At 40.3% G+C, this 57,671-nt stretch carries 61 protein-coding genes and 1 riboswitch (1 of these 62 running past the window's edge); of the genes, 55 read left to right on the top strand and 6 right to left on the bottom strand.

Annotated features, from left to right (window positions below; translation table 11 throughout):
* The 3 genes in view from T344_RS0107015 to T344_RS0107005 are tightly spaced (at most 13 nt apart) and all read left to right on the top strand, a layout consistent with a single transcriptional unit that may run on beyond the window.
* Positions 1 to 54 carry the end of a hypothetical protein gene (locus T344_RS0107015; RefSeq protein ID WP_027628106.1) on the top strand. Its footprint begins 231 nt before the window's first position, so 54 of the gene's 285 nt are visible here — the last part of the coding sequence; the start codon falls outside the window, past its left edge; the stop codon is at positions 52 to 54.
* Between the two features lie 13 nt (positions 55 to 67).
* The gene (locus tag T344_RS27755; protein WP_051571639.1) at positions 68 to 700 is read left to right on the top strand and encodes a hypothetical protein; all 633 of its coding nucleotides are present in this window, start codon (positions 68 to 70) and stop codon (positions 698 to 700) included.
* A gap of 4 nt (positions 701 to 704) precedes the next feature.
* Entirely contained in the window at positions 705 to 887 is a 183-nt protein-coding gene (locus T344_RS0107005) for a hypothetical protein (protein ID WP_027628105.1), read from the top strand.
* A gap of 31 nt (positions 888 to 918) precedes the next feature.
* On the opposite strand, the gene T344_RS0107000 is transcribed toward T344_RS0107005, so the two are convergent.
* Positions 919 to 1,317 carry a hypothetical protein gene (locus T344_RS0107000; RefSeq protein WP_027628104.1) on the bottom strand — a complete coding sequence of 133 codons (399 nt, stop codon included), beginning with the start codon at positions 1,315 to 1,317 and terminating at the stop codon, positions 919 to 921.
* 357 nt (positions 1,318 to 1,674) lie between these two features.
* Between T344_RS0107000 and T344_RS0106995 the strand changes: the two genes are divergently transcribed.
* The 17 genes from T344_RS0106995 to T344_RS27740 all read left to right on the top strand — a co-directional run bounded on the left by T344_RS0106995 (position 1,675) and on the right by T344_RS27740 (position 14,936).
* Positions 1,675 to 2,193, top strand: a complete 519-nt coding sequence (locus T344_RS0106995; RefSeq protein WP_027628103.1) for a methyltransferase family protein — start codon at positions 1,675 to 1,677, stop codon at positions 2,191 to 2,193.
* A 263-nt stretch (positions 2,194 to 2,456) separates the two neighbouring features.
* Positions 2,457 to 3,605 carry an aldo/keto reductase gene (locus T344_RS0106990; protein ID WP_027628102.1) on the top strand — a complete coding sequence of 383 codons (1,149 nt, stop codon included), beginning with the start codon at positions 2,457 to 2,459 and terminating at the stop codon, positions 3,603 to 3,605.
* Between the two features lie 158 nt (positions 3,606 to 3,763).
* Entirely contained in the window at positions 3,764 to 3,940 is a 177-nt protein-coding gene (locus tag T344_RS0106985) for a helix-turn-helix domain-containing protein (RefSeq protein WP_027628101.1), read from the top strand.
* Positions 3,937 to 4,638, top strand: a complete 702-nt coding sequence (locus tag T344_RS0106980; RefSeq protein ID WP_027628100.1) for a response regulator transcription factor — start codon at positions 3,937 to 3,939, stop codon at positions 4,636 to 4,638. Before T344_RS0106985 ends, T344_RS0106980 begins: the two co-directional genes overlap by 4 nt.
* Positions 4,635 to 5,672 (top strand): sensor histidine kinase, encoded by a 1,038-nt coding sequence (locus T344_RS0106975; RefSeq protein WP_027628099.1) that lies wholly within the window; start codon positions 4,635 to 4,637, stop codon positions 5,670 to 5,672. The genes T344_RS0106980 and T344_RS0106975 overlap by 4 nt, the downstream gene beginning before the upstream one ends.
* A 62-nt stretch (positions 5,673 to 5,734) precedes the next feature.
* The gene (locus T344_RS0106970) at positions 5,735 to 6,280 is read left to right on the top strand and encodes a DUF308 domain-containing protein (protein ID WP_027628098.1); all 546 of its coding nucleotides are present in this window, start codon (positions 5,735 to 5,737) and stop codon (positions 6,278 to 6,280) included.
* A gap of 48 nt (positions 6,281 to 6,328) precedes the next feature.
* The gene (locus T344_RS0106965; RefSeq protein WP_027628097.1) at positions 6,329 to 7,012 is read left to right on the top strand and encodes an ABC transporter ATP-binding protein; all 684 of its coding nucleotides are present in this window, start codon (positions 6,329 to 6,331) and stop codon (positions 7,010 to 7,012) included.
* Entirely contained in the window at positions 7,009 to 9,318 is a 2,310-nt protein-coding gene (locus T344_RS0106960) for an FtsX-like permease family protein (protein ID WP_027628096.1), read from the top strand. The genes T344_RS0106965 and T344_RS0106960 overlap by 4 nt, the downstream gene beginning before the upstream one ends.
* Positions 9,319 to 9,465: 147 nt before the next feature.
* Positions 9,466 to 10,149, top strand: a complete 684-nt coding sequence (locus T344_RS0106955) for an ABC transporter ATP-binding protein (protein WP_027628095.1) — start codon at positions 9,466 to 9,468, stop codon at positions 10,147 to 10,149.
* Positions 10,146 to 11,954 (top strand): ABC transporter permease, encoded by a 1,809-nt coding sequence (locus T344_RS0106950; protein ID WP_027628094.1) that lies wholly within the window; start codon positions 10,146 to 10,148, stop codon positions 11,952 to 11,954. The genes T344_RS0106955 and T344_RS0106950 overlap by 4 nt, the downstream gene beginning before the upstream one ends.
* Positions 11,955 to 12,361: 407 nt before the next feature.
* Positions 12,362 to 12,781, top strand: a complete 420-nt coding sequence (locus T344_RS32005; RefSeq protein WP_027628093.1) for a hypothetical protein — start codon at positions 12,362 to 12,364, stop codon at positions 12,779 to 12,781.
* Positions 12,753 to 12,893, top strand: coding sequence for a DUF4368 domain-containing protein (locus T344_RS32000; RefSeq protein WP_162178026.1), 141 nt, complete (start codon positions 12,753 to 12,755; stop codon positions 12,891 to 12,893). Before T344_RS32005 ends, T344_RS32000 begins: the two co-directional genes overlap by 29 nt.
* Positions 12,894 to 12,907: 14 nt before the next feature.
* A complete protein-coding gene (locus T344_RS30280) occupies positions 12,908 to 12,985 on the top strand; it encodes a hypothetical protein (protein ID WP_084331148.1) in 78 nt (25 codons plus the stop codon).
* Between the two features lie 148 nt (positions 12,986 to 13,133).
* Entirely contained in the window at positions 13,134 to 13,793 is a 660-nt protein-coding gene (locus T344_RS0106940; protein WP_027628092.1) for a TetR/AcrR family transcriptional regulator, read from the top strand.
* Positions 13,794 to 13,887: 94 nt separating this feature from the next.
* Complete coding sequence (locus T344_RS27745; protein WP_051571638.1) at positions 13,888 to 14,181, top strand: hypothetical protein; 294 nt, start codon at positions 13,888 to 13,890, stop codon at positions 14,179 to 14,181.
* 53 nt (positions 14,182 to 14,234) lie between these two features.
* Positions 14,235 to 14,357: a hypothetical protein gene (locus T344_RS31705; RefSeq protein WP_278246144.1), complete on the top strand. Its 123-nt coding sequence runs from the start codon at positions 14,235 to 14,237 to the stop codon at positions 14,355 to 14,357.
* Positions 14,358 to 14,492: 135 nt separating this feature from the next.
* A complete protein-coding gene (locus T344_RS27740) occupies positions 14,493 to 14,936 on the top strand; it encodes an ABC transporter substrate-binding protein (RefSeq protein ID WP_051571636.1) in 444 nt (147 codons plus the stop codon).
* A gap of 146 nt (positions 14,937 to 15,082) precedes the next feature.
* Here the strand turns inward: T344_RS27740 and T344_RS0106925 are convergent, their stop codons facing one another.
* Entirely contained in the window at positions 15,083 to 15,772 is a 690-nt protein-coding gene (locus tag T344_RS0106925) for a manganese catalase family protein (RefSeq protein ID WP_027628091.1), read from the bottom strand.
* Between the two features lie 136 nt (positions 15,773 to 15,908).
* Here T344_RS0106925 and T344_RS0106920 point away from each other — a divergent pair, with 136 nt between their 5' ends.
* The 3 genes from T344_RS0106920 to T344_RS30275 all read left to right on the top strand — a co-directional run bounded on the left by T344_RS0106920 (position 15,909) and on the right by T344_RS30275 (position 18,421).
* Positions 15,909 to 17,036: a zinc-dependent alcohol dehydrogenase gene (locus tag T344_RS0106920; protein WP_027628090.1), complete on the top strand. Its 1,128-nt coding sequence runs from the start codon at positions 15,909 to 15,911 to the stop codon at positions 17,034 to 17,036.
* Between the two features lie 667 nt (positions 17,037 to 17,703).
* Positions 17,704 to 18,297 (top strand): accessory gene regulator ArgB-like protein, encoded by a 594-nt coding sequence (locus T344_RS0106910; RefSeq protein WP_027628089.1) that lies wholly within the window; start codon positions 17,704 to 17,706, stop codon positions 18,295 to 18,297.
* The gene (locus T344_RS30275; RefSeq protein ID WP_004625443.1) at positions 18,284 to 18,421 is read left to right on the top strand and encodes an AgrD family cyclic lactone autoinducer peptide; all 138 of its coding nucleotides are present in this window, start codon (positions 18,284 to 18,286) and stop codon (positions 18,419 to 18,421) included. The genes T344_RS0106910 and T344_RS30275 overlap by 14 nt, the downstream gene beginning before the upstream one ends.
* A gap of 21 nt (positions 18,422 to 18,442) precedes the next feature.
* Here the strand turns inward: T344_RS30275 and T344_RS0106900 are convergent, their stop codons facing one another.
* Positions 18,443 to 19,747 (bottom strand): sensor histidine kinase, encoded by a 1,305-nt coding sequence (locus tag T344_RS0106900; protein WP_027628088.1) that lies wholly within the window; start codon positions 19,745 to 19,747, stop codon positions 18,443 to 18,445.
* A 346-nt stretch (positions 19,748 to 20,093) separates the two neighbouring features.
* On the opposite strand from T344_RS0106900, the gene T344_RS0106895 reads away from it, so the two are divergent.
* Both T344_RS0106895 and T344_RS0106890 read left to right on the top strand, forming a co-directional pair.
* Positions 20,094 to 20,864 (top strand): DUF2087 domain-containing protein, encoded by a 771-nt coding sequence (locus tag T344_RS0106895; RefSeq protein ID WP_027628087.1) that lies wholly within the window; start codon positions 20,094 to 20,096, stop codon positions 20,862 to 20,864.
* Complete coding sequence (locus tag T344_RS0106890) at positions 20,861 to 21,145, top strand: DUF2087 domain-containing protein (RefSeq protein ID WP_027628086.1); 285 nt, start codon at positions 20,861 to 20,863, stop codon at positions 21,143 to 21,145. Before T344_RS0106895 ends, T344_RS0106890 begins: the two co-directional genes overlap by 4 nt.
* A 78-nt stretch (positions 21,146 to 21,223) precedes the next feature.
* On the opposite strand, the gene T344_RS0106885 is transcribed toward T344_RS0106890, so the two are convergent.
* On the bottom strand, positions 21,224 to 21,880 hold the full coding sequence (locus tag T344_RS0106885) for an ABC transporter ATP-binding protein (protein ID WP_027628085.1): 657 nt from the start codon (positions 21,878 to 21,880) through the stop codon (positions 21,224 to 21,226).
* Between the two features lie 496 nt (positions 21,881 to 22,376).
* Between T344_RS0106885 and T344_RS0106875 the strand changes: the two genes are divergently transcribed.
* Both T344_RS0106875 and T344_RS0106870 read left to right on the top strand, forming a co-directional pair.
* Positions 22,377 to 23,183 carry a PDC sensor domain-containing protein gene (locus T344_RS0106875; RefSeq protein ID WP_027628084.1) on the top strand — a complete coding sequence of 269 codons (807 nt, stop codon included), beginning with the start codon at positions 22,377 to 22,379 and terminating at the stop codon, positions 23,181 to 23,183.
* Positions 23,184 to 23,348: 165 nt separating this feature from the next.
* Positions 23,349 to 23,516, top strand: a riboswitch (M-box (ykoK) riboswitch).
* Positions 23,517 to 23,762: 246 nt separating this feature from the next.
* Complete coding sequence (locus tag T344_RS0106870) at positions 23,763 to 24,692, top strand: magnesium transporter CorA family protein (protein ID WP_027628083.1); 930 nt, start codon at positions 23,763 to 23,765, stop codon at positions 24,690 to 24,692.
* A gap of 31 nt (positions 24,693 to 24,723) precedes the next feature.
* Here T344_RS0106870 and T344_RS0106865 read toward each other — a convergent pair whose 3' ends face one another.
* Positions 24,724 to 24,954, bottom strand: a complete 231-nt coding sequence (locus T344_RS0106865; protein WP_242842033.1) for a hypothetical protein — start codon at positions 24,952 to 24,954, stop codon at positions 24,724 to 24,726.
* Between the two features lie 298 nt (positions 24,955 to 25,252).
* Between T344_RS0106865 and T344_RS0106860 the strand changes: the two genes are divergently transcribed.
* From T344_RS0106860 to T344_RS0106845, 4 genes are all read left to right on the top strand, one after another.
* Positions 25,253 to 26,719, top strand: coding sequence for an NAD(P)/FAD-dependent oxidoreductase (locus T344_RS0106860; RefSeq protein WP_027628081.1), 1,467 nt, complete (start codon positions 25,253 to 25,255; stop codon positions 26,717 to 26,719).
* Between the two features lie 102 nt (positions 26,720 to 26,821).
* Entirely contained in the window at positions 26,822 to 28,144 is a 1,323-nt protein-coding gene (locus T344_RS0106855; protein ID WP_027628080.1) for an NAD(P)/FAD-dependent oxidoreductase, read from the top strand.
* Positions 28,134 to 28,508, top strand: coding sequence for a DUF1667 domain-containing protein (locus T344_RS0106850; protein WP_027628079.1), 375 nt, complete (start codon positions 28,134 to 28,136; stop codon positions 28,506 to 28,508). Before T344_RS0106855 ends, T344_RS0106850 begins: the two co-directional genes overlap by 11 nt.
* A gap of 51 nt (positions 28,509 to 28,559) precedes the next feature.
* Positions 28,560 to 28,742 carry a hypothetical protein gene (locus T344_RS0106845; protein WP_027628078.1) on the top strand — a complete coding sequence of 61 codons (183 nt, stop codon included), beginning with the start codon at positions 28,560 to 28,562 and terminating at the stop codon, positions 28,740 to 28,742.
* 4 nt (positions 28,743 to 28,746) lie between these two features.
* Here the strand turns inward: T344_RS0106845 and T344_RS0106840 are convergent, their stop codons facing one another.
* The gene (locus tag T344_RS0106840) at positions 28,747 to 29,352 is read right to left on the bottom strand and encodes a hypothetical protein (protein WP_027628077.1); all 606 of its coding nucleotides are present in this window, start codon (positions 29,350 to 29,352) and stop codon (positions 28,747 to 28,749) included.
* A gap of 223 nt (positions 29,353 to 29,575) precedes the next feature.
* Here T344_RS0106840 and T344_RS0106835 point away from each other — a divergent pair, with 223 nt between their 5' ends.
* The 24 genes from T344_RS0106835 to cas2 all read left to right on the top strand — a co-directional run bounded on the left by T344_RS0106835 (position 29,576) and on the right by cas2 (position 57,527).
* Positions 29,576 to 33,058 (top strand): DNA polymerase III subunit alpha, encoded by a 3,483-nt coding sequence (locus tag T344_RS0106835; RefSeq protein WP_027628076.1) that lies wholly within the window; start codon positions 29,576 to 29,578, stop codon positions 33,056 to 33,058.
* A 59-nt stretch (positions 33,059 to 33,117) separates the two neighbouring features.
* Entirely contained in the window at positions 33,118 to 33,351 is a 234-nt protein-coding gene (gene mtrB / locus T344_RS0106830; RefSeq protein ID WP_004625468.1) for a trp RNA-binding attenuation protein MtrB, read from the top strand.
* 20 nt (positions 33,352 to 33,371) lie between these two features.
* A complete protein-coding gene (locus T344_RS0106825) occupies positions 33,372 to 33,575 on the top strand; it encodes an LAGLIDADG family homing endonuclease (RefSeq protein ID WP_004625460.1) in 204 nt (67 codons plus the stop codon).
* 166 nt (positions 33,576 to 33,741) lie between these two features.
* The gene (locus T344_RS0106820; protein ID WP_027628074.1) at positions 33,742 to 34,173 is read left to right on the top strand and encodes an acyl-CoA thioesterase; all 432 of its coding nucleotides are present in this window, start codon (positions 33,742 to 33,744) and stop codon (positions 34,171 to 34,173) included.
* A 157-nt stretch (positions 34,174 to 34,330) separates the two neighbouring features.
* Positions 34,331 to 34,891 carry a CDP-diacylglycerol--glycerol-3-phosphate 3-phosphatidyltransferase gene (gene pgsA / locus T344_RS0106815; RefSeq protein ID WP_027628073.1) on the top strand — a complete coding sequence of 187 codons (561 nt, stop codon included), beginning with the start codon at positions 34,331 to 34,333 and terminating at the stop codon, positions 34,889 to 34,891.
* A gap of 300 nt (positions 34,892 to 35,191) precedes the next feature.
* Positions 35,192 to 36,076: a DUF5685 family protein gene (locus T344_RS0106810; protein WP_027628072.1), complete on the top strand. Its 885-nt coding sequence runs from the start codon at positions 35,192 to 35,194 to the stop codon at positions 36,074 to 36,076.
* A complete protein-coding gene (locus T344_RS0106805) occupies positions 36,060 to 36,701 on the top strand; it encodes a DnaJ domain-containing protein (RefSeq protein ID WP_027628071.1) in 642 nt (213 codons plus the stop codon). Before T344_RS0106810 ends, T344_RS0106805 begins: the two co-directional genes overlap by 17 nt.
* Before the next feature lie 66 nt (positions 36,702 to 36,767).
* A complete protein-coding gene (locus T344_RS0106800; protein WP_004625448.1) occupies positions 36,768 to 37,283 on the top strand; it encodes a hypothetical protein in 516 nt (171 codons plus the stop codon).
* A gap of 171 nt (positions 37,284 to 37,454) precedes the next feature.
* Complete coding sequence (locus T344_RS0106795) at positions 37,455 to 37,745, top strand: hypothetical protein (RefSeq protein ID WP_004625456.1); 291 nt, start codon at positions 37,455 to 37,457, stop codon at positions 37,743 to 37,745.
* A gap of 176 nt (positions 37,746 to 37,921) precedes the next feature.
* Positions 37,922 to 38,470 carry a helix-turn-helix domain-containing protein gene (locus tag T344_RS0106790; RefSeq protein ID WP_027628070.1) on the top strand — a complete coding sequence of 183 codons (549 nt, stop codon included), beginning with the start codon at positions 37,922 to 37,924 and terminating at the stop codon, positions 38,468 to 38,470.
* Between the two features lie 20 nt (positions 38,471 to 38,490).
* Entirely contained in the window at positions 38,491 to 40,170 is a 1,680-nt protein-coding gene (locus T344_RS0106785; RefSeq protein ID WP_027628069.1) for an AMP-binding protein, read from the top strand.
* A gap of 45 nt (positions 40,171 to 40,215) precedes the next feature.
* Positions 40,216 to 42,594, top strand: coding sequence for an endonuclease MutS2 (locus T344_RS0106780; protein WP_027628068.1), 2,379 nt, complete (start codon positions 40,216 to 40,218; stop codon positions 42,592 to 42,594).
* A gap of 229 nt (positions 42,595 to 42,823) precedes the next feature.
* Positions 42,824 to 44,641 (top strand): translational GTPase TypA, encoded by a 1,818-nt coding sequence (gene typA, locus T344_RS0106775; RefSeq protein WP_027628067.1) that lies wholly within the window; start codon positions 42,824 to 42,826, stop codon positions 44,639 to 44,641.
* A gap of 228 nt (positions 44,642 to 44,869) precedes the next feature.
* The gene (gene mltG, locus T344_RS0106770) at positions 44,870 to 46,150 is read left to right on the top strand and encodes an endolytic transglycosylase MltG (protein ID WP_027628066.1); all 1,281 of its coding nucleotides are present in this window, start codon (positions 44,870 to 44,872) and stop codon (positions 46,148 to 46,150) included.
* A 67-nt stretch (positions 46,151 to 46,217) separates the two neighbouring features.
* Positions 46,218 to 46,883 carry an O-methyltransferase gene (locus T344_RS0106765; RefSeq protein WP_027628065.1) on the top strand — a complete coding sequence of 222 codons (666 nt, stop codon included), beginning with the start codon at positions 46,218 to 46,220 and terminating at the stop codon, positions 46,881 to 46,883.
* Positions 46,880 to 48,100 carry a peptidase U32 family protein gene (locus tag T344_RS0106760; protein ID WP_027628064.1) on the top strand — a complete coding sequence of 407 codons (1,221 nt, stop codon included), beginning with the start codon at positions 46,880 to 46,882 and terminating at the stop codon, positions 48,098 to 48,100. The genes T344_RS0106765 and T344_RS0106760 overlap by 4 nt, the downstream gene beginning before the upstream one ends.
* A gap of 347 nt (positions 48,101 to 48,447) precedes the next feature.
* Entirely contained in the window at positions 48,448 to 48,798 is a 351-nt protein-coding gene (locus tag T344_RS0106755; RefSeq protein ID WP_027628063.1) for a type I-C CRISPR-associated protein Cas8c/Csd1, read from the top strand.
* A gap of 773 nt (positions 48,799 to 49,571) precedes the next feature.
* Complete coding sequence (locus tag T344_RS0106750) at positions 49,572 to 52,001, top strand: CRISPR-associated helicase/endonuclease Cas3 (RefSeq protein ID WP_027628062.1); 2,430 nt, start codon at positions 49,572 to 49,574, stop codon at positions 51,999 to 52,001.
* A 10-nt stretch (positions 52,002 to 52,011) separates the two neighbouring features.
* Positions 52,012 to 52,752 carry a type I-C CRISPR-associated protein Cas5c gene (gene cas5c / locus T344_RS0106745; RefSeq protein WP_027628061.1) on the top strand — a complete coding sequence of 247 codons (741 nt, stop codon included), beginning with the start codon at positions 52,012 to 52,014 and terminating at the stop codon, positions 52,750 to 52,752.
* Entirely contained in the window at positions 52,736 to 54,685 is a 1,950-nt protein-coding gene (gene cas8c / locus T344_RS0106740; RefSeq protein WP_027628060.1) for a type I-C CRISPR-associated protein Cas8c/Csd1, read from the top strand. The genes cas5c and cas8c overlap by 17 nt, the downstream gene beginning before the upstream one ends.
* Positions 54,686 to 54,687: 2 nt before the next feature.
* Positions 54,688 to 55,545, top strand: a complete 858-nt coding sequence (cas7c, locus tag T344_RS0106735) for a type I-C CRISPR-associated protein Cas7/Csd2 (protein ID WP_027628059.1) — start codon at positions 54,688 to 54,690, stop codon at positions 55,543 to 55,545.
* Positions 55,532 to 56,200 (top strand): CRISPR-associated protein Cas4, encoded by a 669-nt coding sequence (cas4, locus tag T344_RS0106730; RefSeq protein WP_027628058.1) that lies wholly within the window; start codon positions 55,532 to 55,534, stop codon positions 56,198 to 56,200. Before cas7c ends, cas4 begins: the two co-directional genes overlap by 14 nt.
* A complete protein-coding gene (gene cas1c / locus T344_RS0106725) occupies positions 56,197 to 57,228 on the top strand; it encodes a type I-C CRISPR-associated endonuclease Cas1c (protein WP_027628057.1) in 1,032 nt (343 codons plus the stop codon). Before cas4 ends, cas1c begins: the two co-directional genes overlap by 4 nt.
* A gap of 8 nt (positions 57,229 to 57,236) precedes the next feature.
* Positions 57,237 to 57,527 carry a CRISPR-associated endonuclease Cas2 gene (cas2, locus tag T344_RS0106720; protein ID WP_027628056.1) on the top strand — a complete coding sequence of 97 codons (291 nt, stop codon included), beginning with the start codon at positions 57,237 to 57,239 and terminating at the stop codon, positions 57,525 to 57,527.
* Positions 57,528 to 57,671 lie beyond the last annotated feature (144 nt).

The following is a 57,671-nucleotide window of genomic DNA, read 5'->3' as shown; positions in this document are numbered from 1 at the left end:
ATAACAGCTATTACAAGTGGACTTGTAGGTTACTTGTTATCAAGGCTAATTTAGGAGGGATTGTAAGATGAGCTTAACAAATTTGGGTTTGGTAGAACACTGTAAAAAAGCTTTAAACGAAAAATGGGGGTATGTATACGGGACTTTTGGGACAGTATTAACAGAACCCATGCTACAGTCAAAATTAAAACAGTATCCTGATAATGTAAGGCAATATGAATCTTTTATTAGGTCAAATTGGCTCGGTAAACGGTCAGCAGACTGCGTGGGTTTAATAAAGTCTTATCTGTGGTGGACTCCTACCGGGCCGGTATACAACAGTAAAACCGACAAATCGGCAAATGGCATGTATGAAGCCGCAAAAGAAAAAGGGATGATAAACACTATACCTGAGACACCTGGCATGTGTGTGAGAAAAGATCAGCACATAGGTGTTTATATCGGGAATGGTCTGGTCATTGAAAGCAAAGGAACTAAATACGGAGTGGTACAGACACCTCTTACCGGTGTCGGAGCTACCGCCTGGACACATTGGATTAAATGTCCTTACATAGAGTATGAAGTAGTAGACGAATTGAAAGAAGCCTTAGAATATATCTGCCCCAAGGCGGGGATTGACTTTAATCACTGGTACCTAAAAGCTAAAGAGATTAAATATCTCGACATAGTTTTTAAAAATATTTATAAAGCGTGGAGGTAGCGAAATGAAAGAGAAAATAGCAAAACTTATTGATGTGAAAAGTATTGTTACGCTTATCCTGGTGTTTACACTTGTGGGGATAGTACTAAGCGGCCGGCAGATGGATGAAAAAGTATTTTTACTGTTCTCTAACTGTACGACCATGATTGTTACGTACTTTTTTACAAAAAGGTCTACGGATCAGTAATAAAAATAAGCCCTCCTTTAACCGGGAGGGCTTATTTTTTACGATATACTTCAACCGTTTGGTTAGCTTTGTTGGTCATTTCAATATTAAATATCTCGTTATTAACAAAGTTTATGGCAAAATCACCCTTATCGCTTTTAAGGTGGTATGTACTACCGTCCCAGTAGCTTTTTTCGATTGTACCAAAATAATCTTCGTTATGATCTATATATCTGTCTACTTGTTCTTGCCGGAATTCAGTAATTTTGGATTTCTCTTTTTCGTCCTGAGTATCATTATCAGCAGATCTCCATATGAAATTAATACCTCCGATAACTATACCCATTATTACTATTCCTCCAACTACGTAAAATAAAGGCCCGGTAATGTATTGCCATATTATCAACCTGTCATTATTTATTTCAATATTTGTCCTATTTTTCTTTGACATATGTTATACCTCCCTTTAAAATAAATTATAGCATTGATTAAAAATATAATACAACTTATCTTAGTGTAGGGGAGCTTATTTTTTTTCATGAAGGTCAAATATCGATAATTAGTTTAGATACTACTTGTGCTGCTTCATCCGCACCAAACAAGCTAAACAAGAGGGTTTTAAGGGTTTTGAAGGGCCTTGGGATTCTCTTGTTTTTCTTTGTTTACAACACCTTTTAGTCTTTGGGCTTTTTAACTTATTGTTTTATTTTTATGATATTGGCAGGTTCTGTCATTGAATATTTTACCATATGAAATGCAATTCTTTTTGTTATTATTAGAGTAGATAAAGAGAGGGGAGCTTAAAAAAATGAATGCATTTCTATTGATAATACCTCTCTTTCTCATAAGGTTCGGCTTGCTGAAAATGTTAAATAAAGATTCTTTAAGCCGTGCCGCTTTCTTTGCCCCATTAGAGGGTAAAGAAAAGGTCGCCTACCTTTTTTATCAGCTTTCAAACGCTTTTATGATCTTATATTCGGTTTTCTTGAAAATTCAGACCAAACCTCCGTTGCTTTTAATCGCCTTATTTATCCACGTCTTAGGCGTAAGTGTTCTTATAATTGCCACTGTTAATTTTGCGAAACCTGAACAAAGCGGAATAAATATAAACGGAATATATAAGATTTCCCGGAACCCTATGTATATAGGATATTTCATATATTTTTCAAGCTGTGTATTGTTAACGCGTTCTATGCTGCTGCTTATATCTCTGCTTGTTTTTCAAATATCTGCACACTGGATTATTCTTTCCGAAGAAAGATGGTGCATCAACAAATTCGGGACGGAGTATATAAACTACATGAAAAAGGTTAAGCGGTACATTTAGTATACCTTATTCCTAAGATGGATAGTAAATTAGCATGAATTCAATGAAGCTGTTGCAATGTTGGATAAAACTATTAAATCTGGATGCTTTGGCGCTATAGAGGAAAGATTAAAACAATATTTTAAACGTGCAAAAGATATGTGAAACGCTTTATTTAAGCCAATCCCAAATTAATCATTTAATCAATAACACTATGAAGATCGGGTATGATTTGGTATAATATTTCTAAATGCAATTTCATGTACATAATAAAGGAGAAGACTATGAGATACCGTTCACTGGGCAACACTGGAATGCAGGCCAGCATTATCGGTCTTGGCGCTGAGCATCTGGATGGAAAGCCTTACGAAACAGTAAAAGAAACTCTTGATGCAGCTATGGAAAATGGCGTCAATATAATAGATATCTTTATGCCCGGTCACGATATTCGCCAAAAGCTGGGCAAAGCGCTGAAAGACCGACGTGAAAAAATGATTATTCAGGGGCATATTGGTTCCACCGATATTAACCAGCAATATGATATATCAAGAGATATGCCCACAGTGAAAAAGTACTTTGAAAACCTGTTGATAGATTTGGGTACAGACTATATTGATGTGGGGATGCTTTTTTTCATTGACACAGAAGAACACTTTGATGCAGTGTTCCATTCCGATTTTATTAAATATGCGCAGCAACTGAAGCAATCCGGCACAATTCGCGCCATAGGCGCCAGCTCTCACAATCCTGTCATTGCCAAAAAAGTAGTGGAGACGGGTATTGTCGAGCTATTGATGTTTAGCGTCAACCCGGCCTTTGATATGGTTCCGGCCAACACCGATGTATTGGACTATCTGTCAAAAGCTTTTGAAAAAGAAAAAATGCTAAAAATAGATGAAAAAAGACTGGAGCTATACCGCTTTTGCGAACAATTGAATATTCCCATCACTGTTATGAAAACTTTTGGCGGCGGCAAATTACTCTCAAAAGAGTATACACCCTTTGCCTCAGCACTTACTTCCAAGCAATGCATCCACTATGCCCTGACCCGGCCGGGGGTCGCCAGTGCATTGGTGGGCTGCCAAAGCAGGGCTGAAATGCTGGAAGCAATATCTTATATAAACAGCAAAGAAGAGGAGCTGGATTTTACCGCTGCCATCAGCAGTATGAATGAGAACTTCAAAGGCAACTGTGTCTATTGCAATCATTGTTTGCCCTGTCCCAGTAATATTGATATTGCAGCAGTTAATAAATACCTTGATATCGCCCTGGTTGATCAAACAGCTGTCGACAAGGGGATAGGCCGGCATTATAAAGAACTTTCCTCTCATGGCAGCGATTGCATTGAATGTGGGAGTTGTGAGAGCAAGTGTCCATTTTCGGTTTCCATTATCCATAACATGAAAAAAGCTGTCGAAGTTTTCTCTGTGTAGAAAACATATATCAATAACTTCAGCAGGATTTGAAAATAATTCGGATAAATAAATTTGAGCCTTCGGGCTCTTTTTTTGAAGTCTTTATAGGAAAATAAGGCTTATTTATTTCGAGAAATCGAACTATAATTGTAGTATTACTTCAAGGTGGTGATTTGATGGATTATTTTACCGTTAAAGAAGCAGGCGAGAAATGGGGCGTAACTGCCCGTATGGTGAATAACTATTGTTTAGCCGGGCGGATACCCGGTGCGGTGAAAAAGGGAAATCTATGGCTTGTTCCGGCTGACGCAGAAAAGCCCAAAGACGGGCGCAGAAAGGAGGCAAAAGAATGAGCCGCTTGTTACTGCTTGAAGATGATTTAAGCCTGATAGATGGGCTTTCTTACTCACTGAAAAAACAAGGTTTTGAAATAGATATTGCCCGAACGGTTAAAGAAGCTGATAGCTTTTGGAGTGACGGCAAATATGACTTGCTGATTTTAGACGTATCCCTGCCTGATGGTTCGGGGTTTGATGTCTGTAAAAAAGTACGTCAAGTATCAAAAGTGCCTATCATTTTTCTTACTGCGTCCGACGAAGAAGTGAGTATCATCATGGGGCTTGATATTGGCGGCGACGATTACATTACAAAGCCGTTCAAGCTAGGCGTACTGGTTTCAAGGATTAACGCGCTGCTCCGGCGCACAAGGGATTTTAGCGCGACGGATACGGAAATTATTTCAAACGGGATTAAGGTATTTCTATTGCAGGGTCAGGTGCATAAGGAGAATACCACGCTTGATTTGACGGCGGCAGAATATAAATTGCTCTGTCTATTCATGCAAAATCCGGGGATTATCCTGACCAAAGAAAAGATACTGGACAAACTTTGGGACGGCGACGGGAATTACGTTGATGATAATACGCTGGCGGTGTATATTCGCAGGCTGCGGACAAAGATTGAAGATGACCCCGGCAATCCCCAAATGCTGGTGACGGTTCGGGGTATGGGCTATAAGTGGAATGTCACAGGTGGGGGCGGTGGAGCATGAACATTTTTACAAATCGGGATATTAAAAAGCTCTTTATCGTGCTGTCCTGCGCGTTCGCTGCATTTATCATTCTATCGCAGCTATATTGCTGGCTGTCTGCTGGTGCGTTCAATGTGATACTTTTCCTATTGTCGTTGCTTCTTGCCGCAGGGATTTTTACCGGCTGTTACCTGTATTTCCACCGGCAGCAGCAGATGATTGAAAACGCCATATCGCAAATCAATCTATTTGTTTCAGGTGACGCAAGCGCAAGAATTGAAAGCGATAACGAGGGTAGCTTATATAAGCTGTTTCATGAAATCAATACACTGGCGACTACTCTAAATGCCCATACGGTGAGGGAGCAGAACACAAAGGACTTTTTAAGAAATACTATATCGGATATTTCCCACCAGCTTAAAACGCCACTTGCTGCACTTGCGATATATAATTCTCTTTTGCAGGATGAATGTGAGGACAAAACGGCGGTACGCGTTTTTGCCCTGAAATCAGAAAAAGAAATCGAGCGTATAGAAACGCTCGTCCAAAATCTTTTGAAAATTACGAAGCTCGACGCTGGCGCAATCATCATGGACAAGCATATTGAAAACATTTCTGACATGATGAATGACTTAAAAGCCCATTTTGAAATACGCGCCGAACAAGAAACCAAAGAAATCATTTTATCAGGCCGGGACGATGAAATGCTGCTTTGTGATAGGGACTGGCTGATTGAAGCGGTGAGCAACATAGTAAAAAATGCCCTCGACCACACAGACGCAAATAGTCATATTCATATTGAATGGAGCAGGCTACCGTCCGCTACGCAAATCGTTATAAAGGATAACGGAAGCGGGATACACTCGGAGGATATACACCATATTTTCAAGCGATTTTACCGCAGTCGGTTTTCAAAGGATACGCAGGGTGTGGGGCTTGGCTTGCCGCTTTCAAAGGCCATCGTGGAAGCTCACGACGGCAGTATAGCGGTTGATAGTGTTCTTGGTAACGGAAGCACGTTTGTTTTAAGTTTTTTGAACCTTACTAAATTGTAAGCTGAAATTCATCTGGGAGTAAGGTGTTCATGTTAATCTGACTTCATAGGAGGTAGATTACTGTGAACTTAATATATTGTGAAAACGTATCAAAGTACGCGATATTCCGGGCGGCGATACTTTGCATTATGAGTATTGCGACGTTTATTTTTCCTGATTTTCTCTTAAACGGAATGGTCTATGTCATTGCCGGATATATGGTGCTCAACGGTGCCTTGTGCATTGCAGATTGTTTTACCCACAACAAGGAAGCCAAAACACCTATAAACTATGTGAGTTTTGTTTTAGCCTGTTTGCTGATTGTGCTTGGGATTTTCTTTATCGCTTACTATCGTTACATTGTCAGTATATTGCCGGTTTTTCTTGGCGCACTGATGATAGCGGAAAGTATCGTCTGTTTTGTGACCGCGCTATGCACGAAAGCCGTAATAAGGCCGCTTCTGATTGTTTTAGCCGTTATTATTTTTATTGGCGGCGCGGCTTCTGTAATATACACATTTGGATTTGGCGGTCTGCCGACGCTTTCACAAATATTCGGCGTTCTCCTGCTGCTTTCGTGTATATACGAACTTGCCGTTTATTTGAGCCGCCGCAAGGCTGCACAATGATTTATAATCCCGTTTTCAGGTCAATCACATAGAGAGGTGTAATACGATATGAATTTATTAGAAGTCAATTCCATTTGTAAAACATACGGCAACGACGAAACCGCAGTTGAAGCGTTAAAAAACGTGAGTTTTTCCGTCCCCAAAGGTGAATTTGTCGCCGTTGTTGGCGAGTCGGGTTCCGGGAAAAGCACGCTTTTGAATATGATAGGGGCGCTCGATACGCCTACGTCCGGGAATGTTCGGATAGACGGCAATGATATATTCCGCATGAACGACGAGAAGCTGACTATTTTTCGCCGCCGCAATATAGGCTTTATCTTTCAGGCATTTAACCTTATTCCTGAACTCAATATTGAGCAGAATATTACTTTTCCCGTACTGCTTGACTATAAAAAGCCGGATAAGGCGTATGTCGAAGAAATACTGACAGTCCTTTCCTTACAGGACAGGCGCGGCCATCTGCCCCGGCAGCTATCCGGCGGGCAGCAGCAGCGCGTGGCGATTGGCCGCGCTCTGATTACCCGCCCTATGCTGATACTTGCAGACGAGCCGACCGGCAATTTGGACAGCCAAAACTCGGGCGAGGTAATTTCGCTTCTGAAAACAGCGTCCAAACGCTACCAACAGACAATCATCATGATTACGCATAACCGCAGCATTGCTTCCACGGCTGACCGTGTACTGCAAGTATCGGACGGCGTATTAACCGATTTGGGGGGATACGCCGAATGAACAGTTATCTTGGCCTTGTTTCAGAATATGCGAAAGTACACAAAAAGAAAAACAGGCTTACCATTGTCTGCATTGTTATATCTGTTATGCTGATTACCGCTATTTTTGGCATGGCTGATATGAGTATCCGTGCGCAAATAAACGAAAATATCCGACAAAAAGGGAATTATCATGCTATCATTTCAGATATTACGGATAGTGTGGCAGCTCAGATAGACGATCAGCGTAATGTGAGCGTGTCAGGCTGGGTCGGCATGACAGAGGATGTCACTTTTCAAGGCAAAACGCTGCTGGTTCAGGGGGGCGAAAATGATATTGCCGCCGAAATGAATCTTTTGATTGAGCAAGGCGCCTATCCACAGTCTGCGTCCGAGTGCGCGCTTGACAGGCTGGCAATGGAGCAGTTTGCCTTGTCTATCGGAGATACTATTCAGATAACCGATGCGAATGAGATTATGCGAACATATGTAATTACCGGATTTTACAGTGATTTTTCCGGCTTAAAGGCAAGCGATACACATGGCTTGTACCTGTCGCTTGATGGTATCCGCGCATATCAAGATGGGAAATACGGCGAGTATTTCTATGTTCAATTCAAAGACGGTGTAAATATAAATAACGCGCTTGCGGAAATATCAGCAGAATATGGACTTACGGAGCAACAGGTGTCCACAAACAAAATGCTGCTTGGACTGATGGGGCAAAGTGACGACAGCAGTTTGTTGCAATTATATCTCACAGCCGTAATTTTGGCTATTCTTGTCGCTATGGCCGGTACGTTTATGATTGCAAGCAGCTTTAACATGAGTATTTTGGAGCGCACACAGTTTTTTGGGTTGTTGCGCTGTCTTGGAGCTACAAAAAAACAGGTTAAGCGGTATATACGGCTTGAGGGCTTGCGGTATTGTGCCATTGGCGTACCTATCGGCCTTTTAACAGGGTGCTGCGTGATCTGGGCGGCGGTTGTGCTTCTCAATACCTTAAATTCAAGTTTTTTACCTCAAATGCCAATTCAGTTTAGCTTGCTTGGGTTACTTGCGGGTGCGGTAATCGGAGTGATGACTGTTATGCTGGCATCCCGCGCTCCCGCAAAAAAAGCGGCAGGGGTATCCCCACAAGCCGCTGTTACAGGAAATATCAACCAGGCCAATAATCAGGGGATAGATAAGGCATCCAATACAAAGCTGTTTCATGTGGATACAGCAATGGGCCTCCGTCATGCTTTTTCCAATAAGAAAAACCTGATGCTAATAACCGGTTCCTTTGCAATCAGCATTGTTATGTTCTTGTGTTTTTCCGTTTTCATAGATTTTATGTGCAATGCACTTAGACCGTTGCAGCCGTATGCTCCCGATATTTCGGTTATAGGTTCAGATGCTTCTACGCCACTTGACCTTTCCTTGCTGGAGGAAATTAAGGAGCTTCCTGAAACAGAAAATGTCTATGCAAGGATGTTCCTCTATGATATTCCGGCAAGTGCTAAACAAAGCGAAAGCATCTCGACACTTATCTCTTATGATGAACCTCAATTTGAATGGGCGAAAGATGCCCTCATCACAGGGCGCATTGATGATGTTCAAAACGGAAACGGTGTGTTTGTTGAATATTCCGAACATATGAACTGGAACCCCGGCGATAAAATCACTCTGAATATAAATGGAGAGGACGCAGAGCTTTCTATTGCGGGGGTACTTTCCAGTACGCCATTTACTGCTGAAAACGGCGAGTGGCTTGTCATTTGCTCCGAGGATACGTTTACTAAACTTAGCGGAGTATCTGGCTATACAATTATTGATGTTCAGGCCACCTCTGATATTTCGGCGCAGGTAAGGAGCTTGATTGGTACTGACGTGCAAATGCTTGATAAGTTCCAGAGTAACAATGAAACTCGCGCAACCTACAATGCTATGGCGGTATTCGTCTATGGGTTTTTGATGATCATTGCCTTTGTTGCCCTGATTAATATTGTCAACACCGTAAACGCGAGTGTTTCCAGCAGAATGAATAACTACGGTGTTATGCGGGCGGTAGGTATGTCGGGCAAGCAACTCAAAAAAATAATTACCGCCGAAGCCGCAGCCTACGCCATAACCGGCAGCATTGCGGGAAGTGTTTTAGGGCTTCTGCTGCACCGCTTCTTTTTTAATCTTTTGGTTACGTCCAACTGGGGTGAAAACTGGCAGCCGCCACTTGTAGTATTAGCTATCACAATTTTTGCCGCACTACTCACTACGTTTATGGCGGTCATTTCACCGGCAAAGAAGATTGAAAAAATGAGCATAGTAAATGTAGTAAACGCAGGGTGATATGAGCAGTTACCATATAGCGAATTAGGTATTGGTACTACTTTTACAATCAATTTTTTAATTCCTACAAAATTGTAGAGTAAGCGTCATATAACAGTAGGACGTAATAACCTTTCAATATCAATGCAGAAAGAAAGTGGATAACATATGAATTTATTAGAAGTGAACGCATTATGCAAAACTTATGGGAATGGTGATACGGCGGTTAAAGCCTTAAAGGACGTTTCCTTTTCCGTTCCCAAAGGCCAATTTGTTGCTGTTGTCGGTGAATCCGGTTCCGGTAAAAGCACGCTATTGAATATGCTTGGCGCATTGGATACACCTACGTCCGGCAATGTTCGGATTGACGGCAACGATATATTTCGCATGAAAGACGAAAAGCTAACCATTTTCCGGCGTAGGAATATCGGCTTTATCTTTCAGGCCTTCAATCTTATTCCAGAGCTTAATGTAGAGCAAAACATAACATTTCCTGTACTGCTCGATTACAAAAACCCGGATAAGGCGTATGTCGAAGAAATATTGACAGTGCTTTCCTTGCAGGACAGGCGGGGGCATTTGCCACGGCAATTATCTGGCGGGCAGCAGCAGCGCGTAGCCATAGGCCGTGCGTTGATTACCCGTCCTATGCTGATACTTGCAGACGAGCCAACCGGCAATTTGGACAGCAACAATAGCAGTGAGGTTATTTCACTACTCAAAACAGCGTCCAAACGGTACAGCCAAACCATCATAATGATTACACATAGCCGCAGTGTCGCGTCTACGGCTGACCGTGTATTGCAGGTTTCGGACGGTGTACTCTCCGATTTTGGGGGGTATACCGAATGAAAAGCTATCTTGGCCTAATCCCGATTTCTGCAAAAGTGCATAAACGGCAAAACCGTATGACGCTGCTATGTATCATCTTTGCCGTGTTTTTGGTAACAGCTATTTTCAGCATGGCAGATATGGGCGTTAGAATGGAACAAACAAGATTATTGGATAAGCATGGTAGTAGTCTGACATTTCAAGACTTGCTTAGCAGTACACTGGCACAAACGCTATTTCTGGCGGCTGCGGTATTATTTGTCCTGATATTGGTTGCGGGTGTGCTGATGATTTCAAGCAGCTTAAACAGCAACGTCGCCCAAAGGACAAAGTTTTTTGGAATGATGCGTTGTATTGGAATGAGCAAACGGCAGATTATCCGTTTTGTGAGGCTGGAAGCTCTTAACTGGTGCAAAACGGCGGTTCCGATAGGCGTTGTACTTGGAATTGCAATCACATGGGGGTTATGTGCAGCATTACGGTTTCTTGTCGGTGAGGAGTTCTCGGAAATTCCCCTTTTCGGTATTAGTCTGATCGGTATTATCAGCGGAATTGTCGTAGGGATTGTGACGGTTATTATTGCCGCAAGTTCCCCGGCAAAACGAGCCGCTAAAGTATCGCCTATAACGGCGGTATCCGGCAATTCAGAAAACGCAAAAATCCTCACCCATGCAGCAAATACCCGTTTTTCTAAAATTGAAACGGCTCTTGGCGTTCATCATGCCGTATCGGGAAAGAAAAATTTGGTGCTTATGATAAGCTCATTCGCGCTTAGTATTATACTTTTTTTAAGTTTTTCAGTTTTGATACAGTTTATCGGCTATCTTATGCCCCAATCGTCAAATGCTTCTGACATTGACATTTCAAGTAGTGACGGCTCAAACTCAATAGATAGTGCAATGCTTACTGAAATTAGCACTATGCAAGGTGTAAAATCTGTTTTTGGACGCAGAAGTTTATTTGACATTCCAGCGGAAATAAGGAACGACAATCAACTGACAAGCACGGTTGATATGATTTCCTTTGATGAATTTGATTTAGATTGTCTTACCAAAGATAAGCTGCTTAGAAAAGGCAGCGATATTTCAAAGGTGTATGGAGATAGTAATTATGTACTTGCAATCTGCGACACGAATAGTCCCTTAGAAATAGGCGATAAGATACAAATAGGAAATGGAGAACTTGAAATTGCAGGACTGTTGAAATATGACCCTTTCAACAGTGACGGCAGCGCAAACGGGCAAATAACGATTATTACTTCCGGCGAAACTTTTATCCGTTTGACTGGTATCAATGGTTATTCACTCATTATGATACAGGCACCAAAAACCGTAACAGACGAGGATATAGCGGCAATCAGCAGTGTATTAGATGAAAACTGCACGCTTCAAGACAGACGCGAACAAAGTACCGCCGGTACTTACATGGCTTTCCAGATATGTATATATGGGTTTTTAGTAATCATCACTTTGGTTACCGTCTTAAATATTATGAACAGTATTTCCATGAGCGTATCTGCAAGAATAAACCAATACGGAGCCATGCGTGCGATTGGTATGGACACACATCAAGTTACTAAAATGATAGCTGCGGAAGCATTTACCTATGCGTTATCTGGTTGTGTCGTCGGTTGTGCAGTTGGTTTACTGGTTAGCAAGTTCTTGTATGACACTCTCATTACCGCTCATTTTAGTTATGCGACTTGGAGCGTGCCTATTGTTCCTTTAGTGATAATTCTTTTGTTTGTTTTTGTTGCTGCCATTGTTGCAGTTTACAAACCGTCAAAACATATTCAGAATATAGTCTTGACCGCGATATTCTCTTGAAATTGATAGATAAAATGAAATTGGGGAGCGCGAAGTAAAAGGCAATCAGAAACAACGGGAAATCCGTATCCATTACAAATTCGTTGGATATATCGGGTGAATTATTCTTTCTTACCCAAAGAGAAACACTATAACGAATACTACGCCAGAGATACAAGCCGAAAAATCAAGCCTATTTTTAAAGCTAAAGGTATGAGCGGCAAGCACATGACAGGACAGGTGCCGTATGGCTACCTTTGGGAGATGAAAAGCGTGGGCATTAGGTTATTGACGATGATGCCGCCGCCACTGTACGATAGATTTTCAGCCTAACAATGGTGGTTTTCGGAACGTATCAGATTTTCCAACTACTCACACAGCAAAAGATTGAAATTCCTGCTGTCCACCTTGCCCGATATGGCGAGGGCATGAATAAAAAAGGGTATACGGTTAAGTTCAAGACACGCATGCATTTCAAGGATAAGAAAAGCCGCTATCCCAGTGGCTTTGGTGAATTGCCGCCATTAACAGAACTGATGATTGTGCCGATTGTGGCGGTAAAATGTATGTTCATCGCAGCTACAACGGCAAACGCAAACCGCAATATATTTGCTCTCAATACGGCAAAGTGCCAGTTGGAAAGCTCTGCACCACGCAGCACCGTCAATGCCGAGGTGGTTATGGTTTTGGCTGCCGATATGCTCAAAACGATTGCGGAGTATTCCAAGAGCGACAGAGCCGAGTTTATACGGACGGTGCAGGAGGCACAGAACGCACGGCAGACCACCAATGTCACCAAGCAAAAGAAACGGCTTGCCATTGCCAGAAAGAAGAGCTGCAGAGCTTGAAAAGACTATCGGCGGCTTTGAGCAGAGCCAAAAATCAGCCAGTAAATTCATTGCACTTATTGAAAAATACGAGAACTTTGACACCATGGACAACACCATACAGAGCAACTAAAAGCTACCGACCAAATGAAATGGGTAGGCTTGATAAATACAGCCAAATCATGGGTGGAGGAAATCATATTTGCAGAGCTAGTTTATAACTAAGTATTAAGGGAGTGCGGTAGGTTTAATGCCATCGCACTCTTTTTTCTTGTCGCTTTAATCATAGATACAAGATGTATCTATTTGTTGACAAAGCATTTTCCCTCTGCTATATTTTAAACATACACAGTGTATGAAAAGAGGTGCATTTATGCCACGAAACAAATATCCCGAAGAAACAGAGCAGATAATACTTGACGCTGCATTAAAACTGTTTATTGAAAATGGCTATGAGCAAACAACAATTCTTGATATAGTCGATGAAATGGGTGGCCTGACGCGAGGAGCCTTTTATCACCATTTCAAAACAAAGGAAGAAGTTTTTTTTGCGCTGACTGATAAATTATTTAATGATATAGACCCTTTTACAAAAATCAAAGTCCGTACCGACATAAATGGTTTAGAAAAAATAAAACTGACTTTGCAAATATTAAACGAGAGCAAAGAATATGCCGTACTTCACCTTCAAATACTTCCATTGATTGAAAGCAGCCCGATAGCTTTTAAGATATATATGGAAAAACAGCGAACCTTTTTAGCATCAAAATATGCTGAACTTATTGAAGAAGGTATAAACGATGGCTCAATCAAAGCAAAGTATCCGAAATTAACAGCGGAATTGTTTTTGCTGATTTGTAATGTTTGGATGATGCCGACAATATACCCGCAGTCAAACGAAGAAGAAGCGTGGCAAAGATTTAATATGGCAAAGGATATTGTTGATTTTTTGGGGTTGCCGGTTCTCGATAAAACCCTGACTTCTCATGTTGTAATAAATGATCAAGGTATCGTTGTTGAAATCAAAAAATGAGACAAGCAGAAGAGAATTACAAAAAAGTAATTCTTTTAGCTAAATATATACATACAATATGTATGAAATAAATATTTTTAGGAGGATTTTTGCAATGAAAAGAAACGACATTGGACTGGATGATCTTTTAGCAGAGTTTAACGAGAATATTATCGGCAAACCAAGTTCTGCTACACTTGGTATCGTTACTATTACTCGTAGGGATTTAGAAGAATTAAAGACATCCAACAAAAAGGCAAACATTAAAATGACTGGCATACTGGCATTTTCGGAAGATGTTACACCTGATTTGGCGAAAGAAACCATAGAAAGTGTTAAAGTACGAGGAACAATAAAAGCCTCACCTCATGTGCAAGAAGTTTTGAATACACTCATTAACGAAACATAGTGGAAGTCTAACACTTCTGGCCCATGGAGGTGTTGACAATAGCTGGAGTTAGGTTGGAAAATTTGTGCAAAAGCTACCGGGTGGCCGAAATGCAGCTAAGAGAAGGGTATCTTCACGAAAGCCTTTTCAGAATATGGCTTGCCGGTGGAATATTCAAACCTGACTACGGGACCTGAGCAAACCCAGGCATTAGCTTCCGGCGATATTCAGTTCTTATACGCGGTGGGAGCTACTTCGGTCATACTGTCGGCCTCCAACGGTGCGGATATTAAAATTATCAGTACATATGGCCATCCCCCGAGGCATTTCGCTTGTTCGCCGGCAAGGACAGCACTATTCAAACAGCTGCTGATCTCAAAGGCAGAAAGTTTGCAGGCCCGGTTGCATATAATATGGCTAAGGACGGCTACCGTGTGGTGACCACAGGAAAAGACCTGGTGGACGCTACAATTGTAGTAGCCACAAGCGGAGCATTCTATGAAAAGAATCCTTTACTGGTCAAACGGTTCCTGGAAGCGCAGTCAGAGATAGCTCAGTACATGAAGGAAAACGCTGAGGAAACTCTCGAAATCACTGCCAGGGAAACCGAGCTGAGTATGGAAGCGGTAAAGGAAATGTTCCCGATGTATGATTTCAGTACTGAAATCACTGAGGCTGATATCACTTCTATGAAAAAGACAGAACAGTTCATGAAAGACAATGGCATGATTGAAAATAGAGTGGATATCAATGGGTTAATTCTTAAAATTGATTAAAATAATTCAAGTCAACAGTGAGATCCTAATTATTGATAAAAAGCCCTCAGGGAGCATCGCAGAAATCCTTGAGAGCTATTTTTTTACTTTTTTCTTAAGTGTTGTTTCCATAGGCATGGAATAAATTAACTATTTGATTAAATTTTTCAGTTAGCCGGACTGCCTCCGTTAGGTGCATTAAAACTTGCAGGATTCGGGTTATTGGCATTAAAAAATTGATCTCCTGGTGTTGAGAGATTGAAGTATAACTTGGAGTCCTGTGTGATGCCCCAGTCCCTCAATGAACCGGTATACTGAATTCTGTTGAAGGCTTCTCTAAACATTGTATTATGGGCTTCCTCACGGTTTAAAAGGAAATCAATAGTTTGTCTTACACCCTTATCGGGTATTTGCCTATAGAGGTATTCATAAACAACCTTGGCACGCTGCTCCGCAGAAATGTTTGACAGGATATCAGCTGCCAGGTCGCCGGTTTCTTCAATATATGCGGCTGTCCAATATTGTCCTGAGGCACTTGTCAATGCCGGAGTAAGACCAGTTGAAACATGTGCCTGAATATTTCCTATTGTTGCATTTTTAGCATCAAGTACATGACCGTTCAAGAGATTTATAGTTGTGGCCACCATTTCCATATGGCTAAGTTCCTCCGAGGCAATGTCCAGGAACAGATCTTTTATTTGAGGATCTTTGATACGAAAACTTTGAGAAAGATATTGCAGTGCGGCTTTTAATTCCCCGTGAGGGCCTCCCAGCTGTTCCTGCATCATGGCAGCATAAGCCGGATTAGGTCCATCTACCTTGACTTCATGAAGAAGTGCTTTATCATGTTTAAACATTTTTAACAACTCCTTTTATTAATAAAAAGTAATTAATATCATATTTAGGTTTTGCAGCTTTCAGAAAAATATCCGCAAGAATATTTATACATCTAAAGGGAAGCCTAATTTTAATAGTTTATACGGAGGAATGAAAATGAAAGCTATCGTATATGAAGGAATTAAAAATGTAAAAGTTAAAAATATTGGTGATCCTCAAATCAGGAATGATGATGATATTATAGTTAAAGTGACATCTACGGCTATTTGCGGTTCGGATTTACATTTAATACATGGTATGGTACCAAATATGCCTTTTGGCTTTGTATTAGGGCATGAAACGATGGGTATTGTAGTGGAAGCAGGCAAAGGTGTTCATAAAGTAAAAAAAGGGGACCGCATCATCGTTCCTTTTCCCATTTCATGCGGACACTGCTGGTACTGCGAGCATGATTTATGGAGTCAGTGTGATAACTCAAATGCAAATGGAGAAACAGGAGCCATATTTGGATACAGCAAAACCTATGGGGGATATGATGGAGGGCAGGCAGAGTATCTCAGGGTTCCTTACGCAAATGTAGGCCCGGTGCAGGTACCGGATGATCTCACGGATGAGCAGGTATTATTTCTCACAGACATACTCCCAACATCCTATTGGGGGGTTGAAAATGGTGGTGTAAAAAAAGGTGATACCGTAGTTGTATTAGGCTGCGGTCCTGTGGGTTTATTATCAGTAAAATGGGCATTTTTTCATGGTGCAGACAGGGTAATTGCAGTAGACTATATTGATTATAGATTACAGCATGCTGCAAAATATGGTGCAGAAGTTATTAATTTTGAAGAGCATGAAAATACAGGGGAATATATTAAGGAAATCACTCATGGCGGGGCGGATGTGGTTATTGATTGTGTTGGTATGGATGGGAAGATGACAACTTTTGAAATAATTGAAACTGCAATGAAACTGCAAGGCGGCTCCAAATCTGCTATTGAGCTGGCTACTCAGGCCGTACGTAAAGGCGGAACCGTTTCAATGGTTGGCGTCTATGGCGCCAGGTACAATATGTTTCCTCTTGGGGACTTTTTCTCAAGAAATATCACATTAAAGATGGGTCAATGCCCTGCGCATACCTATGTAGACCGGATATTAAAGCTGATCGGAGAAGGTAAGTTTGATGCTACTGACATTATAACTCATAAACTATCCCTGGATATGGGTGAGCATGGGTATAAGATTTTTGATAAAAAGGAAGACCATTGCATTAAAGTTATACTAAAACCTTGATAACACAGTTGTTTATGTATTTATACTTTTAATCATGTGATTTTATCAAGAAAATTATGGACCTTTTAGAAATAATAAATGCTTCCGGATAACGTCAACCATTATATTATGGCTGGCGTTGTTTTATGCCATTAAAAAGAGTAAAAAGCTATAGCCGGGAGCTGGTACTCTGTTGAGCCAATCCCATATACAAATATTGGGATCAAAATTTTATATAAATAAAAATCCATAAATCATGACAAGATAAAAATATATTTATAAAAAGCAGAAGGGAATTATAAGTATATATGGAATATAAATACACAAACCCGTTAAATGGTGGAGAGCCAAGACAAGGAAAGGAGATGAGCGTATGACAAGGTTTTATTTGGAAAAACTGAAGAATGTTGAGGCTCCTTTAGAAAATTCCTTGATCAGGTGGTGGCATTATGCACTGGCTGCTGCTGCCATAGCCGCTGTAATATTATTGTAATATCAGCTGGCAGGAAGAAAAACAAGTAAAGTGCCGTAAAAAATTACGGCACTTTACTTGTTTTTTTAGTTTTTGGAAGTTATATTATAAAAAAATTGTAAATTTTTCTTAACAAAAAGGGAATTTTTAAGAAATATATAGATTAGTTATAAAAAATAGTATATAATGGAGTAAATTGTAATAGGTGGTGATTATATGTTGAGTAAGATCACTAAAAAAATTACAAATGAGATACTTATTACAGTACCGGGTATCACGGAAGAAAAAGCGGAAGAAATAGATTATGGTCTTTATATGGCCTTTTCCGACGGTCTCAAGCTAATAGCGGTATTACTGACGGCATTCGCCCTCGGGCAGTTAAGGTATGCATTGGTAGCCGTTGCCGTATTCTCTGTAAACAAGTCTTATTTCGGCGGTATTCATGCTAAAACTCAGCTGGGTTGCATTATTACACATTTTACATTTATATTTGGAACCATTTATTTGTCGCATATTATCGCTTTTAATTATTTAAATATTATTTTGTTTATCATATCAGGTGTTCTAGTGTACTTATATGCTCCGGCTGATTTAATTTCGAAGCCGATAATTACCGAAAAGAGACGGAAGGAATTAAGAATCAAGAGCAGTGTAGTTTTTATCATATGTTTTGTAATCAGCTTTTTTGTGCCAAAGGATTTTTCGAATGTTATGTCAATTATTACATTGATCAATGCCGTAAATCTTACACCGGTGGTGTATAAAATAACAAAGAATAGAAAGGGTGGGGTATTAAATGAAAAAAGGTAAAATCAGGTTGATGGTAATGACTGTTTTGTCCATGGTTGGAATTATCGCGGCAACTTCTTCGGCAGGGGCTTGTTGGTTCTCTTCGTTTTATCAGCAGGAGTGCCCCAAATCATTACTGAAATAGACTAAAGGAAATAAAAAAAGGCTATATGCCTTTTTTTATTTTCAGTATTTGGGTAAAGATCATACTTTTATTATCAAAATTAATGGTATTCGAGATACTGGCATACTTGCTTAGAATTTTGTCGACTATACTCAAACCGTGTCCGCGATTGGTGCCTTTTGTAGAATAACCGTCCTGTCTGATACTTTCAAGATTTGGAATGATACTGCAGCTGTTATCTATTACAATATCAATACTTTCTTCTTTATTTTCCAGACGCATTTCAACTTCCTTATCACCACTTATTGCAGCGGCTTCTATGGCATTATCCAGATAAATCCCTATTATTTCACAAAGTTCGGAGATCTTAACATTGGGAATGGAGTCTATTTCACCTATTGCCTGCAGGTTGAATTTAATTCCGGTCTTTTTAGCGTAATCCATTTTGGAGGAGATAAGTCCGAAGAGACCCGCATTTTTAATATCACATACCGATGTATCCACAATGCTCTCAGTTGTATTAAATATTTCACTTATGTATGAATTTGCCTGATCGAATTTTTTCATTTTCAACATTGCGGAGATAACTGTCAAATGGTTGGCCTGGTCATGTTTGAACCTTCTTAAATCCTGTATTACCAGACTTAGAGATTCATTGTAAAAAGCCTGTTGTTTTTCTTCCTCTATTTTCATTTCATATTTGTAGAAATTGTTTATGTACCAGACAGAAACGATTAAATAAATCAAGGACAATATGAGTGTGGCAGTAAAGGATATGGGATCAAAGCTGACTATATAGTGGACTCCGGCATTTAATACAAGCATCAGCAGTGTAATAAATAACAGGATAATAACAGGCTTTAGATTTTTAAACTGTCCCAGCTTTTTTGCAAAGGGAGTAAGCAGAATAATAATTGATGTAAAAAAATAAACCAGCGCATTCATAACAGCAAACAGAAAGACGTCATTTGTTATTACATCGGGAGTGACATTCACATTTGAGAAAAATGCAAAAACCAATGGTGCAAAGAAATTACAAAGCATCACTGCCAGCATAATTGTGCAAAATGACAGCAAAGCTCTTATTATACTGATTTTAAGTAAATATTTAATAACTATAATGCTGAGTATTAATAGAAAAAAGGATTTCAAAAACTGCAGGTTACCCGGAAGGTATTTCATACAAAGAGTTGATAAAAGACCGTTTGAAATACCAAAACAAATAATGAATACTACAAGTCTGGTCTTCGCTGACCTGATATTAAAATTTGTTTTTAAAAAATAATGTACCAAATAACCGGTAATCATTGCAAAAAGTGTATTAACAACCATCAACTGAATTAACACAAATTTGTCTCCTAACTATTTTTATTTTATTTCTAATACCTGAATTGCATATAAGTAATTAATGTAAAGTTTTTATTAAAAATGTACATTAATGTTACCTTTAAATGAGTCCATGCATTTAAAGAAATTATTCTGCGTTGATGATGCATTGATTATATATATTTCCCATATTTTTACTATACTATATAAATATTTTATATCATATAAGCTAAAATAACAATATTCACCATGAAATACAATTGATTTTTTTTATCTATTTTCGACAAAAAAATTAACCTTGACAAACCTATTAAACGATAATAATATATGTTTATATAATTAATAAACAAAAGGCGGTATTGTTTAAATGGCCAATGACTTTATAAATATGACTCTGGAAGAAATAAAAAATGGATATCACTTTGATACTGTAAAAAACTGCTACATATGTAATATATGCGGGAAGGAATTCGGGATTGGAGAGATCTTTCAGTCTGGGAACAGGTTTTTTAATGCAGATAGAATGATAAATATCCATGTGACGGAAGAGCATCCCGATTTGCTGGAGCTGCTGACCTCATACAACAAAAAGTATACGGGAATTACTGATAATCAAAAGGAAATCCTTGAGATGATGTACCAGAGTATGACAGATAATGAAATAGCCAAAAAGACAGGTGTGGCAGCTGCCACAATTCGACATCAAAGATTTGTTTTTCGGGAAAAAGCGAAGCAGGCAAAGCTCTATCTGGCCATATACGAACTGGCTCTAAGAGGATTGGATAAAGGGAGAATACGTGCAGAAAGCACTGACGAAATTATTGATATTCATGAGGGGGCCAGAATGATCGACGACAGATATATGGTAACAAAGGCAGAGGAGGACAAAATTCTTGAGGCCATGTTTACCTCTTTGTCGCCTCTTAAACTGAAAGTAATCTCCAGTAAGGAAAAAAAGAAAATTGTTATTTTGAAAAAAATATCCCAACAATTTGAAAGGAATAAGCATTATTCAGAAAAAGAAGTAAATGGTATATTGAAGCAAATACATGAGGATTTTGCTACCTTGAGACGTTATCTTATAGAATATGGATTTATGGAACGGACAAATGACTGTAAGGAGTATTGGTTAAAATGAAAGAAGATATTATAAGATTTTTAGATGATGAGCAAAAAATAAAAATATGGCCTTCCAAAGTAGAAAAGAAAATTCAGATACTTGAGTACCTGGCCACCAAGTTTGAATACGGAAAAATATATTCCGAAAAAGAAGTAAATACCATTATAGAAGATTGGCATTCATTTAACGACTATTTTCTGCTGAGAAGGGCTCTGGTTGATTATAAACTGCTATGCCGTACCAGAAACGGAGCGCAATATTGGAGGGAATCAGCTATATCAAATGTTTTCCCCTGTTGAAAAATCCTCTATATGCCGGATAACATGCGATAAATGATGAAATGGAAGCGGCGGAAAGAGATTTTTTAGCATAAAAAATCAACCCAGCAGTTCTATATTTTTAACCCTGCCATTTTCTATTGTTATTCGCTTGTTTGCTAACTTTCTGCTCTGCTCAGTGTTGTGTGTTACCCATAACACTGTTATACCTTCATTATTCAGCGATTTTATTACTTTTTCTACAATTTTTGTATTTTCAACATCAAGCGCTGCTGTAATTTCATCCAGCAACAAAATTTCCGGTTTGAACAGCAGACTTCTGATCAACGACAATCTTTGCTTTTCTCCTCCGGATAGGTTTTTAACTTCTTTTGCCAGGAATTCTATGGGCATTTGAAATTTTGAGAATAATTCATTGACTCTCACATCATCAATTTGTAAATCTCTTATTAAAAAAGGAAAACGGATATTTTCAATAACAGTATCGCCGAACAGGTAGGGTGTCTGAAAACAATAGGTTATGCTTTTTCTTAATTCTGTTGGGGCGTACAGGTTCAGGTTAACAGCCTTAAACAGTATGTCACCTTCCGTAGGGCTTATCAGGTTGCTGCAAAGTTTTAAAATTGTACTTTTACCGCTTCCGGAAGGACCTGTAATTGAAACAAAATCTCCCTGTACAATATTCAGAGATATGTCTTCCAATATGGAATTATTGGAATGAATATAAGTTACATTGCGGAATTCAAGTAAGGACACGGTTCAGCACCTCCATAAATGTGTACCTTTTATTATATTCCCATATATCACAGCTATAATCAAGCTGTTGGCAAGCAATGCAAGATAATGTGCAATATGTATATTATTAACATTTATGTTTGTTTAACAGTTATTTTATATTGAAGCAAGGATATTGAGGTGCTATATTAATGATTAAGTTAATTTTAAAATTTTTAATAATTACTTTAGTGGCCGGTAACAAGTCAGGCAGAACCGGCATCAGAAGGCAGGGAACAACTAACACTTGAACAAAGACCTGAACTGTAATTGGTATAATCTCTATAGAGGAGGTAAATATGCAGAGCCTTTTATATTCGCCCGTACCGGCTGAAAATGATGAATGTGTGAAATATGTCTTAGGCCGGATTAAATAGTATACATTTTGCAATATTTGTCCTATAATTAAATATATTGTAATAAAAGTGCAAAAATGTTAAAGAATTATATAAAACTACTTTAAAATAAAGAGGGTACAATGATTAAATCAATAATAAGATTACTGATATTTCCTGTGCTGGCTCTAAGCATTCTGCTAAGCTCCTGCTCTTATGATTCACTTAATAATAAGGATAAAGAAAAAATTGAAGATTACTCAAAACAAATATTGGAGCAGGCAAGCATCAGCATTTCATTAATGGCCGAAAAAGTTGAAAACCAGTGTTATGATATAGTTCTCTCTAAACCGGTACAGGAAAGAACAGAATACACAGATGATTATGATATGTTAATGAATTCACGCCAAATATCCGATTCACTTGTTAGCAAATTTATGAATAATAAAGATATTGAAATGGTATTTGTTGAATTTAACGATGGAGGAATAGACGGCTATAGATCTACTGATTATGTGGATTATGAAGATGTGAAAGAGTTTGTGAAACCTGAAAAAAATGGATCAGTTAATTGGGTACCTGTAAAAATCAAGGAAAGAAACTTTGTAGTATTAAGTAAAAAAATAACAAGCATAACAACTGCTGACGATATCGGCGAAATTTATATTGTATTAAAAGATAGTTATTTTCAAGCTTCAATAAAAAACATATCTTATGGTAACCATTCGAGAGTATTTATTTTAGACTCTGATGGAAAAATACTTTCTGCTGCAAAGTCTGATTCTGATAATAAAATAGACGGCAGAGAATTAACCGAAAAGATTCAAAATTTCAGGATGAATTCAGGTGTGTTCACTGCAGAGATTGATAAAGCTGAAAATCTTGTTGTTTATTCTAAAATAAAAGGCAGAGACTGGTATGTTGTTGGTATAATTCCTGCAGTTAATTAATAAAAGGGTAAAGTTCGCCCGTGAAATGAACTCAGGGAGGGCATCCGACTGTGAATTTGGCAAATAGTACAATTCAACGTGTTTTAAAGCGACATTTTTATAAATAATTTTCTGCGTCAACGTATTGAAATATAAGAATTATAGGTATATAATTAGTATGCTAATAGAATAATTCGTTAGGTGAGGTTCCTATACAGATATATGCTGCTGCCCGGAAACATCGAGAGATGCCAATGGGTCAACAGGTACTACCGAAATAAGGTTTTACTTAATGTAGCTGGATTTGTTTTTCCTAAGCTGTATAGTGCTAAAACTCAACGAGTGAAGGTGTTTTTTTATGCTTAAAATCCGTCACTCGTAGTGTCGGTTTTTTTATTGTTTTTTATCATTTTGTAAAGGTAGGTGAATGGTATGGATTGTGACCCTGACAGTAGCAACTTAAAATTTAATAAAAACCTTACTTGGGTTTATTTTCCATGCCGTCATGTCTTTGCATGTCTTTAAGTGTTCTGATACTATGATTTTATAGTCTGGAAAATCAACCCTTGTTCCTAAAAATATTAAAAGAGGGTGAGACAAATGATGGATATTTTTAAGACTGTAAACAATGAAATAGTACGGATAAATTCATTTGAAGAGGGCTCCTGGATCAACATGGTGAACCCCACCGAGGAAGAGATCAATAGTGTTAACAGTGCATTGAGCGTTGAAATCGATTTTCTGAAAGCAGCACTGGATGAAGAGGAAAGAGCACGTATTGAGAGCGACAGCGGACAAACTCTTATAATTGTTGATATACCCATAGTTGAAAAAGAAGGAAAATTGAATGTTTATACAACCATTCCTCTGGCAATCATACTTATAAAGCATATCATAATAACTGTTTGCCTGAAGGAGGATACTCTTTTAAGCGATTTTATCAACAATAAGGTTAAATCCTTTTTGACCCAGTTTAAGACCAGATTTGTACTTCAAATACTGTACAAGAATGCCACAAGGTATCTTCAATACCTGAAGCACATAGACAAAACCAGCAGCAGGATAGAACAGGAAGTGTACAAGTCAATGAAAAACAAGGAAGTCATCCAGATGCTTAAACTGGAAAAGAGCCTTGTGTACTTTTCAACCGCTTTAAAATCCAATGAAGTTGTTCTTGAAAAATTAATGAAGTACGATCATATAAAAAACTATCCCGAGGACACCGAACTTCTTGAGGATGTCATTATTGAAAACAAACAGGCCATCGAGATGGCTAACATATACAGCAGCATTTTGTCAGGCACAATGGATGCCTTTACCTCGGTCATATCAAATAACCTGAATATAGTTATGAAATTTCTGACTTCGGTTACCATTGTTATGGCCATACCGACAATGATTTCAAGCTTTTTCGGAATGAATGTGGTTATTCCGCTGACAAGCCATTATGCATTTTTCATAATAATGGGTTTATCCCTGGCTATGTGTCTTGTTGTAGGTTATACGCTGTATAAAAAGAAATTATTTTAGAAAACAAAAGTGCCCAATGAAAGGGCACTTTTTATCTTTCTATTAAATTTCCTGAGCCGTCATAAAAACTTTCATCAGTGTTTCTTAAAATGCCCTGGCTGTCGTAGAATTCTTCATCAGCCTGCCTTAAAATACCCATAAAGTCAAAATAATCATCACCGGGGTCGCGTAAAATACCTTCACTGTCAAAGTAGTTTTCGCCGGGATTCCGCAAAATACCTTGACCATCATAGTATTTTTCCTTAAGGGAATACAAAATCATCACTCTTTCTGGAGAATTATTGATATCATTATAACACATATTAACAGTAACAGAAAAGGTATTTTCATTATTTATTAACTTAAATTACCAGACTGCCGGCCGCTTTTAACCGGTACCGGTCCTTTATATTCTTCCTGCCCGGCTTTATTAAATTTTATTTAATAGAGGTTCAAAAGCTTGATTACAGCAGCCGTTGTGCTATAATCAAATAAAAGTTTTTGGTATAGCAAAGCGATAGAGCAGATAAATTCTAAATACAATAAAAATACAATAAACAAACATCGCTTTTGGAGGTAGTATGACTGCAAATACAGATAATATATTCGATATAGTCATTGTTGGAGCGGGAGCTGTCGGTTGTGCAGTTGCCAGAGAACTGTCAGGATTTGATTTGAAAATAGCCGTACTTGAAAAGGAAAGCGATGTTGCAGCAGGAACCAGCGGCCGGAACAGTGCAGTGGTACATGCCGGCTTCAACAACAAGCCCGGAAGCCTGATGGCCAAGCTTTGCGTGGAAGGCAACGAAGGCTTTGAAAAAGTTTGTTCCCAGCTGGACGTACCTTATAAGAAGACCGGAAAGCTAATCGTTGCCTTCGATGAGAGCGATTTTGCCGGCATTGATCAATTGATGGAGAACGGCCGCAAAAACGGTGTAAAAGGGCTTGAATTCGTGGATGCACATACCGTTAAAAAGCTGGAGCCGCATGTTGGCGGAATCGGCGCCATGCTGTCCCCCAACACTGCCATAACAAGCCCTTTTATATATACTGTGGCGCTGGCCGAAAATGCCGCCCAAAACGGAGTTGAATTCTACTTTGAGACAGAAGTGAACGGCATATCAAAGAGGGACGGTTTATTCAGGCTGACCGCCGGAAAAAGACATTTTTTCAGCAGGTACATAATAAACAGTGCCGGGCTCTACTCTGACAGGATAGCCGCGCTTGCAGGCGACAAGGGTTATGAAATCCACCCCTGCCGCGGAGAATATTTCATATTGGACAAAAGGACCAGCCAGTATCTTAACATGCCGGTATACCCCGTTCCAAGGCCGGGGCTGGGCGGACTGGGCGTGCATCTCACACCTACAGTCGAAGGAAACATACTAATAGGCCCAAGTGCCGAATATATAAAATCAAAGAGCGATTACAGCGCTACAAAAGGTGTGATGGACCAGTTGTTCAAAGAGGCTAAGGAACTGCTTCCTGCCCTTGAAATGAAGCACATCATCAGGAGCTATACAGGTATAAGATCGAAATTGGTGGGACCAAAAACCGGCGGCTACGGGGACTTTATTATAGAGGAATCCGGCGTTGTTCCGGGGCTTGTAAATCTTATCGGTATCGAGTCCCCCGGTTTGACAGCTTCAGTGCCCATCGGCAGGATGGTAAGAGATATAATCGCCGGCAGGGAGGAACTTGTTCCTAAAAAGGATTTTATTGCCGAAAGAAAAGGTATAACGCCCTTCCGGGAACTGACGCTGGAACAGAAGGAAAAACTCATAAAAGAGTGTCCGGAATACGGAGAAATTGTTTGCAGATGTGAGGGCATAACAAAGAAGGAGATACTGGACGCAATCAACAATCCTCTGGGAGTGACTACCCTGGCAGGTATCAAATACAGGGCAAGGCCCATGATGGGAAGATGCCAGGGCGGCTACTGCCTTACAAGGATTGTTGATATTCTGAAGGAGCAAAAGGGGATTGAGCCGGAACAGGTTACCTTGAGGGGAAATAACTCAAAGCTGTTTACCGGACGGGTCAAATAAACGGCCGATTAACCTCTTTTATTCGTCTTATAGCGGATGAGGAGTGAGGAGTTTTTCATCACTTTTTGTGCCTTGAGCACAGCGAAAGGAATGATAGTTAATATGTTGATAAATAAGGATTTGATAATAGTCGGCGCCGGTCCGGCCGGTCTGGCGGCAGCAGTTGAAGCCAGGAAAAGAGGTATTGACGATATACTGGTTCTGGAGAGAGAACCGGTAGCGGGAGGGATCTTAAATCAATGCATTCATGACGGCTTCGGGCTTATAAAGTTCAATGAGGCGCTGACCGGGCCGGAATATGCCAAAAAATATATGGATGAAGCGGATGGAATGGGTATAGAGCTCATTACCAACGTAATGGTGCAGGATCTCAGCAGTGATAAAGCTGTGACCACCGTCAGCCCTGACGGAATAAGAAGCTATCAGGCAAAAGCCGTTATTCTTGCCATGGGCTGCAGGGAGAGAACCAGAGGAGCCATATGCATTCCTGGCACCAGGCCTGCCGGGGTGTTTACGGCCGGTGTGGCTCAAAATCTTGTAAACATCAGGAATGTCATGATCGGAAAAAACATAATAATATTGGGTTCGGGCGATATAGGGCTCATTATGGCCAGAAGGCTTACGCTTGAGGGTGCCGATGTTCTGGCGGTAGTGGAAAAGCTGCCTTATTCCAGCGGACTTCAAAGGAATATTACCCAATGCCTTGATGATTTCGGGATTCCGCTGCTGCTCAGCCATACGGTTACCAATATAGAAGGCAGGGAGAGAGTGACAGCAGTTACAATATCCAGGGTTGATGAGAAGGGCAATACCATCCGGGGCACTTCAAAAAAATATGATTGCGACACCTTGATACTTTCGGTGGGCCTCATTCCCGAGAATGAATTATCACTGAATGCCGGAATAGAAATTGACCATGTGACAGGCGGTCCGCGTGTGGATGAAAAGCTTCAGACCAGTGTTCCCGGAATATTTGCCTGCGGAAATGTACTCCAGGTGCATGACCTGGTGGATTACGTATCGGCGGAGGGAGAGCTGGCGGCCGGTTCGGCTGCTGAATATATCGGGGGCGGTCTCGGAAGCAGCACGGCAGACGGCTGTAGCAGTGTAGATGTAGGTATAAATTCTGAGGATAAGGGCCCAAATGGTGAAAATCCGCTATCCTATGAGAAAATGGCGGTGAGGGCAGGCCGGGGTATCAGATATGTATTGCCCCAGACAATAAGGCCCGGCAAAGCAGTAACCTTTTCCATGAGAGTGGTAAAGCCTGACAGGGAAAAGACAGTCTGTTTTATAGCCGGTGACAGGATCATAAAGAAAAGGAAATATACAGCCTTGAATCCTGCCGAAATGATACGTATGGACTTAAGCCAAAATGAACTGAAGGACGTTTCGGAACTGGAGGTATGCATATATGAAGACTAACAGGGAAATGGTGTGCATTGTATGTCCCAATGGCTGCAGGCTGAATGTTTTTGTCGATGAGCAAAACAGGGTCACCCGTGTTGAAAACGCATTATGCAGAAATGGAAGGACATACGCTGAAGACGAAGTACAGTGCCCAAAGAGAAGCTTGACCTCCACTGTAAAAGTAAAGGGCGGAACACATCCGCTGGTAAGTGTCAGAAGCAGCAAGCCCATACCGAGGGAAAAACTGCAGGAAGCCGTTGATACGCTCAGGGTTCTTGAACTGACTGCCCCTGTGGATTTCCACCAGGTGGTTGTTTCGGATATTCTGGGCACCGGTGCGGATATTGTAACAACCAGGCAGATAGCAAAAGCCCGGTAATTATGGAAACAGCAAAAAAACTCAAAGGACGGGAGGAGGCTGACAGGAACCATGGCCGGGAAAATTAACTGCCGTAACTGTAAATACCACTATATAACATGGGACAGTAATATGCCATACGGATGTAAGGCTTTTGGCTTTAAAACAAGACAAATACCTTCACTGGTTGTTTTTCAGTCCTCGGGCAAAGACTGTCAGGCCTATGAAGAAAAGCAGAAAGACCCCCGCAAATAAACTGTTATGACACATTTGACAATTGGGCCGAAGAATTATAAATCTGACCAAGACTGTCATGAATAATATTGCATTTTCCGGTTTCACCGGCTTTTGATATATACCTGCACCTGGTGTAGGCCTCTTTGTTTACTGTGGCACAAATATGGCAGGGTATGCCTCCCGAGCAGCTGCCCATCATTATCCCTTCCAATGCTTCCAGCCTTGTGACGCTGCTGTTGATATTTGATGAAATAAAATTTCTGAAGTAATTTTTTGAATCAAGAACTTCAAAATTAAGGCAGGGGGGCTTGAAAAGCCAGGGAATCTGTTCCTCCTCTTCAATGTACGAGGGGCCGGTCATCAGAGTGGGATCGGGTACAATGCAGGGGACGAGAGAGGCGCACGCTTCATACTCTCCGCAGGAACACACATATTTCTTAATGACCTTGTCATAGTAAAGATGCATGCAAAAGGCGCAGGATCGGTAGGATTCTATTTTATGCCTGTAGTAGAGTTTGGAGCCGAAAATATTCATGTAATAAAATCTGTAAATCAGGTCCATGGAGAGCAACCCTTTATTTTTAAGGAATCTTACTATTATATTTATTCTGCTTTTTATGTATTCCATTATTTTCACCTCTGCAACATTTTACCATATGAGATACAAAGTTTACTATATTTCCCAATGACAATGAATAATTTAACAATTTACAATTACTCTCAAATTCTTGAAAAAAATTTTTGACTGATCTTATACAGGATAAGTCAGTTTTTTCGTCAATTATTTTTCCGGTGTGATATAATTAGATTGTTGAAAAGAGAAAAGAAATCAGAATAAACTGGAGACAAATATGAAAGACTTCGTACACTTGCACGTACATACAGAATACAGCCTGTTGGACGGCTCAAACAGAATAAAGGATCTGATACAAAGGATAAAAGAGCTGGGAATGAACAGCGTGGCCATAACCGATCATGGAGTCATGTACGGCGTTGTTGAGTTCTACAAGGAAGCACTGAAAAATGGAATAAAACCCATTCTGGGTTGTGAAATATATACGGCAAAACGAAATATGCAGGACAAGCAGCCAGGGTTGGACTCGGATTACGGACACCTTGTACTGCTGGCCAAAAATCAGACAGGCTATAAAAATCTGATGAAAATAGTATCACTGGGTTTTACAGAAGGCTTTTATTATAAGCCGAGAGTTGATTACCGGACACTGGAGAAGTATTCAGAGGGGATAATAGCGCTGAGTGCATGTTTATCGGGGGATATTCCCGCTGCAATTCTCAACAATGACTATGAAAAGGCTGTGGAACTGGCGAACAGGTTAAATACCATATTCGGGCAGGATAATTTTTATCTGGAATTGCAGCACAACGGCATCAGTGACCAGAATCTGGTGAATCAGCAGCTTATCAAGCTTTCAAAGGAGCTGGGCATACCCCTGGTTGCCACCAACGACGCCCACTTTCTTACAAGAGAAGCGGCACAATCCCATGAGATACTCCTGTGCATACAGACCGGAAAGACCATAAATGATGAAAACAGGATGAAGTTTAACACCGACGAGGTATATGTCAAATCTCCCGAAGAAATGTATGAAAATTTCCGGAATGTAGAGCCGGCTCTTGAGAATACCGTAAAAATTGCTGAAATGTGCAATGTGGAACTGGAATTCGGAAAGCTCCATTTGCCCGGTTTTACTGTGGAAGAGGGCTATACTCCCTACGAATATCTCAAGGAAAAATGCTATAAGGGATTGGTTCAGAAGTTTGGTGAAAATTGCAGTGAAGAGGTAAAGGAGAGGCTTGAATACGAACTTTCCGTCATATCTTCCATGGGTTATGTAGACTATTTTCTCATAGTCTGGGACTTTATCAGATATGCAAGGGAAAATGACATCATGGTTGGGCCGGGCAGAGGTTCGGCAGCCGGCAGCGTTGTTTCCTACTGCCTTGGCATTACCAGCATCGATCCGCTGAAATACAATCTTCTCTTTGAAAGATTTCTGAATCCCGAGAGAATCAGCATGCCTGATATAGATATTGATTTCTGCTACGAAAGAAGGCAGGAGGTAATAGATTATGTTATCAGCAAATACGGCAAGGACAAGGTTTCACAGATAATAACCTTTGGAACCATGGCTGCCAGGGCTGCTATAAGGGATGTGGGCAGAGCTCTTGACGTACCGTACGGTGAAGTGGATGTCATAGCAAAAATGATTCCCTTCCAGATAGGAATGAATATAGACAAAGCTCTGGAAATAAACCCCGAGCTGAAAAAGAAATACGAACTTGAGGATGATACCCGGCTGCTGATTGACACGGCCAGAAGCCTTGAGGGACTGCCAAGGCATGCTTCCACACATGCGGCGGGAGTTGTTATTTCAAAAGAGCCCATAGTTGAGTATGTACCGCTCCAGCTCAATGAAAACAACGTAACGACCCAGTTTACCATGGGGCTTCTGGAGGAGCTGGGCCTTTTGAAAATGGACTTCCTTGGACTGAGAACGCTCACTGTGATAAGGGATGCGGTAAACCTCGTAGAACAGGGCCATAACAAGAAAATTGACATAAACAACATAAATTTCGATGACCACGATGTATATAAAATGATAGGTGAGGGCAAGACTGTTGGTATATTCCAGCTTGAAAGCGCAGGGATGACCCAGTTTATGAAGGAACTCCAGCCAAGCTCCCTTGAAGACATAATTGCCGGTATTTCCCTTTACAGGCCCGGACCGATGGATCAGATACCCAGATATATCCGGAATAAGAACAATCCAAAGGAAATAAAGTATCATCATCCCATGCTTGAAAACATACTGAATGTAACCTATGGCTGTATGGTTTACCAGGAACAGGTAATGCAGATAGTCAGGGAGCTTGGGGGATACTCCTACGGCAGATCCGATCTTGTGAGACGAGCAATGTCCAAAAAGAAAGTGTCTGTGATGGAGCAGGAACGCAAGAATTTTATATACGGAATTACCGATGAGGAAGGAAATGAAGTTGTGCGAGGGGCTGTGAAAAATGGTGTGGATGAGTTCACAGCCAACAAAATATTTGACGAAATGATGGATTTTGCCAGCTATGCCTTTAACAAATCCCATGCAGCCGCATATGCGGTGGTTGCATATCAGACCGCATGGCTGAAGCATTATTATCCCGTTGAATTTCTGGCGGCCTCGTTGAACAGCTTTTTGGGCAGCAGCGACAAGGTTTCACAGTATGTAAATGAGTGTAAGGTGCTGAACATCAAGGTTCTGCCTCCCGATGTAAATGAAAGCAATGTTAAATTTACAGTTGTAAATCAAAAGATACGCTTTGGATTGGCGGCAGTAAAAAATGTCGGAGAAAACGCCATACAGTCAATGATAGCCGAACGCACCCAAAACGGACTGTTTACGACTTTTTTAGACTTTTGTCAGAGAATAGAGGGTCGGGAAATAAATAAAAGATGTATCGAAAGTCTGATAAAAAGCGGTGCATTCGACTCCTTAAAGGTGTTCAGATCCAGGCTGATGGCAGTATATGAGCGTTTTCTGGATGGAATAGCACAGGCAAAAAAGAAAAGCATGGAGGGTCAACTTTCCATCTTTGATTTGATGCAGGAGCCGCAGGAATCGCTGAAGGAAGACTATCCCGACATAAAGGAATACCCTCCCAATGTGATGCTGGCAATGGAGAAGGAAATGCTGGGCCTGTATGTATCAGGGCATCCGTTAAGCGAGTACCAGAGTATACTTGACAAAAATGTGAATTTGTACAGCAAGGATATGCTCATTGGCGGAAATGAAGAGGATAACGGTGATATTGAGCTTGAGCTTAAAAAGCTCACCGACTCAATGAGAGTGACTGTCGGAGGGATAATTGCATCCAAAAAGACCAAGACTACAAAAAATAACAATCTGATGGCTTTCATCGGACTTGAAGATCTCTATGGAACCATGGAAATAATAGTTTTTCCGACCATATATGAGCGTTTTTCACAGCTGCTCCAGCAGGAAAGTATAGTGCTTGTAAACGGAAGACTGAGCTTGAGAGAGGATGAACAGCCAAAAATAATATGTGAAGAGGTTTTACCAATAAAGAGCCTGGATGAAAAGGGCCTGTACATGTATTTTGAAAAGGAAATGACCAGGGAGGAGAGTGTTTCACTGATTGCCCTGCTGAAATATTTCAACGGTTCCACTCCCACTTTTATCAGAAAAAAGAATGACGAGAAATTTAAAAAATTAGACAGGCAATACTGGATAGATGTCAATAATGATATATTGGAAGAACTGGAATCGCGGCTTGGTAAGGAAAACATAAGTTTAAAATAACCGTGCTTAATATTGATTTTTGGTGGAAAATAATATAATATAAATGTCGAGGTGGTTAAATGGACAACCTGGAAGATAAAATATCCGGCGAGTACGTTGCGGTCAAGGCAGGGGAAAACGGAGTTACAATTATCGGTTTAACACGTGGAAGGGATACTAAATTTCATCATACCGAGAAGCTTGATAAAGGTGAATTGCTTTTAGCACAATTTACTGAAAATACTTCTGCGATAAAAATAAGAGGCAAAGCCACTGTTTATTGCAGATATGGTACTATTCAATGCGGTGAATAACAATTTGAAAGGTAGTGTAGATGATAATGTGGACAGTGGTATACATGGCCCAAAGCAAAGAAGTAGCAAACCAGCTGCAGGAGCTTTTGTCCAACGAAGGTATTCTTGTTAAACTTAGGCCCATTAGCAAGAATCACGAAAATAATGATAATTACTTTGAAGTTCTTGTTCCTGAGGCAGAAGTTGAGGAAGCACATAGCGTTATTATAGAAACGGGTTATTGATACAGAACATTAAAAAATAGCTCCGCGCTTATTAGCCCGGGGCTATTTCTACATATAAATATATGTAAAATTTTTTAAATATTGTATTTTTCCGATAAAAAAATATAATTTTTATATCCATGCAACATATAGCGTTAAATTACGTAAAATGAAAGGAATGATAAAATTGTTATATGTAGATATACCATTGACAGTCAGATATGCTGAGACGGACAGGATGGGAATTGTACATCATTCCAACTATCCTGTTTGGTTTGAAGTCGGGAGAACCGAATTTATAAGACAAAACGGAATATCATATTCAGAAGTTGAAGGACAGGGAATACTCCTGCCGCTTCTGGAACTAAAGTGCAAGTTTATAAGCTCCTCCACCTATGAAGACAAAATTATTGTAAGAACCAGTATAAAGAGCTATACAAAGGTCAGATTAAACTTTTATTATGAGGTGTTTAAGGAGTCGGACATGAATAATCCCATTACAACCGGAGAGACGGTACATGTCTGGACAAATGCCGGTTTAAAACCTATTAATCTGCAGAAGTATAACGAGGAGCTCTATAATATAATTGTAAAGAATTCTGCGGGTGAAACCCGGTAATAACTTTACCGTAAATACATAATTTAACCGGTTATGCCAGATTATTTATGTAAAGAAAGAAAAGCTTGTATTATTTTGTTGTTCTATGATAAACTATGTTTACTTGTTCTTTCAGTAAAATTCTGTCAGGTTTTAAAAAGTAACGGGTGGTGTGCAGGTGAAAAAAAATATTCCAAATTTATTAACATTAATAAGGCTGTTAATTGTCCCTGTCCTGGGTTATTTCCTTTATTTTGAACATTATATTCCGGCAATGATACTTTTTGCATTTGGTGGCTTCACTGATGTACTGGACGGATATATAGCCAGAAAGTACAATTTAATAACAAAATGGGGAAAAGTTTTTGACCCTCTGGCAGACAAATTAATGCAGATAACGGCACTGATTTTTTTAGTATTACATCACTTTATACCCATAATTGTCCTGGTTATAGTTATTATCAAAGAAGCATTGATGCTGACCGGAGGCATTATGCTTTACAGAAAAGGGAAAACGGTTATCGGTGCAAACTGGTACGGCAAACTGGCTACGGTTCTGTTTTACTTCGCAATACTTGCCACAATAATACTCAGTCTCGACAGCCTTAAAAATGTGTATACGGCAATCGCCATTAATATTGCCCTGGGACTGGCAGTGGTATGCACGTTGTTTGCCCTGGCGATGTATATTTTGATCTATTACAGGTTTTCAAAAAACTATGAAAAAGAGAAAAAATAAAGAAAATCGGATTGTTTAATTAAAGCTGATATAAAAGGTACACTATACAGGTGTATCTTTTTTATGCTGCTGATTAGTTGATTTCAGAGTATTTAACTGATATATTGAAAAATAGATAAAAAATAAAGACTTTACTTAATTGTATTGATGAACAGATTAAATATATGAAGATAGTTACATTATATCTAAAAAAAATTAATGTCTGCATTTAAAATGTTAATAAATTAGTAACAATTATATGTTATTATATATAGAAGAGCTTTAACAAATTTTAAGTTGAATCAAGCCTGGGAGGAAAAATTGTTCGGTTATATAATGCCGGAAAAGCCGGAATTAAAAATTAAAGAGTTTGATATATACCGCGCCTATTATTGCGGAGTTTGCAAAGCAATAGGGAAAAGGCACGGTCAGCTGAAAAGGATGACGCTGACCTATGACGCGGCATTTCTTGCCATGCTTTTATGCTCCTTATTAAAGATAGAGACCAGGCTGGTTAAGGAACGCTGCATGGTTCATCCTTTAAAAAAATCCTTTGTCACTTATAATGAAATAGTAGATTATTCTTCCGACATAAATATAATTTTGGCGTATAATAATATAAAGGACAAGTGGACCGACGACAAGTCAAAGGCGGCGTTGGCCGGGATGGCGGTTCTCAGCCGGGAATATAAAAAGTTGGTGTTAGAATACTCCGGCAAGTGTGCTATAATAGAGCAAAGACTCAGTGAATTGTCACGGCTGGAGAGAGAAGGCTGTGCCTCGTTGGATGCGGCGGCAGAGCCGTTTGCAAAGCTTATGGAAGAGGTTCTGGACTATGAAAGTCTGGAGGATGATATCAGGCAGGTATTGAGATGGATGGGCTACAATATCGGGAAATGGATTTATTTAATTGATGCTTTTGATGATCTTGAAGAAGATGTAAAGAATTCAAGCTACAATCCCCTTTTGTTGCATTTCAAATACGACGGCAGCGGTGAAGATATTCCGGCTTTTAAAGATCGCATAAAAAGCCAGGTGGAATTTACCCTGCTATATTGTCTCAGAGAAGCGTCCAAGGCTTTTGAACTGCTTGATGCAAAAGAGAATAAAGGTATTTTGGAAAATATATTATATATTGGAATGTTAAGCAAGACAGATAAAATTTTATGCCGGAGGAGTTGTGGTAATTGTGAAAAATCCGTATGAGGTACTGGGAATAAAAGAAGGTGCATCAGATGAAGAAATTAAGAGAGCATACAGGGAGCAGGTCAAGAAATATCATCCTGACCAATACCAGGATAATCCCCTTTCCAAGTTGGCTGAAGAGAAGCTCCGCGAGGTTAACGAGGCTTATGAATATCTGACCGGCAAGGGACAGACTGCCAAAACAAGCAACGGCTGGAGCGGCAGGAGCGCCTATGCTGGAGGTCAGGGAAGCTATACACCGGGAGCCCAGGGAGCAGGAGAGGGCAGTTTCAGACAGGTCAGATTGTATATAAACAGCGGAAATATTGCCGCAGCCGAGTCAATGCTTGAAAGTATATCTGAAAAAAGTGCGGAATGGTTTTATTTGCGGGGCTTGATATTCATGAAAAAGGGCTGGTATAACGAGGCCATGATGAATATACGCCAGGCCTGCAATATGGACCCTTCAAATTATGAATACAGGGATGCCTTGAACAGGATGAATACAAATAACAACATGTACCGTGGGAATGCGTACAACAGGGGATACGGAGCAGGTCCCAGCTTCTGCGATATGTGCATGTGTGCATGGTGCTCGGACTCCATGTGTGAATGCCTGGGCGGCGATTTGATCGGATGCTGCTAGGGAGGTATGTCTTGAAAGACTTTGCTGTTGCGGCTCAAAGCCGTAACATGGCTTAGGAGGTTAAAAATGAACAGTGGCTCGAGAGTCAAAAGAATCACTCTGAGTGGGATACTGCTTGCATTTACCGTTATCAGTGTCTTTTTGGCAGCAACACTTCCCACCAGTAAACTGTCCCTATATGCTTTAAGTTCATTGTTTATGGCAGTAATAATAATCGAGTTCGGAACAAGGGCAGGCTGGGCATTCTATCTGGCTTCGGCAATATTATCCGTATTACTTGTGCCCAGGCTTGAGGTAATCCCGTTCATTGTATTTTTTGGGGTATACGGACTGATAAAGCTGTATATTGAAAGAATCCCCGGCAGGGTTATTGAATATGTTTTGAAGCTGATATACTTTAATATCTGTCTTGCGCTGGGACTTTTCTTTCTTAAAGAAATCATATTGGGCGGTATAAACCTTACGGCTCCGGTCTATATAATCGCTGCCGTATTGGAGCTTGTATTTTTGCTATATGATTACATTTATACCTTGTTCATAAGATTTTATGGCAGCCGGTTGAAGCAGAAACTGAAAATATAGACAATTAAAACATTTGACTCTTCAATTGCAGAGTGCAATGGAATAATATAATCTGAGAAATAATTGAAAACAGACGCTGTGTATATTACAATATTTGTAAATACCCAGCGTTTTTACGTATAGGATTTATAAAAAAACCAGGATGAACAAGTATTCCTGGTAGGAGGAATCATGACACCAGCCTTTTCTTATTCAATTGCAGTTTTCTTTATTATTCTGATTGCAGGCTGTGCGGTAAATCTGCTTGTGCAGCACTATATATTTCAACTGCTTGGCATAGCTTTCTTTTTTACATATATAATCATAAATTCCGCAGTCTATGTGGAGAACACCTTTGATGTAACCTTCATCGAATTATTCTATAGATCTCTGCCCTCGCTTTTTGGTATTTCAGCCTGTCTTATAAGTATGACACTTGGTTTTTGGATATTTCCCTCAATCAGAAATAAAATCAGGGATTAGTCCCCCTGTGACCAGAAATTTTTATAAATAATTAGTATTTGCCGCATATACAGGGCTTGTGCTATAATTAAAATGTTTGCTTAATGGAATAATTATGAAATTTTTCCGGGCACATTGAGATTGGCATATGCCTATTTTTGTTTGTAAAAATAATTTAAATTGAAATGGAGACTGTCATGAATGAAAAAGTTAAGGATATCGCATTCAGAATCAAAGGTCTGAGATTGTTGGCGGGTTATACCGAGGAAGAAGTTTCAAAGGCCGTCGGACTTAAAACAGATGAATACTCCAGGTATGAAAATGCCCGGGATGATATCCCCGTCAGTATTTTGTATGAGCTGGCCGACTATTACAATGTAAATATGACCGAAATACTGACCGGAACTTCACCAAAGCTTCATGACATTTGTTTTGTTAAAAAAGGAGAGGGCTTGAAGGTTGAAAGATACGATCAATACAGCTTTGAAAGCCTTGCATATAAATATTCCGGCAGAAAGATAGAGCCCATGTTTGTTGTGCTGGACCCGGACAACAGTCCTGATATGGTATCACATAAGGGACAGGAGTTTAATTACTGTCTTGAAGGCAGAATGCGCGTAATAGTCGGAAAAGAAGTCTTCGATATGGAGCCCGGTGATTCATTGTACTACAATTCGACCATTCCTCACAAAATGGTTGCACTGGACCGAAAAGAAGCAAAATTCCTGACAATAATCCTTCTATAAAAAATTACCGGAGGTTAGCTATGAGCCTGGATATTAGATACCTTGAGAGGGCTGAATTCAGTTCCTATGAAGACTTTTGCAATAATTTCAAATTAAAAGTACCTGAGAATTTTAATTTTGCTTATGACATAATAGATGAATATGCTGTTTCCGAGCCTGACAGGCCGGCGCTTGTCTGGTGTGACGACCATGGCGGTGAAAAATATTTTACCTTCGGGGATTTGAAATACTGGTCTGATAAAACAGCCAATTATCTCAAGGCAAAGGGAATCTGCAAGGGAGATAAGCTTATGTTCATATTGAGAAGAAGATATGAATTCTACTTCTTTGCCTTTGCTGCCATGAAAATCGGAGCAATTTTCATCCCTTCAACAAACCAGCTTATGAAAAAGGATATAGCATACAGAAATAACGCTGCAGGAGTAAAGGCCATAGTGGCCTTCAACGACGGGGAAATAGTTGAACATGTTGAAAGTGCCGCTATGGAATCGCCAACTGTGAAAACATATATTATGGTTGGGGGAAAGAACGGGAACTGGCTGGATTATGACAATGAAATCAAGGATACCCCGGAAATTTGGACAAGGCCCGAAGGGGTTTACGATACCTGCAACAGGGATATGATGATTATTTATTTCACCTCGGGCACCACCAGTATGCCTAAAATGGCAGTGCATGACTTTACATATCCTCTTGGACATATTGTTACCGCAAGGTATTGGCAGAGGGTACAGGACAGGGGACTGCACCTGACTGTCGCCGATTCGGGCTGGGCGAAGTTTGCCTGGGGTAAGCTCTTCGGTCAATGGATCTGCGGAGCGGTCCAGTTTCTGTATGATATGGACAGGTTTGATCCCTGCAAACTTCTGGAGAGGATTGAGAAGTATCAAATAAGGACTTTTTGTGCTCCGCCTACCATATACAGATTTATGCTGCAGAATGATATATCAAAATATAATCTATCTTCACTGGTTCATTGTTCAACTGCAGGGGAACCGTTAAATCCGGAGATTTTCAACAGATTCAGAAAAATTACCGGACTTGAAATACTCAACGGTTTCGGACAGACTGAAACCACCGTTATTGTGGCCAATTATGAATGGTTGAAGGTGGACCCCGGTGCCATGGGAATGCCCAATCCTGCATATGATATTGATGTTGTGGATGAAAACAACAATTCCTGTCCGGCCGGCGAAGAGGGTGAACTGGTTATCAGGGGAGTCGATTCGGCCAAGCCTGCGGGACTTTTCTGCGGTTACTACAGGGACCCCGAAGCAACTGCGAAAGTGTGGTACGATGATACCTATCACACAGGTGATGTGGTTTACAGGGATGAGCACGGCTTTTTGTGGTTTGTGGGAAGAAATGACGATGTTATAAAGGCCTCGGGATACAGGATCAGTCCTTTTGAAGTGGAGAGCGCATTAATAGAGCATCCTGCCGTTGTCGAGTGTGCCGTAACAGGCGCTCCCGATGCTGTAAGAGGAACTGTTGTGAAGGCCACCGTTATACTTGCAAAGGGTTATGAGTCCACCGACCAATTGAAAAAGGAAATTCAAAACTATGTAAAGAACAATACTGCGCCTTATAAATATCCCAGAATAATTGAGTTTGTGGATGAATTGCCGAAAACAATTAGTGGGAAGATAAAAAGGGCACAGCTCAGACACGATGATCACAGGAAATTTGAGTCTACATAAGAAAAAGAGGGCCGGTTTCCTGTACAGGAAAGGTAAGAGTTAACTATGAATGATAAAACACTAAGAGTACTGGAGTATGAAAAAATTATAGATAAATTAAAAGGCCTGACTGCCTCCGAGTTGGGAAGGGAACTTGTTGAAGGGCTTGTACCCCAGACCGACTTCAATACCGTGGAAAAAATGCTGGCTGAAACCAATGATGGCGTCGGCTGCATTGTAAGGCGCGGCTCACCGCCCCTGGGAGGGATACATGACATCAGAGCCAGCTTGAAGAGACTTGATCTGGGAGGCATACTGAATCCGGGTGAGCTGCTGAAAATCGGAGGAGTACTCCGGGCCGCGAGAAGGCTTAAGGGCTATGTGAATGACAAGCTTGATGAAAGCAGGGAAAGTATTGTCAATGAGTTGATTTCCTGTCTTGAATCAAATCAAAGGCTGGAACAGAAAATAGATATGTGTATTATCAGTGAAGAAGAAATCGCGGATAATGCAAGTCCCGCACTCAACAACATCAGGCGGCAGATAAAGGAGCAGCAGGCTTCCATAAAGAACAGGCTCAATGATCTGATCCGTTCGTCAAAATACCAGAAATATATACAGGAATCTGTTGTTACAATGAGAGGGGACAGATATGTCATTCCTGTCAAGCAGGAGCACAAGAACGATATTCCGGGTCTGGTCCACGATTCTTCTTCAAGCGGAGCCACTCTGTTTATTGAGCCGATGGGTGTGGTAGAAGCGAATAATGCCATCAAGCAGTTAAAAATAAAGGAAATGGCCGAGATAGAGAGAATCCTTGCGGAATTGTCCCAGGATGCCTCATTGATATTGCCGCAGCTGAATGCCAATATGAGCATTATGGCAAGGCTGGATTTTATTTTTGCAAAAGCAAAGCTTGCGACTGATCTGAATTGTATTTGTCCAGGAATAAACCAGTCCGGAAAAATTATTATCAAAAAGGGAAGACATCCCCTGCTTGATCCCAAAACGGTAGTTCCCATAGACTTCTGGATCGGGGATAAATTCAGCTCGCTTATTGTAACAGGCCCTAATACCGGCGGCAAGACCGTATCCCTTAAAACTGTGGGCTTGTTTACGCTGATGATGCAAAGCGGTCTGCTGGTGCCTGCCAATGAAGGAACGGAAATGAGCGTATTCGAAAGGGTTTATGCCGATATCGGAGATGAGCAGAGTATCGAGCAGAGCCTGAGCACCTTCTCCTCACATATGAAAAATATTGTTGATATTCTCAAGAATGTCAACGGCAGGTCGCTGGTGATGTTTGACGAGCTGGGCGCAGGAACCGATCCCACCGAAGGAGCCGCACTTGCAATGTCAATCCTGGAGTGCCTCCATCAGATGGGAGCCACTACCCTTGCCACAACACACTACGCCGAATTGAAGGTTTATGCCATTTCAACCGAGGGTGTTGAAAATGCCTCCTGCGAATTTGATGTTGAAACCTTGAGACCCACCTATAAGCTGCTGATTGGGGTTCCAGGCAAAAGCAATGCTTTTGCCATATCAAAAAGGCTGGGACTGACCGATGATATCATAGAGAGGTCAAAGGAATTCCTCTCCCAGGAGGACATCCACTTTGAAGATATTTTGTTAAGCATAGAAAAGAACCGCAGTGAAGCCGAAAGGGAAAAAATGAGGGCTGAGAGCTACAGGCTTGAAGCCGAAAGGCTTAAGAAGGACCTGGAGGAGCAGAAAAGCAGGCTGGCGGCACAGAAGGAGAGTGAGCTACGCAAGGCAAAGGAAGAGGCCAGGCGTATTCTTATGGACTCAAAGCGGCAGGCCGAGGAGCTTGTATCCGAAATGAAAAGGCTGGCAAGAGAGCAGGAAGAGGCCGAGGTCAGAAGACAAACCGAAGAGCTCCGCCAAAAACTGAACAGGAGTATCAGCAGTCTGGATGATTCCCTTGTAGAATCCATCATGCCTAAAAAGGGTCTGGTCAAGCCGCCCAAGAATCTAAAACCCGGAGATTCGGTGCTGATAGTTAATTTAAACCAGAGGGGAACAGTGATCTCAATACCTGACAAAAACGGAGAGTGCCAGGTGCAGGCCGGGATAATAAAGCTGAATGTCCATATATCAAATCTGAAGCTGGTGGATGAACAGAAACAGCAGCTTCAAAGAACCGGTATGGGCAGGATCGGTGTTTCAAAGGCCAGGGATATGTCCTCCGAAATAGATTTGCGCGGAATGCTGCTGGATGAGGCCATAGATGTGGTTGACAAGTATCTTGACGATGCGAGCATAGCAGGCCTGGGAGAAGTCACACTGATTCACGGAAAAGGTACCGGAGCATTGAGGGCCGGGCTGCAGCAGCATTTGAAGCATAATCCGCATATAAAAAGCTTCAGATTGGGAAAACTGGGTGAAGGAGAAAGCGGTGTTACCGTGGTGGAAATAAAATAACGGGTATCCATTATGCTTTATAAAAGGCCCCTAATAACTTGAAATTCCGTTAAATATGTACGATTGACATTTTGGACTCATTAAATTAAAATTATTGGGGGTTTTTTTCGTAATGGAATTATACTGAATAGATTGGACGATATGATTGAAACAATTTTTGGTTACTTTCTATTTGGATATTTATATATTTAATCATTTTAAAAGCTAAAGCTTATGAAGGAGAATTTTTGTGGATATCAGACAGGATATAAGAAATATTGCAATAATAGCCCACGTTGACCATGGTAAGACAACACTTGTTGACGCCATGCTCAGACAGAGCGGTATATTCAGAGAGAATGAGGCCGTAGCCGAAAGAGTAATGGACTCCAATGATCTTGAAAAGGAAAGGGGTATTACCATCCTTGCAAAAAATACCGCTGTCAACTACAACGGTATCAAGATCAACATAGTTGATACACCCGGCCATGCCGATTTCGGCGGAGAAGTTGAACGTGTTCTCAAAATGGTGGACGGGGTTCTTTTATTGGTGGATGCTTTTGAAGGCTCTATGCCCCAGACCAGATTTGTTTTGAAGAAGGCTCTTGCACTTAATTTGAAGCCCATAGTGGTAGTCAATAAGATTGACAGACCTGAAGCCAGACCCGATGAAGTTGTCGATGAAATAATCGAGTTATTTATCGAATTGGGAGCCGACGACGATCAGCTCGAATTCCCGGTGGTTTTCGCCTCCTCAAGAGAAGGCTTTGCCGTATGCGATCTGGGCGGGGAGAGGATTGATTTAAAACCTTTATTTGATATGATCATTGAAAAGGTTCCGGCACCAAAGGGTGATCAGTCGGGAACACTTCAGCTGCTGGTATCCAATATTGACTATGATGAATATGTTGGAAGAATAGCCATAGGAAGAGTGGAAAGAGGTTCCATAAAGCTTGGACAGCAGGCAATAATATGTAAAAAGGAAGGCCAGGTCCTCAATGCCAGGATAACCAAGCTCTACTGTTATGAAGGGCTTAAGCGTATTGAAACCAATGAGGCCAAAATAGGTGATATTGTCGCAGTTTCAGGTGTCGGAGACGTAACCATAGGTGATACCATCTGTGATGTGGGAGCACCTGAACCGCTGCCTTTTACCGCCATTGATGAACCTACCCTGTCAATGACCTTCAGTGTAAATAACAGTCCGTTTGCCGGAAGAGAAGGAACTTTTGTAACATCAAGGCATGTCAGGGACAGACTTTTTAAGGAACTGGAAACGAATGTAAGCCTGAGGGTTGAAGAAACCGACTCTGCCGACGCCTTCCAGGTTTCAGGAAGAGGAGAACTCCATCTTTCAATATTAATAGAAACTATGAGAAGACAGGGATATGAGTTCAACGTCTCAAAGCCTACGGTCATAAATAAGGAAGAAGACGGAGTTTTAATGGAACCTATCGAGTATCTGATGATCGACGTACCCGAGGAATACATGGGCGTTGTCATGGAAAAGCTGGGTACAAGAAAATCTGAAATGGTAAATATGACTTCTGCCAATCAGGGTTATATGAGGCTGGAATTCAAAATACCGGCCAGGGGCCTGATCGGCTATAGATCGGAACTTATGACAGATACAAAGGGAAATGGAATAATGAATCACGTATTCCACGGTTATGAGCCCTATAAGGGTGACATTGCCACAAGGCAGAGAGGTTCACTTGTTGCGTGGGAGGACGGAGAAGCGGTAACCTACGGTCTCTTCAATGCCCAGGAAAGAGGAACCCTGTTCATAACTCCGGGAACTAAGGTTTACGAGGGTATGATAGTGGGAGAAAATGCAAGATATGACGACCTGGTGGTCAATGTATGCAAAAAGAAACATGTCACAAACATGAGGGCATCTGGTTCGGATGAAGCACTGCGTTTGACTCCTCCAACAGTCCTCAGCCTGGAGCAGGCACTGGAATTTATTGCAGATGACGAACTGGTTGAAATCACACCCAAGAATATCCGCTTGAGAAAGAGGATTCTTGATACCGAAATGAGAGCAAAAGACAGAAGCAAAAAATAAATACCAAAGTTGAGATTACCGATGTAAAGCAGTCAGCTTGCATCGGTAATTTTTCAGTTGCAGGCTTTATAAATTTCAGATCAGACATTTGGTGGAAAAGGAAAGTATAATTTCCTGTAAACCACTAATTGTGGACAAATACAAAAAAAAATATTATAGTATTTATTATAGATGTGCCGACAAAGGTGCATTATGTCTTTTTGATCATTAGAATGGAGTCACGTATTAATGAGTAGAAAATTGAAAGTTGCAGGACTTGGTATTTTATCAATAATCATCGGAATATTTTTATCTGTTCCCAATATCATGAACTATGTCAGAACCATACTCAAAGGTTATGATGCCCATTACGGGGCGCTTAACGCTTTTCTTACCGTAATTGGGCTTGTGATGGTGTTCTTCGGAATATTTGTTATCTGTGCAGGTCTTAAGCGGCTTGCATTTGTACTTGCCAGCATACTGGTATTTCTGTTTATTTTTTCGGTGGGAGCAATTTATTCCTACAAAAGTACGGTGGAATCTTCCAAAGACGATGTGGTGAAGGAAGCCTTAAAGATTCCGGCCGATTCCAAGGGTGCTGTACTTGTTGACATACCTATGGGCTCAGATACCAATGACATCGCTGAAATACTTGGCGGAGAGGGAATTATAAACAAGCCTCAGATATTCAAACTGGTTTCAAAGCTGAATGGCTATGACGGCAGATACCAGGCAGGTACGCATGTATTGACAAAGGGGCTTGAATTGGACACAATCATGAACATTCTTATAAGCAAGCCCGAAAGTGTCAAGATTACAATTCCTGAGGGCCTGACTTACAAACAGATTGTTCAGACCTTTGTTAAAAAAGGGCTTGCAATAGAGGACAAATTTGATTCAGCAATGAAATATGAGAAATATGACTTCGATTTTGTTAAGCAGATAAGCAGTGTAAATAACCGGCAGTTTATGCTGGAGGGTTATTTATTCCCCGATACATATGAGTTTGCCATGAATGCCAGTGAAAAAACCATTATATCGGTAATGCTTCAGAATTTCAATAATAAACTTACAAAAGAGCATTATAAGCGGGCCAAGGAGCTTGGCATGTCAATGGATGAAATAATTACTCTTGCATCAATAGTGGAAAGAGAAGCGAGCAGCAGCAACGACAGAAGGCTGGTGTCGGCTGTCTTCCACAAGCGTTTGCAAAGCAAGGATCAAAATCTCAGAAAATTACAGTCATGTGCAACCATACAGTATATTTTCCTGAATACCGAAGGAAAAGTACATGAAAAGCTGACATATGAGGATACTACCATTGATAATCCTTACAATACCTATATTCATCCCGGGCTGCCGCCCGGACCGATTTGCTCTCCGGGTATGGATTCCATAAATGCGGCTTTGTATCCCGATGAAGACACCGATTATATGTTCTTCATCGCAAAAGGGGATGGAACAACCAAGTTTACAAAGACTTATGCTGAACATTTAAAAGCCATGAAGGAATATGGCTTGGCAAAATAAAAACTGGGGTGGCTGAGCCACCCCAGTTTTATGGTCAAGACTTAACGGGACAAAAAGGACAGTCGACATGATAAACTATGAATATATAAATGATTACATCAGAGCAACAATTAAACCTAATTCGGGGCTGCTGGCAGAACTTGAAAAGTACGCGGCCGAAAATCATGTCCCCATCATACAGCCTGAAGTGGCTGCCATGATGAAGGTGCTTGGGAACATGAACCGCCCGGGAAGAATCCTTGAGGTGGGCACGGCCATAGGCTACTCCTCAATACTGTTTTCAGGTTTTCTTAAACCGGGCGGAATTATTGATACCATTGAAAGAAATGACCTGATGATTGAGCTTGCCAGAAAAAACATAAAATCCGCAGGCCTTCAGGATACTATCAATGTTATTGCCGGAGATGCCATGGAAGTGCTGGGCTGTCTGGACAAGCAGTACGATATGATATTTTTGGACGCTGCCAAGGGCCAGTACAGCGAATTCCTTGAGCAAAGCAAGAGGATGCTTGTTCCAGGGGGACTGCTGGTTTCGGATAATGTGCTTTACAAGGGTATGATAGCCACGGATGAATTGGTTGTCAGACGCAAAAAAACAATTGTGACACGTATGAGGAGCTTCCTGAAAAAGCTCTGTCAGGATGAAAGCTTTGAAACCGGAATAATCCCAATTGGAGATGGTGTTGCGCTGAGCTATAAGAAAAATATGGAACAAATATCGGAGGAAGCATGAAAAAGGTTGAGCTGTTAGCTCCTGCTGGGAATTTGGAAAAACTTAAAATGGCAATATTATATGGTGCCGATGCCGTTTACATCGGAGGGCAAAGGTTTGGTCTCAGGGCATCGGCCGACAATTTTTCCCTTGAGGATATGAGGGAGGGGCTTGAATTTGCCCACGAAAGAAACTGCAAGGTCTATGTCACTGTAAATATAATACCCCACAATCAAGATCTGGTGGGATTGCCGGAATATATAAAACAACTGGATGAGCTTGGCGTTGATGCGGTAATTGTATCCGACCCCGGAATTTTTAATATTGTGCGCAGTACTGCACCGGATATGGAAATACACATCAGTACACAGGCTAATAACACAAATTATATGAGCGCCAAGTTCTGGTATGATTTGGGGGCAAAAAGAATAGTTGTCGCAAGAGAACTGTCCTTTGACGAGATAAGGGAAATGGCTGCCATGACTCCAAAAGATCTGGATATCGAGGCCTTTATACATGGTGCCATGTGCATATCCTATTCGGGGCGCTGCCTGCTCAGCAACTACATGACCGGCAGGGACTCCAACAAGGGGGCATGCTCGCACCCGTGCCGCTGGAAGTACCAGCTGGTTGAAGAAAAGCGTCCGGGTGAATATTATCCTGTATATGAGGATGAAAGAGGAACCTATATATTCAATTCAAAGGATTTATGCATGATTGAACATATTCCGGAGCTGGTAGAATCAGGCATATTCAGTTTAAAAATAGAAGGAAGGATGAAAAGCTCCTTCTATGTTGCCACTGTCGTAAGCGCCTACAGAAAGGCGATAGATGCCTATATGTCCGATCCGGAAAACTACAGGTATGATCCCGAATGGCTGGCGGAGCTGTCAAAGGCAAGCCACAGGGAGTATACCACAGGCTTCTATTTCAACAAGACCACAGGAGAGGACCAGATATACAATACCAGTTCATATATCAGGGATTATGACTTTGTGGGAATGGTCCTGGAATATGACAGGGAGACCGGAATTGCCAAAATCGAACAAAGGAACAGGATGATCGTGGGGGATGAGATCGAGGTTGTGGTCCCGGGAAAGGATTATTTTGTACAGATTATAGAAGCTATGAAAAACGATGAAGGAGAGAGCATAAGGACAGCTCCCCATGCGCAGATGATTGTATACATGCCTGTGAAGCAGGAAGTTGTACCTTTTACAATATTGAGGAGGAAATAGAGCTGATGATTTTTTTAAAAAAATAATTATAAGGGATATAAGGCTTAAAACTTTTATGAAAAAGCGCTATGCATAGTTATTTTCTATATAACTATGCATAGCGCTTTTTTTTACATAACACATAATCTTATTTAAATCCACAAAATATTTTAAATTGTTAACAAAAATTTAAAATATTTTGACTTTTAAAAAAATTATAGCAGTTGTCATAAAATTAGTCAAAATCAAATAATATTGACAATAATTAACAGATGAAATATAATTAGTTTAAAATAAAATAAAATTTATTCAAGATAATGTGATATAAAAAATATGATTTTAATTTATCATGAAATAGGGGGTTGACAATGCCGTTAAATAAAAAAAATAAAAACAGAGCATATGTATTAGGAAGACTTTTTGCGGTTTTGGAGGATGCACAGCAAGAGAATATAGGTGAACAATTAAAAGTGACAATCAGAGATAGATACTTTATACCTGCATGTACGATGCCTGGAAGTGTTTTTCCAATATTAATAAAGTTTTATATACATAACCATAAATATAAAAAAGGAATGGATTTTTATATATGCAAAATTATAGATATGCTGGATATGAAGAAAAATCCGATTCCTGCTCATTTGTCACTTGAAGAACAAGGAGTTTGGATTTTGGGGTATTACCATCAAAAAAGTGCATTATGTAAAAAGATAATATGAAAAATATAAAAAGATTAATGCCCCTGCTAAAATAAGGTGCGAATGTGGAGAGAACATTAAAAGCTAAGTACATTTGCACACCTTATTTTAGCAAAAGTTTGCTGGATTTTATATCATATTCATAAGAAGTATTTTGAAAACATTGATTGATTATTAAAATATTGTATAATTTGTACAGTTTAAATTAATACTTCTTGTTTACTTTTGCTGTCGCTCCTCTCGTAGGAACGTGGATTGAAATTTGTGACATTTCTTTCGTTTGACGTAACTGTTTTAGGTCGCTCCTCTCGTAGGAACGTGGATTGAAATTGACACAGGTATGGTAAGGCCTTTGAGAGTATCAGGTCGCTCCTCTCGTAGGAACGTGGATTGAAATTGGATGATTCGCACGAAACGTGGTTTTTTTTATGTCGCTCCTCTCGTAGGAACGTGGATTGAAATTGACACAGGTATGGTAAGGCCTTTGAGAGTATCAGGTCGCTCCTCTCGTAGGAACGTGGATTGAAATTGGATGATTCGCACGAAACGTGGTTTTTTTTATGTCGCTCCTCTCGTAGGAACGTGGATTGAAATCAAGAGCTGATTGTAGTTGCTGGGAAAATTGGCATTGTCGTTCCTCTCGTAGGAGCGACGGTTTAACAATTAAGTAAATCAAAATTAGCATATACTGTGAATTATTTAAATCAAATTGATTGATTTGTAAAAATAACAGTATATAATAGGAAATAAGTAATAAATTAGTATATTATTATAATAATTCACAGGAGAAGGCTATGTTTATTGCTCATATCAGAAAAAACGACGGAGTTAGACAAAGTGTAAAGGAGCATATTGAAAATGTATCGCAATTGTGTTCAGAATTCTGTAAAAAAATTTCACTCGAAAATACTGGAAAGCTAATAGGGCTTCTTCATGACATGGGGAAGGGAACCGAAGCCTTTAAAGTATATATCATATATTGTTTCCTCAACCCGGAGGACAAGTCGCGGAGAGGTTCTGTAGACCATGCTACCTCAGGTGCAAAATTTATCTATGACACTTTTTTTAGTTCCAAAGATTCTTATGAAAAGCTGGCGGCTCAAATTATAGCTTTGGCAATATGTTCACATCATGGAGGGCTTATTGACTGTATTGATATGAACTTAAATGACAAATTTACTTCAAGAGTGAAACCTGACAAGCTTAAATTTAATTATGATGAAGCATTAAACAATTTTTTTGAAGAATGTGCAAGCCGGGAAGAGATTGAAAAATTATTCAAACAGTCGGCTCAAGAAATAAAAGAAATAATAATAAAAGTAAGAGCAATTTACAACAATAGAGAATTTGGATTATACTCTGCAGGCGCTCTGGAAAAGTTCCTGTTCAGTTGCCTGATTGATGCAGACAGATATGATACATACAGATTTATGGCAGAAAAGGAAAACCCGGAGACTCTAAAAAATATTGATATAGACAAGCTCTGGGAAGAACTATTAGTAAATTTCAACAAGGAATTGGATTTGCTCCCCCAAAAAACTAAGGTGGATATGCTGCGCAGTGAAATATCTCTGTCCTGCAAGGAGTTTGCTGTCAATAAACCCGGAATATATCAGCTTCTGGTGCCAACAGGAGGAGGAAAGACCCTTTCAAGTCTGCGGTATGCTCTGGAACACGCGAAGCAATATAGAAAAGAAAGGATATTTTACATAATTCCTTTTACCACAATAATAGATCAGAATTCAAAAGATATAAAAGCTTTTCTCGGCAGAGAGGACATTGTCCTGGAACATCATTCAAATCTCGTTGTTGACAATGATGATGAAGATTACAAGCTGTTGACAGAAAGATGGGATAGCCCCATTATACTGACAACAATGGTCCAATTTCTTAATACATTGTTTAAAGGCGGAACTCAAAGCATCAGAAGAATGCACAATTTTGCAAATTCAATAATCATATTTGACGAAATTCAGGCTATTCCAATTAAGTGCATTAATATGTTTAACTTTGCAGTAAACTTTTTATCTAAAATTTGTAACGCAACAATAATTCTTTGTTCAGCCACCCAGCCCTTGCTGTCCGGAACAGAAAGGCCGATTCTGCTGGAAGAAAAGTCACAAATAATCAAAGATGCAAACGATAAATTCAAGGATTTTAAGAGAACTCAGATTATTCCCCAAATACGTGCCGAGGCGTACTCCTGTCAAGCTTTAAAGGACTTTGTAAATGAAATAATAGAAGGAAAGCAAGATAAAAATGAAACAAATAGCGTATTAGTAATTTTAAATACAAAAAAGGCGGCAAAAGAACTATTCAGAACTATTGACGCCGAAAATTCCTTGCTGCCCGAAGAAAACCAGGCAGTGGTATTCCATTTGAGCACTAATATGTGTGCTGCTCACAGAATGAAAATACTTGGCACAATAAGAAAAGTTCTTGGAAAAAGAAAGGTAATATGTATAAGCACCCAGTTGATTGAAGCGGGTGTGAACATTTCTTTTAAATGTGTCGTGCGGTCTTTAGCCGGCCTGGACAGTATTGCACAGGCGGCGGGTCGGTGTAACAGGCATGCAGAGAACGACTGCGGAAATGTTTTTATTGTAAATATGGACCAGGACAGTGAAAATGTCAGCAAGCTGCTGGAAATAAAGGCAGGCCAGCAAACCACGTACCACATACTTACAGAATATGAGAGAAATCCGGAAGCTTTTGACAATGATTTGATATCGCCTAAGGCTATTAAAAAATACTTTCAATATTATTTTCATGAATTGAGATTACACATGGATTATACTTTGCCAAAACCAAATGCAGATAAAAACATGTTTGATTTGTTGTCAGGGAACAGGGGAGTGGTTGGAGCATACATTGAGAAAAACCAGGTAAAGCCTGAGTTAGTGCTTCACAATTCCTTTAAAACCGCAGGAGATTGTTTTGAAGCCATAGACCAAAACACCAGGGGAGTTATTGTTCCTTACGGCAAAGGTGAGGAACTGATTATAAAAATTAATGGCAGATGCAATCTGACAGATTTAAAAAGATATTTAAAAGAAGCACAGCAGTATTCTGTTAATTTATATGATTTGGAATTTAAGAAATTGGAAGCTATAGGGGCTATTGTCCCATTGAATAACGGAGGTGTGCTTGCACTCAGAACAGGCTTTTATGATGAGAACACTGGAGTTACTGAAGAAGAACAGCCTAAATTTTTAAATTGTTGAGGTGAAGAAGATGGAAAAAGAGAACACTGTGGAATTTATGGTCAGCGGAAGGTATGCGCTTTTCAGTGACCCCATCAATAGGATGGGAGGTGAAAAGCTTTCATACCAGATTCCAACATATCAGGCATTAAAGGGAATCCTGGAAAGTGTGTATTGGAAACCAACTTTTATATGGTACATTGACGAGCTGAGGGTTATGAATTATATAAAAACCCAATCCCAGGGAATTCGTCCAATAAATTATACCGGAGGGAACACACTGTCAATTTATTCATACCTGGTAGATGTACAATATCAGGTTAAGGCTCACTTTGAGTGGAATTACAACCGGCCTGAATTAGAGCAGGACAGAAATGAAAACAAGCACTATTTAATTGCAAAAAGAATGATAAAAAGGGGCGGAAGAAGGGATATCTTCCTTGGCACGAGAGAATGCCAGGGATATGTTGAACCCTGTAAATTTGGAGAAGGTGAAGGGAAATATGACAACTATGGTGAGATATCTTTTGGTTTGATGTTTCATGGCTTTGATTATCCTGACGAAGCATGTGGTGAAGTTGGCAGGGACAAGATGGTGGCGAGGCTATGGGTTCCTATAATGATAGACGGCTATATACGATTTATTAGACCCGATGAATGTGAGATAAAAAGGGAGTTGGCTGCTATGAGAATGAAAGAATTTAATGAAAATAATTTCAGTGGGTTAAAAGAATTTGAAGAGGGAGGAGAAATACTTGGGATGGATTGGTAAGCTCTATGATACATATGAAAATTGTAAAAGTGAAGCCGGGGTGCCAAGAACAGATGGTAAAACCCCACTGCTCCCAATTGCGCATTCTACGCAGAATGCTCAAATAGAGGTTGTGCTTGATGACTATGGCAATTTTCTGAGGGCTAGGACTCTGGATAAAGGGGAGGAAACAACCATAATTCCTGTCACTGAGGATTCAGCTTCGCGAAGCAGCGGAATTGCTCCGCACCCACTTTGTGACAAACTCCAATATGTGGCAGGGGATTTTTCCGATTATGTTAAAAAGGAGAAGGGAGCTGAGTTTTATAATAGGTATATTGACCAGTTGGAAGATTGGTGCAATTCGGAATATAAAAATAAAAAAGTATGTGCTGTTTTTGAGTATTTAAAAAAGAAGGGTCTCATAGCAGATTTGATTAATAGCAAAATATTGGTCAGTGGTGAGGATGGCTTAATAAAAAGTGATATCAAATTTGGAACAGTGGCCCAGCCAGACGTATTTATAAGGTTCAGGGTCGAGAGTGATATAGATGCAGGCGGAGATTACGAAACAGCAGTATGGCTGGATAACAAGGTTTATGACAGCTATATAAAGTATTACTTGAGCAGGCAGAAGGAAACAGCTTTGTGCTATGTAAGAGGAATTTCCATTCCCTGCTCTGAAAAGCATCCCTCCAAGGTAAGAAGCTCTGGGGACAAAGCAAAGCTCATATCGGCAAATGATGAAAGTGGTTTTACATTTAAGGGGCGGTTTTATGATAAAAAGCAGGTAGCAAGTGTTGGTTATGAAACCTCTCAAAAGGCTCATAATGCACTCCGGTGGTTAATTGATATCCAGGGTTATAAGTTTGGAAATCCAAAAGATGGAGAAGAAGTTATTGTTGCATGGGCAACCGGAAATCAAAAGCTTCCGCAATTGTTGGAGGACACAGATGATATATTCGGAGAGGACGAAACCCCACTGCCAATAGTAACAACGCAAAAGGAGTATGCAAAAAAACTTAATAAGGCTATTGCAGGTTATGAATTTGAGTTGGACGCTAATGCAGATGTAGTGATAATGGGACTTAATTCTGCAACTACAGGAAGGCTCTCTATTACCTATTATAAGGAACTGAAAGGGCCGGATTTTCTGGACAGGCTTTATAAGTGGTATGAAACCTGCAGCTGGAGGCACAGCTATAAAAGAATTCCAGACGGGGTTGACGAAAAGGGAAAGGCAAAGTACAAGACAAAGCCCTTTGTGGGAGCTCCTGCACCCAGGGAAATTGTAAGGGCGGCATTCGGTGTTGAAAGAAATGAACGGCTTGAGGTTGATGACAAGCTTATGAAGTCGACTATAGAGAGGCTGCTGCCATGTATTGCTGATGGTGCAAGAATGCCGTATGACATTGTAAAGGCAGCAGTTAACAGGGCATCCAATCCGGTTTCAATGAGCCGGTATAACTGGGAAAAAGTATTAAGCATAGCCTGTGCGCTTGTTAAGAAGCACGATAGAAATAATGAGGAGGAGTGGGACATGGCACTTGATGAAAATCAAACGGATAGAAGCTATCTTTTTGGAAGGCTTTTGGCTATAGCTCAAGAAATTGAAGAATGGGCAATCAGGAATTCCGGTGAAAAAAGGGATACAAATGCTGAAAGGCTTATGCATCAGTTTAAGCTTCATCCATATAAAACCTGGAGTATATTAAATGATAAGCTGAGGCCCTATATTTCCAGGCTGGGTGAAAGTGGCCGGGGGCTGGTTAAAAAAATTTCAGATGTAAATTCAAAGATATCCTTTGAGGATTTCACAACCAGGGAAGCACTGAAGGACAGCTATTTATTGGGGTATCATTGCCAAAGGCAGGTATTTATTGATGAAATGAATAAAAGGATCGAGGAAAATAACAAGAAAAAACTTGAAAATATCAAAGAGGAGGACTTGTAATTATGGGTATATTAAAAAACAAAATTGATTTTGCTATTATTATTTCGGTGAAAAATGCAAATCCAAATGGTGATCCCCTGAATGGAAACCGTCCGAGAGAAAATTATGATGGTTTTGGGGAAATTTCTGACGTTTGCATAAAGAGAAAAATCCGAAATAGGCTACAGGATATGGATAAAGAGATATTTGTCCAGTCTGATGAAAGAAGAACTGATGGTTTCAGAAGCTTGAAAGACAGGGCAGATGGTTGTCCGGAATTAAAGAAATTAATTAAGGATAAGGAGCAGTATGCTGCCTATGCCTGCTCTAAATGGATAGATGTGCGGAGCTTCGGGCAGGTGTTTGCCTTTAAAGCGGGAGAGGATAATTCTGTTTCTATAGGTATAAGGGGGCCTGTATCGGTACATTCGGGTGTAAGTGTTTCACCCATTGAGATAACAAGTATTCAGATTACAAAAAGTGTAAATGGAGAAACAGGCAAAGATCCGGACAAAAAAAGTCCAGATACTATGGGTATGAAGCACAGGGTTGATTTTGGTGTTTATAAGGTTGTTGGAAGCATTAATACACAATTGGCATCTAAAACGGGATTTAGTGAAGAAGACAGTGAGCTTATCAAGGAGGCCTTAAAAACATTATTCCAAAATGATTGCTCATCAGCAAGGCCTGAGGGCAGTATGGAGGTATGTAAGCTTTATTGGTGGAAGCATAGCTGTGAGATGGGACAATACTCTTCCGCAAAAGTACACAGGAGCTTGAAAATTGAACCAAAGGTAGAAATGCCTAAGGACATAGAGGATTATTCAATTGTTTGTGATGAATTGGAAGGATTAAAGCCGGAAGTTTATGATGGAATATAACGAAGAAGATTTCCTGTTATTGTCCGGTATTCAACATTTCGCTTTTTGCAGGAGGCAGTGGGCACTGATACATATTGAACAGCAGTGGCAGGAAAATTTGAGAACTGTTGAAGGAAACATACTTCATGAGAAGGCACATGACGACGGCTTCTCTGAAAAAAGAGGAGACATTATTATTTCCAGAGGCATGGCTGTTTTCTCCAGGACACTGGGAGTCAGCGGGGTATGTGATATTGTTGAACTGCACAGATGTGCCGACGGTGTGACCATATTCGGCAGGGAAGGCTTGTACAAACCGGTTCCGGTGGAGTATAAGCGGGGAAAACCAAAGGAAAATGAAGCGGATATCCTGCAATTATGCGGACAGGCAATGTGCCTTGAGGAAATGCTTTTGTGTGAAATAAAGGAAGCATATATGTTCTACGGTGAGACAAGGCACAGGTTAAAGGTCGTGCTGGATACGGATTTGAGGGAACGGGTAAGAGACACCTTGCATGAGATGCATGAGTTGTACAACAGAAGGTATACTCCTAAGACAAAGCCCTCTAAGAGCTGCAAGGCATGTTCGTTGGCAGATATTTGCCTGCCTAGGCTGTGCAAGAATCCTTCAGTATCAAAATATATTAAAGACAGCCTTAAAGAGGTAGAAGAATGAGAAAACTGTTAAATACTGTTTATGTAACTTCACCGGACGGTTACCTGTCGCTGGATGGGGAAAACCTTGTTATTCTGAAGGGTGACCTAGAGGCCGTACGTATTCCTATGCATAATCTGGAAAGTATTATTGCCTTTGGTTATACCGGTGCCAGTCCGGCATTGATGGGTGCATGCGCAAAACGCAATATTGCACTGAGCTTTATGACACAGAGTGGCAAATTTTTGTCCCGGGTTGTTGGAGAGGTCAGGGGAAATGTAACTTTAAGGAAATCACAGTACAGGTTATCCGAAAGTAATGAAGATAGTACAAAAATAGCCAGGAATTTTATATTCGGTAAGATCTTTAACGCAAGATGGATTATCGAACGTGCAACCAGAGATTATTCCGAGAGGCTCGACACGAATAAGCTTAAAAAGGTGTCGGCGGGATTGGCAAATTCATTAGGCTTTGTTCTGGGAAGTGAGAATCTAGAGGAGTTACGTGGTTTCGAGGGGGAGGCTGCAGCCCAGTATTTTAGTGTTTTTGATGACTTGATACTTCAACAAAAACAGGAATTTTTCTTTTGCGGAAGGAACAAACGCCCTCCTCTTGATAATGTAAATGCAATGCTGTCATTCATATATACGTTGCTTGCACATGATGTTGCAGCGGCATTGGAAACAGTGGGACTTGATCCCTATGTGGGCTTTATGCACAGGGACAGACCGGGAAGAATATCTCTTGCGCTGGATTTAATGGAGGAATTGCGCTGTGTTTTTGCAGATAGATTCGTAATTTCTCTCATTAATAAAAGGGTAGTCAATTCTGGCGGGTTTACTCAAAAAGAGGATGGGGCCGTCATAATGGACGATGATACGCGTAAAACGATTTTACAAGCCTGGCAGAGCAGAAAGCAAGAGAAAATTACTCACCCGTTTTTGCAGGAAAAACTGGAATGGGGCCTTGTGCCATATACTCAGGCAATGCTCCTGGCTAGGTTTATTCGTGGAGATTTGGATGAATATCCTCCATTTTTGTGGAAGTAGGTGATTGGATGCTGGTACTTATTACTTATGATGTAAATACCGAAACTGAAGCCGGAAAAAGACGGTTGCGCCGCGTTGCAAAACAATGCGTCAATTATGGCCAACGTGTCCAGAATTCTGTATTTGAATGTGTCATGGATGCAGCAAAGTGCAGGGAAGTTAAAAATAAGCTGGAAAAAATTATAGACAAAGACAAGGATAGTCTCAGATTTTATTATCTGGGGAATAACTACAAAAGCAAGGTTGAGCATATAGGTGCCAAAGAGTCATTTGATGTTGAGGGTACCTTGATAATTTAGTGCGAATGCGAAGTGAACATTAAAAGCCAGGTACATTCGCACCGGATTTTAAATATAATTTTCTAAAAATTGTGCAATTATTTGTATTTGTTATGTATTAAAACGATTGATACCGCTCAAATATTGTATAACTTATACAATTGA

The organism is Ruminiclostridium cellobioparum DSM 1351 = ATCC 15832 (assembly GCF_000621505.1).
GTDB lineage: Bacteria > Bacillota > Clostridia > Acetivibrionales > DSM-1351 > Ruminiclostridium > Ruminiclostridium cellobioparum.
Note: the sequence above shows the minus strand (reverse complement) of the source record. Positions and strands in the feature narration are given on the sequence as shown.

Bases quoted from the DNA above. Each gene is read 5' to 3' on its own strand.
- T344_RS27755 (WP_051571639.1), top strand. From the start codon at position 68: ATGAGCTTAACAAATTTGGGTTTGGTAGAACACTGTAAAAAAGCTTTA.
- T344_RS0107005 (WP_027628105.1), top strand. From the start codon at position 705: ATGAAAGAGAAAATAGCAAAACTTATTGATGTGAAAAGTATTGTTACG.
- T344_RS0107000 (WP_027628104.1), bottom strand. From the start codon at position 1,317: ATGTCAAAGAAAAATAGGACAAATATTGAAATAAATAATGACAGGTTG.
- T344_RS0106995 (WP_027628103.1), top strand. From the start codon at position 1,675: ATGAATGCATTTCTATTGATAATACCTCTCTTTCTCATAAGGTTCGGC.
- T344_RS0106990 (WP_027628102.1), top strand. From the start codon at position 2,457: ATGAGATACCGTTCACTGGGCAACACTGGAATGCAGGCCAGCATTATC.
- T344_RS0106985 (WP_027628101.1), top strand. From the start codon at position 3,764: ATGGATTATTTTACCGTTAAAGAAGCAGGCGAGAAATGGGGCGTAACT.
- T344_RS0106980 (WP_027628100.1), top strand. From the start codon at position 3,937: ATGAGCCGCTTGTTACTGCTTGAAGATGATTTAAGCCTGATAGATGGG.
- T344_RS0106975 (WP_027628099.1), top strand. From the start codon at position 4,635: ATGAACATTTTTACAAATCGGGATATTAAAAAGCTCTTTATCGTGCTG.
- T344_RS0106965 (WP_027628097.1), top strand. From the start codon at position 6,329: ATGAATTTATTAGAAGTCAATTCCATTTGTAAAACATACGGCAACGAC.
- T344_RS0106960 (WP_027628096.1), top strand. From the start codon at position 7,009: ATGAACAGTTATCTTGGCCTTGTTTCAGAATATGCGAAAGTACACAAA.
- T344_RS0106955 (WP_027628095.1), top strand. From the start codon at position 9,466: ATGAATTTATTAGAAGTGAACGCATTATGCAAAACTTATGGGAATGGT.
- T344_RS0106950 (WP_027628094.1), top strand. From the start codon at position 10,146: ATGAAAAGCTATCTTGGCCTAATCCCGATTTCTGCAAAAGTGCATAAA.
- T344_RS32005 (WP_027628093.1), top strand. From the start codon at position 12,362: ATGAATAAAAAAGGGTATACGGTTAAGTTCAAGACACGCATGCATTTC.
- T344_RS30280 (WP_084331148.1), top strand. From the start codon at position 12,908: ATGAAATGGGTAGGCTTGATAAATACAGCCAAATCATGGGTGGAGGAA.
- T344_RS0106940 (WP_027628092.1), top strand. From the start codon at position 13,134: ATGCCACGAAACAAATATCCCGAAGAAACAGAGCAGATAATACTTGAC.
- T344_RS27745 (WP_051571638.1), top strand. From the start codon at position 13,888: ATGAAAAGAAACGACATTGGACTGGATGATCTTTTAGCAGAGTTTAAC.
- T344_RS0106925 (WP_027628091.1), bottom strand. From the start codon at position 15,772: ATGTTTAAACATGATAAAGCACTTCTTCATGAAGTCAAGGTAGATGGA.
- T344_RS0106920 (WP_027628090.1), top strand. From the start codon at position 15,909: ATGAAAGCTATCGTATATGAAGGAATTAAAAATGTAAAAGTTAAAAAT.
- T344_RS0106910 (WP_027628089.1), top strand. From the start codon at position 17,704: ATGTTGAGTAAGATCACTAAAAAAATTACAAATGAGATACTTATTACA.
- T344_RS30275 (WP_004625443.1), top strand. From the start codon at position 18,284: ATGAAAAAAGGTAAAATCAGGTTGATGGTAATGACTGTTTTGTCCATG.
- T344_RS0106895 (WP_027628087.1), top strand. From the start codon at position 20,094: ATGGCCAATGACTTTATAAATATGACTCTGGAAGAAATAAAAAATGGA.
- T344_RS0106890 (WP_027628086.1), top strand. From the start codon at position 20,861: ATGAAAGAAGATATTATAAGATTTTTAGATGATGAGCAAAAAATAAAA.
- T344_RS0106875 (WP_027628084.1), top strand. From the start codon at position 22,377: ATGATTAAATCAATAATAAGATTACTGATATTTCCTGTGCTGGCTCTA.
- T344_RS0106870 (WP_027628083.1), top strand. From the start codon at position 23,763: ATGATGGATATTTTTAAGACTGTAAACAATGAAATAGTACGGATAAAT.
- T344_RS0106865 (WP_242842033.1), bottom strand. From the start codon at position 24,954: ATGATTTTGTATTCCCTTAAGGAAAAATACTATGATGGTCAAGGTATT.
- T344_RS0106860 (WP_027628081.1), top strand. From the start codon at position 25,253: ATGACTGCAAATACAGATAATATATTCGATATAGTCATTGTTGGAGCG.
- T344_RS0106855 (WP_027628080.1), top strand. From the start codon at position 26,822: ATGTTGATAAATAAGGATTTGATAATAGTCGGCGCCGGTCCGGCCGGT.
- T344_RS0106850 (WP_027628079.1), top strand. From the start codon at position 28,134: ATGAAGACTAACAGGGAAATGGTGTGCATTGTATGTCCCAATGGCTGC.
- T344_RS0106845 (WP_027628078.1), top strand. From the start codon at position 28,560: ATGGCCGGGAAAATTAACTGCCGTAACTGTAAATACCACTATATAACA.
- T344_RS0106840 (WP_027628077.1), bottom strand. From the start codon at position 29,352: ATGGAATACATAAAAAGCAGAATAAATATAATAGTAAGATTCCTTAAA.
- T344_RS0106835 (WP_027628076.1), top strand. From the start codon at position 29,576: ATGAAAGACTTCGTACACTTGCACGTACATACAGAATACAGCCTGTTG.
- mtrB (WP_004625468.1), top strand. From the start codon at position 33,118: ATGGACAACCTGGAAGATAAAATATCCGGCGAGTACGTTGCGGTCAAG.
- T344_RS0106825 (WP_004625460.1), top strand. From the start codon at position 33,372: ATGATAATGTGGACAGTGGTATACATGGCCCAAAGCAAAGAAGTAGCA.
- T344_RS0106800 (WP_004625448.1), top strand. From the start codon at position 36,768: ATGAACAGTGGCTCGAGAGTCAAAAGAATCACTCTGAGTGGGATACTG.
- T344_RS0106795 (WP_004625456.1), top strand. From the start codon at position 37,455: ATGACACCAGCCTTTTCTTATTCAATTGCAGTTTTCTTTATTATTCTG.
- T344_RS0106790 (WP_027628070.1), top strand. From the start codon at position 37,922: ATGAATGAAAAAGTTAAGGATATCGCATTCAGAATCAAAGGTCTGAGA.
- T344_RS0106785 (WP_027628069.1), top strand. From the start codon at position 38,491: ATGAGCCTGGATATTAGATACCTTGAGAGGGCTGAATTCAGTTCCTAT.
- T344_RS0106780 (WP_027628068.1), top strand. From the start codon at position 40,216: ATGAATGATAAAACACTAAGAGTACTGGAGTATGAAAAAATTATAGAT.
- mltG (WP_027628066.1), top strand. From the start codon at position 44,870: ATGAGTAGAAAATTGAAAGTTGCAGGACTTGGTATTTTATCAATAATC.
- T344_RS0106765 (WP_027628065.1), top strand. From the start codon at position 46,218: ATGATAAACTATGAATATATAAATGATTACATCAGAGCAACAATTAAA.
- T344_RS0106760 (WP_027628064.1), top strand. From the start codon at position 46,880: ATGAAAAAGGTTGAGCTGTTAGCTCCTGCTGGGAATTTGGAAAAACTT.
- T344_RS0106755 (WP_027628063.1), top strand. From the start codon at position 48,448: ATGCCGTTAAATAAAAAAAATAAAAACAGAGCATATGTATTAGGAAGA.
- T344_RS0106750 (WP_027628062.1), top strand. From the start codon at position 49,572: ATGTTTATTGCTCATATCAGAAAAAACGACGGAGTTAGACAAAGTGTA.
- cas5c (WP_027628061.1), top strand. From the start codon at position 52,012: ATGGAAAAAGAGAACACTGTGGAATTTATGGTCAGCGGAAGGTATGCG.
- cas7c (WP_027628059.1), top strand. From the start codon at position 54,688: ATGGGTATATTAAAAAACAAAATTGATTTTGCTATTATTATTTCGGTG.
- cas4 (WP_027628058.1), top strand. From the start codon at position 55,532: ATGATGGAATATAACGAAGAAGATTTCCTGTTATTGTCCGGTATTCAA.
- cas1c (WP_027628057.1), top strand. From the start codon at position 56,197: ATGAGAAAACTGTTAAATACTGTTTATGTAACTTCACCGGACGGTTAC.
- cas2 (WP_027628056.1), top strand. From the start codon at position 57,237: ATGCTGGTACTTATTACTTATGATGTAAATACCGAAACTGAAGCCGGA.